Below are 57,671 nucleotides of genomic sequence, written 5' to 3'. Positions count from 1 at the left end.
ATCAGGACACGCCGGCTCTTGGCATCCATCAGCACAGCGGAAATGGCATGCAGATTCTGCAGCTCTTCCGGCAGGGAACCTGCTGCTTCTTCTTCCTTCACTGATTCCTGAGATGCCTGATTCACTTCCCATACCTCGTCAGAAGCCAGCGCATGGAGTATTTCTTCAGTCCCGGCAAGCTGCGGCATCACGATGAGATTAATGGATATGATGAAAATGCAGGTGACCGATATAAGATTCCGGATTCTTTTCATTACGCACATCTCCCTATTCGAATCATATCATAGCTCCTCTTGAGGACATTATTTTCCTCTATCCTATCGTATGAACGGGTGCTTTTCTCCATGCATCTTCTTTCTTCCAATTTCTCAATGAAGCTATTGATTACCGAACCTTTTGGGGAGTCCGCACTGCAACTAAAAAAGCTGCAGAAAATGTATACAGGAATGATCCTGTTTCCTACAATTTCTGCAGCTTTCTGCTTTTTACATGTATAATACCTCTGTCCCGGTTATATATCCAGCTTCAGCTGAACTTCGTCTTCGGCCTCTTCTTTGAATGTCTCCATCTTCTCCGCATCGATTCCCGGCAGCTCATCCAGCGACGTTACGCTGAATCTTCGAAGAAATTCTTCAGTGGTTCCGAATAACAGCGGTCGCCCCGGTGCGTCGAGCCTTCCCACCTCACAGACAAGATTGTACTCGATCAGTTTATTCACGGCATGGTCTGATTTCACACCACGGATCTTCTCAATCTCCAGTCTGGTAACCGGCTGTTTGTACGCGATGATCGAAAGCGTCTCCAGCATGACATCGGTGAGGACGTAGCGCTTTGGCTGCTTGGCGATCCGGATCAAATACTCATACATTTCCGGCTTCGTGGCAAGCTGAAAGGAATCCTCCAGTTCAATGATGCGGATTCCCCTGCCTTCCTTCTCATATTGGTCCATCATGTTGTGAATGATTTTCTTTGTAGTTGGCACATCCTGTTCGATTGCCGCAGCGATCTTGCTGACTTCAACCGAATCACCCATGGCAAATAAAATCGCCTCGATTATGCCTTGCAGCTGTTTAATCTTCATTATGTTCCCCTTCATTCTCGTTCGAGGTAATCAGTATATCATCAAACGTATGTTCCTGATAAATCGTAATCTTTCCGATTTTCATAAGTTCTAATATTGCAAGAAATGTAACGATCACCTGGACCTTGGATGCCTGTCTAGTAAGTAGATCCCGGAAGCTGAAGTTGCGGTGTACTTTCGCATACTCTTCCACATAATTCAGTTTCTCAGGCAATGTCACTTCTTCCTTCTCAATCTTTCCGAATTTACTTCGGATTGGATCCGTCTTCTCCGTCTGTCGTTTTAATACTTCCTGGAAAATGTCATTCAGCTTCGAAAGGGTTAGATCCCCGAGAAGCTCATCCAGATTCACAGGCTCGACATAGCTCTTGACAACATCGGGAAGCGTTTCCTCCTTGTAATAAATCTTCTCTCCGTCTACCTGACGATCCCGAAGCTCATAAGACATATATTTGTACATCTTATATTGGAGGAGCTGTTCCACCAGTTCCTGTCTCGGGTCCTCTTCTTCGCCCTCTTCGTTGACTTCCTTCGGAAGGAGCATACGGCACTTAATGTCCAGAAGCGTGGCTGCCATCAGCAGGAATTCACTCATAATGTTCAGATCTTCCCGTTCCATATCTCGGATATATTCCATATACTGGTTGGTGATTTCCACGATCGGAATATCGTAAATATCTATTTTATTTTTATCAATCAGATGCAGAAGAAGGTCCAACGGCCCCTCAAACACCTGCAGTTTTACCGGAATTCCCATATTCTTACTGCCTTTCCGTCTGTCGAATCAAAGCGTGTCCGTGCACTAGAACAGTGTAACACACTTCTGGCTTTCGGGCAAATAGATCTTACAAATCCACTGAAATAAGCCCATGGCAATATCCACAGGCATAAATCATTCTTCTACATTCCATGAATATGAAGCACGATCAGCTCCGCCGGATTGAACAGACGGATATTGATCGTATGCGTCCCCAGTCCTTTGCTGACTACAATACTTGTATCTCCCTCTTTGTAGCAGTCGCCGGAATATTTCGGGAACAGCCCTACTTGAGGGCTGATGACGCCTCCCAGTACAGGGAGCCGCATAACGCCCCCGTGAAGGTGACCGGAAAGAATCAGATCCGCTCCCCATTCTTTGTAGATCGTGACAAATTCCGGGTGATGCACCATCAGAACATTCCATGCCTGCGGATCTGCCTGTCCCAGTCCGTCTTTCATATCCTGCAGGGAAGGCTCCATCCTGCCGAATCTGGCATAACATTCCGAAGGCATCTTCATTCCATACAGAAGAACCCGAGTGCCTTCCCATTCCATCTCGCAGGATTCATTGATCAGAAAATGGATTCCGGCCTGTTCCAGTTCTTTCTTATATTTCCAGTAGCTGTCGCCGTAATTTTCCGGATCCTCAAGCATCCTCTGTTCATGGTTTCCGAGCGCGCAATATACCGGGGCAAATTCGGTCAGTTTTTTCATGCATTCTGCCGCCTTTCCCCAGGAACTCTCCCTGCCGCCATGCGTATTTCTATTTGCCACAAGCATATCCCCGCCGCAGAGGATCAGATCCGGTTTCTGCTCCCGAATCTTTTCCAGAAGCTTACCATTCTCCTCTCCGTATTCGCGGTTATGAAGATCACTTAAAAATACGATTCTTTTATCTTCCATTTCAGGAGGAAGCTTCGGTGTCCTGATCTCGTATTCCGTCACTACAAACCGATGTGTCTCCCGGTATATTTCAGCTAATATGAGCAGCACTGCCACAATAAGGGCTGCCAGTATATATATCATACCGTATATCTCCTTAAAATCATCTTAATCTCGTTCTACCCGTTCTATCATACAGGAATGTTCTTTGCTCTTCGGATCGTAATTAATTCCAACCAACAGAATATCTGCTCCATAATCCTTAATTGCAGCAGCCACCTCTTCCGCATCCATATTCAATGTAGCATCCAGAAGATGATCAGAGTTACGAATCAGCTTTGCAATTTCTGTATGCTTCCCTGTAGTTACAGCACGAACAAATTCCTCACGTGCATCTTTGCTGCAAATGATTTTCCAAAACGTCGTGGTCTGCTTATACATGTCATCTTATCGCTTGTTCCAAGTGTACTGTTAATAAACGATATCAACCCTGTCTTATCTACATATATTCCTTTTCTTACAGTTTCAAACCCAGCATTTCCATGGTACTTATATCATATCTGATTTTTGAATATTTGTACACCTGATTTATAAATTCTTCTAACCGAGGATCGTATGGTCCGTCACAATAGAACCCCGGCCAGACCGAGGGTAAACTTCGCTTTGACCGGGGCTTTTCTATTTCGGATAACAGCTTGGCGTGATGCTACTTCCACCAGCGCGGAAGTCTTTCCAGAATTTTCTCCAGCCAGCTCCGCCAGAGAGGTTTCCAGGTGATGGTGCCGCCGTAGTTCTGCATCACATCGCTTGTCCAGGTCTCATTCCCGCCGGGATAGAAAGCTGTAGCCGTAACTCCTTCGAAAGCATTTTCCTGAATTTCCGTTGCATCTCCTTAAACTGTCATTTCTTCCAATACGTCCAGCAATGCCGAAAAAAATGTCATCGCTCCGACATCTTCTTTTGCATAAATGGCAACTTCACCAATCTTTTCTCCGTTCAGCTTGTAGCTTACCTGCCCGATGGTATCGCCCTGTTTCACCGGTGCATCGAGTTGTTCCACCGTTGTTTCTTTCGTTATGGCATTCAGATCTGCACCTGTGACATCCACATACTGAAAGGAATTCTCGGCTTCGCCTTCAACCTGTTTTTCGATTCCCCTGGTCACTTCCGCAAAAATCGGCTCCTCAAGCACATTTTCATCGACGAAGCGGCTGCATTTTCCAAAACCGTAGTTCAGCATAGAAATCGCATCCTTGACACGGGTTTTGGAATCCGGCTCAGCCATGACAACAGCGATCATTTCAATCCCGTCTTTTTCAGCCGTTGCCGAAAGGCAGAACTTCGCCTTACTGGTGGAACCGGTCTTCAGTCCTGTCGCGTATTCGTACTGGCGAATCAGTTTATTGGTGTTGGTGAGGCCGAATTCGCTGGTCCCCTTCGCGGTCGTATGGGTTATATTTTCCATCCAGATCATGGAATACTTATGAATCTCTGGATATTTTGTGATGAGTTCCCGAGACATCAGCGCAATATCTTTTGCGGTCGTGAGGTGTCCGTCCGTATCCAGTCCGTTGCAGTTTACGAAATGAGTATGTTCCATTCCAAGCCCCTTGGCACGTTCGTTCATCTTCTGTACAAAGGCCTGCTCACTGCCACAGATCAATTCGGACATTGCCACACAGGCGTCGTTCGCACTTGCCACAGAAATGCATTTGATCATAGTTTCCACGCTCTGCTTTTCTCCCGGTTCCAGAAACACCTGGGATCCGCCCATGGATGCCGCATACTCGGAAGTCGTCACCTCATCCTCCAGATGGATCTGTCCACTCTCAAGAGCATCAAAAATGAGCAGAAGTGTCATGATCTTGGTCACACTCGCAGGCGGAAGCTCCTTGTCGGCCTCCTTCTCATAGAGAACTTTCCCGGAGGAAGCTTCCATAATTATTCCTGACTCTGCGGAAATGCCAAGTTCTTCTGTATTTTTTTCTTTTTCCCCGGAATCATCCTGGATATTGCCGGTTGTTTGCGTTTCTTCATTCGCCAGGCTGACCAGGCATGGCATCCTATAACTCGTCTGCAGGCACAGTACGATTCCCAGAAATACAGCCAGAAATCTACGCATAAAACAGCTCCTTCACCAATTCATCTGTTACTAATAAATGCCATGCCGCATTAAAATAGAACCTTCTATCCTATGTTTCCGTTATATTCTTTTCCTTTTTCATTAAACCAGTCCAGCGCTTCGCAGATTCCTTCTTCTGCAAAGGCAAATTCTTTCGTCTCTTTTTTTTCCTCCGGAGTGTTGTCGTAATTGTACGGTCCTTCCCAGACCGTACCCAGAAGGATCGTCTCCTTCTCGCCATCCTCAGATTCTTTTTCTTCTTTTCCCAGTCGGAAATTCATCTTTCCCATACTTCCGTTAAACTTTGCCTTTTTATAAAAATTCAGCGGAAAAAGCTGCATCCGTTTCAACATTGATTTATCCCTCCATTGTAAATAACCGCCTTATATACGGAACCATTTGAAAGAAATATACTGCCAAATCACAAAAATAGCAAGCTCATTTTATTATATACATGACAACTCACAATAATCCAATGGACCATTTTCTCAAATGCATGGAACAAAAAAAGGCATTGCCATGCTTTGTGATGTTCGCATGCAATGCCTTTATTTGCAATATTTATGATTGTTTCACGCCGTCTTCTATTCTCCTGTCACTTCAAGGATCGCATCTCTCATGATCTCGATTGCCTGATCAATGTGATCTTTGGTAAGTGTAAGTGGCGGAATCATACGGTTTACATTGTTTCCGATCGCCGTGATCAGAAGTTTTCTGCGGAAGCATGCCCATTTCACATCCAATGCAATCGGCATATCGTATTCGCAGCCTACCAGGAGTCCTTTTCCTCTTGCTTCTTTTACATGTGGAAGGGTTGCAAGTTTTTCTTTGAAGTATTCTCCCATTACTTTTGCGTTTCCGCTCAGGTCGTTGTCCAGAATCTCTGTGATAGATGCAAGAGATGCAGCACATGCAAGAGGATGTCCACCGTATGTAGAACCATGTGTTCCTGATGTAAATACTTTCGCAACCTCTTCACTTGCACAGCAAGCTCCGATCGGCATTCCGCCGCCCATTGCTTTCGCCATAGTTACACAGTCCGGTTTTACTCCGTATCCCATGAATGCCATCGGAGAACCTGTACGTCCCCATCCGGTCTGTACTTCATCAAGAAGGAGAAGCATTCCTCTCTCATCGCAGAGCTTGCGAAGTCCTTCGATGAATTCCTGTGTTGCCGGATGTACACCGCCTTCGCCCTGTACCGGCTCGATCATGATCGCGATCGTATTTTCTGTTACTTTTGATTTGAAATCTTCCAGATCATTGTATTTTGCATAAGAGAATCCAGGAAGCATCGGTTTGAATCCAAGCTGGCATGCATTGTCCGGCTGACCTGTTGCTGAAAGTGCTCCGTAGGTTCTGCCATGGAAACCGTTGACAGCTGTTACGATATGGTAATGTTCCGGGCCGTATTTTTCAACACCGTATTTTCTTGCCATTTTGATCATGCATTCATTAGCTTCTGTTCCTGAGTTCTGGAAGAAAATCTTATCCATCCCGATCGTGTCACAGATTTTTTTTGCAAGGAGTGCCTGCGGTACGGTATATGGGTAGTTGAAGGTATGCATAATATCATCAACCTGATCCTTGATTGCCGCAACTACTTTCGGATTTCTGTTTCCGGCACTGTTTACAGCAACACCGCCATAGAAGTCAAGATATGCAACGCCTTTTTCATCATACAGATACATTCCCTCTGCTCTCTCTGCGATGAAATCGTAACGTGCATAGGTTTCTACCATGTATTTGTTTACAATGGCTTTCAATTCTTCTGCTGTTAATCCTGTGTCTTTGAGTTTCATAAGAAATTCCTCCCATTTTCTTTATTGTTGTAAGAAATATCAAAATGAAGTAGATTTGACTCCCACCAAGAGTAACTTGCGCAACTCGCCACCTATGAAGGTGGGAGTCTTATCTTCTTTCAAGATAAAAAAAAGCGCCATGTACATCCTGTACATGACGCCTTTGTCATTTAACGATTATGAGTATATACCTCAGTCTAAAATTTGTCAACACAAAATTTTTACAAAAAAATTATAGATATTTCAGATAAATTTTCTAAATAAAATTACGGATATTCTCTTTTATTCTTTCGATCGGTCCGGTAACACATTCCGGCATATCATCCTTTTTTACATTGTAGAAGGATGAAAGAAAATCCATACCGAATACGGTGATCAGTACCGAACCTGCCACCCGTCCTACATAAAGCGGGATCAATGCCACGATTCCCTCCACTGTGTTCTGCAGGAACATGAAGAGAAACAAGGTATAGAACCCCCAGGCGATCGAACTTTCGAGACAGATTATCCCTTTATAGTTGAAAGGTTTTTCATTATAATCCCACCAGACTTCTCCGAACACCTTCTGCATCAGAAGTGCGGTCAGATATTCCAGAATGGTTGCGAAAAAGGATCCCATGAAAAACAACAGGACACGATTCTCGCTGTATGGCCTGAGGAGAAAAAATACAGTCAGCGCCCCCACACCATAGATTGGACAGAACGGACCTCTTCCGAATCCCCTGTTCGTCAGCTTTTTATTACAAAAGGACATATAGATCGATTCGACGAGCCATCCCAGCATTCCGTAAGTCAGGAACCACATGACTAATTCATAACTTCCAACTCCAAAAATCACTCTATTCCACCACATATCCATTCCTCCGGCACTTGGCCCTTCGACCTCCTGCCCGCTAAAAAAATGAGGTGTTGATATTCAAACACCTCATTATTCTGCACATATTAATTATATTTACGTTTTCTAGCAGCTTCGGATTTCTTTTTACGTCTTACGCTTGGTTTTTCGTAATGTTCTCTCTTACGAATCTCCTGCTGAATTCCTGCCTTTGCGCAGTTTCTTTTGAATCTGCGTAAAGCGCTGTCTAACGTCTCGTTTTCTTTTACGATTACATTTGACATAGTCTCACACCTAACCTCCCCTCCAGCCTTGTATTGTGCATTATACGACTGTTCGGGTATTTTATTGCACTACACATGATTATAGCATATTTTTTAATACAGTCAAGAATTTTCTTTAAAAATATGCCAAATTATGCATAATTTATGTAACAGTTCAGCCATGCACAGATATTTAAAAGCAGAATGCGCAAGTTTACTTGCAGCAGACTGCTTTTAAATATCTGTATATGGCGCTTTGCCATGAGCGAGAGCCTTAGCTGCATATGCAGCGGGAAAGACTGCGAAGCAGTCGGCTCGAGCTTTATGGCTGAACTGTTACTAATTTATTGAATCTGTCCTGCTAAAACCTCTTTCACTTTTGCAAGTGCATCCGGAATGCCTGCCGGATTCTTTCCGCCTGCCTGTGCCATGTTCGGGCGTCCGCCGCCGCCACCGCCAACGCAGGATGCGATTGCCTTGATCAGATTACCGGCATGAGCGCCTTTCTTCATTGCTCCGTCGGTTGCGGTTGCCATCAGGCTGACTTTGCCGCCTGCCGCAGATGCGATCACAACCACACCTTCTCCAAGCTTCTCTTTGAGCTGGTCGCCGAGATCGCGAAGTCCGTTCATATCCATATCTTCTACGCTGACAGCAAGAACCTTCACTCCGTTCACTTCTTCTACCTGGCTCATCACATCGCCCATAGCGTCCTTTGCCAGTTTGCTCTTCAGGCTCTCTACTTCACTGTGAAGTTCTTTGTTCTCAGCCTGAAGATGCGCGATCTTCTCTGCAAGATTATCCGGAGTTGCCTTCAGAAGCTTCGCAGCTTCGTGCATCTTTTCTTCCAGAGCCGCGTAATATTTCATAAGTCCTTTGGAAGTCAACGCTTCGATACGGCGCACGCCGGCTGCCACACCGCTCTCGGATATGATCTTAAATGCTCCGATTTCTCCTGTATTTGCAACGTGGGTTCCTCCACAGAATTCGATGGAGTAATCACTCATATTGACAACTCGTACAATATCACCGTATTTTTCACCGAAAAGTGCCTGTGCTCCGGTCTTTCTTGCTTCTTCGATCGGCATATTCTTCGCGATAACCTGAAGGGATCTGGAAATGCTGTCGTTGACCATATCTTCGGTCCTCTGCAATTCTTCCGGTGTCATTGCAGAGAAATGCGAGAAGTCAAAACGCAGTCTTTCGTCATTTACGCTGGAACCTGCCTGTTCAACATGAGTTCCGAGAACCGTGCGGAGTGCTTTCTGAAGCAGATGAGTCGCACTGTGGTTTCTTGCGCAGAGAGAACGTCTCTCGGCATCTACGGTAAGTGTTACCGTATCTCCCGCTTTCATCATTCCGCGGGTCATGCGTCCGATATGACCGATCTTGCCGCCGAGCAGTTTTACAACATCTTCTACGATGAATTCTCCATCTCCGCAGCTGATCACGCCGTGGTCAGCTTCCTGTCCGCCGCTGGTTGCGTAGAACGGAGTCTTCTCTACAAAAATGGTTCCTCTTTCTCCATCTGACAGTGCATCCACAACCTCTTCGTCGGTTGTAAGAACGGTGATCTTTGATTCATAGGTCAGGTTATCATATCCGACAAATTCGGATGTCACGGAAGGATCGATGGATTCGTAAACGGTCACGTCTGCGCCCATATAGTTTGTCACTTTACGTGCTTTTCTTGCAGTCTGACGCTGTACTTCCATGGCAGCCTTGAAGCCTTCTTCATCCACATCCATTTTCTCTTCTTCCAGGATCTCTTTTGTCAGATCAAGCGGGAATCCGTAGGTATCATATAATTTGAATGCATCCTCGCCGGACAGAGTCTTTACGCCTTCTACCACCATCTTCTCTTTCATCTCATTGAGAATGACAAGGCCCTGATCGATCGTCCTGTCGAACTGCTCTTCTTCTTTGCGAATCACATTCATGATAAAGTCTTTCTTCTCTTCCAGCTCCGGATAGCCGTCCTTGGAACCTTCGATTACAGTCTCTGCAAGCTTGGTCAGAAAACCGCCCTCGATGTTCAAAAGTCTTCCGTGACGGCAGGCACGGCGGAGAAGTCTTCTCAGCACATAGCCGCGTCCTTCATTGGAAGGCATGATTCCATCGGAAATCATGAACGATACGGAACGAATATGGTCGGTGATCACGCGAAGGGATACGTCTGTATTATAATCTTCACCGTAAGACACACCTGCAAGTTCGCATACCTGATCGCGAAGTGCCTTCAGTGTATCAATATCGAACATGGAATCTACATCCTGTACGATACATGCAAGTCTCTCAAGTCCCATACCGGTATCAATGTTCTTCTGTTCCAGTTCTGTATAATTGTTATGTCCGTCATTGTCAAACTGGGTAAATACGTTGTTCCAGATCTCCATGTATCGGTCACATTCACATCCTACGGTACATCCCGGTTTGCCGCAGCCGTATTTCTCACCGCGGTCATAATAGATCTCAGAACATGGACCGCACGGGCCTGAACCATGCTCCCAGAAATTGTCTTCTTTTCCAAAACGGAAAATCCGCTCCGGAGCGATTCCGATTTCTTTATTCCAGATCTCAAATGCTTCATCGTCATCCAGATATACAGACGGATATAATCTGTTCGGGTCCAGTCCCACAACTTCTGTCAAGAACTCCCATGACCAGTGGATTGCTTCTCTCTTAAAGTAATCTCCAAAAGAGAAGTTACCGAGCATTTCAAAAAATGTACCGTGACGTGCTGTCTTTCCAACATTTTCAATATCACCGGTACGAATACACTTCTGGCAGGTCGTCACACGACGTCTCGGCGGGATCTCCTGTCCGGTAAAATACGGCTTTAACGGTGCCATACCGGAGTTGATCAGCAAAAGGCTGTTGTCGTTGTGCGGTACCAGCGAAAAACTCTTCATCTTCAAATGGTCCTTACTCTCAAAAAACTCAAGGAACATACGTCTTAATTCGTTTACTCCGTACGCTTTCATCTTTTTCCTCCTATACTGTATCGTGCAAAATTCTGCACGCAATTTGCTAAAGTTTAATTATAAAGATTGTGGGGAGGTTTGTCAACTGTTTCGCGTTGGAAAATGGGGACGCCCCCGCCTGGCAGGGATGGTTCCCGGACTCGCTTTCGCTCGGGCAAAAACGCAGCGGTACTATGATGCCAGGGCGCCGCGCATGCGGCTGCTGCCATCAAGTGCCGGCGTTTTTGACGGTCCGGGAACCATCCCTGTCAGGCGGGGGCTGTGCATTTCCATGGGGGAGGATGTGCATTTTCTGGGGGAGGATGTGCATTTTCTGGGGGAGGATGTGGTTTTCCTGGGTGGGGCTCAATTGGGTCCCATAGATGGGACCGATTGAGCGGGGGAAGTCAGACAAATAAAAAGATTCTCCGGATTTATGATCCGGAGAATCTTTTTATCTGTCTTCATTATTTTTCTTCAGCTGCGGTTTTGGCGTTTTTGCGGTCGCGCAGTTTTTTTCCGGTCAGGATTCCGAGGAATGCGAAGACTGCTATGATAGCCATTTTAATAAGTGTGCTGATTAGTGTTGAGAAAAATGCCATACTCGTGCCTCCCTTGCTAAACTAGTTTTATCATAACATATGAATGGGTTCTTTTCAAATCAATTTTCACATAATTTGTGGTTTTTGTGGCTTGATTTTATGAATTTTTTCTAAACTTTGTTTTCTGTTCCGAAGAGGGACTGGGCGTAGTGTACGGACTGCATGGCATCTTTGCCGTAGAAGTCGGCGCCGATCATGTCGGCGTATTCCTGGTTGAGGACGGCGCCTCCTACCATGACGCGGCAGTCGGGCTTTTTCTCGCGGAGCTGGCGGATGGTTTCTTCCATGCTGACTACGGTGGTGGTCATGAGTGCGCTTAGGCCTACGAGTGTCACTTCTTCTTCAATTGCTTTTTCTACGATAAGTTCCGGCGGTACATCTTTGCCGAGGTCCAGGACTTCGAAGCCGTAGTTTTCGAGAAGGACTTTGACGATGTTTTTGCCGATATCGTGAATGTCGCCTTTGACGGTTGCAAGGATGATTTTTTCTTTTTTTTCTTCGGCAGTTCCGGATTCGGCGAGTACGTCTTTGATAACGGCAAAGGCGATTTTTGCGGCGTCGGCACTCATGAGGAGCTGGGGAAGGAACACGGTTCCTTTTTCAAAGCCGTCTCCAACGACGTTGAGTGCGGGGATCAGTTCCTGCTGGATGATCTCCATCGCATCCCGTGTTTTCACGAGTTCCCGGGTGAGATGATGGGCTTCTTCCTTCAGGCCTTTTTCGATTGCGTATTTTAATGTCAGTGTGTTCCCGGTATCTGTGCCCACCGGCTGGGAGGGGCCGTTTCCGCCCGCTATCCGGAGTGTTCCGTTTCCGCCTGCCACCTGTGCCGCAGCTTTTTCCGCCGCTGCCTGTGCGGCATATTTGGTGATATAGGAGGTACAGTTTTCATCGTATCCCATCAGTGCGAGGAATGCGTCGTAAGATTTCATCATTTCTTCGGAGGAAGGATTGATGATGCCTGCCGTCAGTCCGTTCTGCATCGCCATGGTGTAGAAATGGCTGTTGATCACCGGTCTTTTGGGAAGTCCGAAGGAAATGTTGGATACGCCGAGTACGGTGCGCACTCCGTAGATCTCTCGCACTTTTCTGAGGGCTTCCAGGGTGACTTTTGCACCGTCCTTCTCGGAGCTGATGGTCATGGTCAGCACATCGATAACAATATCTTTCTTCCTGATTCCGTATTTTGCGGCTTCTTCGATGATTTTTCCGGCGATCTTCACTCTTCCGTCTGCATCGGAAGGTATTCCCTGTTCGTCTAAGGTCAGCCCGACTACGACACCACCGTATTTTTTCACCAGCGGGAAGACGGCGTTCATGGATTCCTGTTTGCCGCTAACGGAGTTAAGCATAGGTTTGCCGTTGTAGATCCGCATGGCGGCTTCCATGGCCTTTGCGTCTACCGTGTCGATTTGCAGCGGAAGGCTGGTCACGCTCTGAAGCTGGGTCACTACATCCTTCATCATCTGCACTTCATCGATATCCGGCAGTCCCACATTGACATCCAGAATGTGCGCACCCTTCTCCTGCTGTGTGATTCCCTCTTTGAGGATGTAATCCATATCGTGCGCTTTCAATGCTTCTTTAAACCTTTTTTTGCCGGTCGGATTAATGCGCTCACCGATAATAAGCGGCATATCCCCTAAAATCACTGCTTTCCCATAGGAGGAAACGATGGTATCCTCCTTCTCTTCCACCGGAAGGATTGGATGGTCCTTGCAGGCTTCCACCATTCTTCGGATATGATCGGGTGTGGTTCCACAGCAGCCTCCGATGACGCAGGCACCCTCTTCTACGATTTTCTTCATCGTGGCGGCAAAACGTTCCGGCTCTACATCATAATATGTCTCCCCGTTCTTCTGCTTCGGAAGTCCCGCATTTGGCTTTACGATGACCGGAAGAGAGGTGTAGCGTCGCATCTCTTTCAGAAGTGGAAGCATCTGGTCCGGTCCGAGGCCGCAGTTCATTCCGATGGCATCGACTCCCAGTCCTTCAAGCATCGCCACAACGGACGGGACATCTCCGCCGGTCAGAAGTTTTCCCCGCTCATCGAAGATCATCGTGGCAAATACCGGAAGGGAGGTGTTTTCTTTCGCGGCAAGTACCGCAGCTTTCACCTCGTAGGTGTCACTCATGGTTTCTATATGGATGAGATCTGCACCGTTCTTTTCTCCGAGGGTGGCAGCTTCTGCAAATGCGCGGTACGCATCCTCAAAATCCAGATCGCCCATGGGCTTTAACAACTTACCGGTGGGTCCCATATCGAGTGCCACATAGGTTTCTCTTCCATCCAGCACTCCCTGCTCCTGTGCCCGCTTTGCATTTTTCACGGCAGCACAGATAACTTCCTCCAGTGACCAGTTGTCATCATGGAATTTGCAGGCATTTGCCCCGAACGTATTGGTCAGGACGATGTCGCTGCCTGCTTCAAAATATCTCCGGTGGATCTCCTCGACCTCTTCCGGGTGCTTCAGATTCCATACTTCAGGGAGCTCTCCCGGTTCCAGTCCCCGTTCCTGGAGAAGCGTCCCCATTCCTCCGTCAAAAAAGAGCAGTTCTCTGCCCAGTCTTTCTCGTATACTCATGTCCATTGCTCCTTCTAACTTCTTCTAGTTTCTTCTGTAAATGCAGTCTGTCTTCCCACAGGATTCACAGCCTTTGATATGACATTTCTCATCGGAATCGCTGATCCCGATCAGTGCAGTCACAGATTTGACCGGTGTAAGCATATAGCTGTCCGTCATCGTAAGGCCGATCGTTTTGGCCGTATCCAGCATTTGCAGAATGTCCTTCTGATGATGAATGTCAAAATCCCCGTACCCGGGACTGAATCGTGGTCTGAGCCATTTTTCCTGTTGTCTTAGCTCTTCACCGATCTTCTCCTGGAGCTGATCCAGATATTCCTCCAGATACGCTGCGGCGCAGGCCTGAAGTACCACCGTCTTGGCCATATCTGTGAGGGAGAACCGCTTCATCATCAGATCCACGCCGGTCCCCAGTGTAGCTCCAAGCAGAACCACACTGCCGCATCCCTTCAGGTTCCTTCCGAGACTCCTGCTTGTAATATTCATTTTTCCTATTTGTAATTCGTTCTCCCCTGTATGTTCACATTCAAAAATGCGGTAGATGGATTTCGCTGCCGCACATGCTTCCAGATCCCTGAAAGAGTCTGAAATCAGCCCAAGCGTTCCCTCATCTACCGCGTGTTTTCCATAACCAAGGTAACGAATCGCTTCTTTCGTCCTTAAGTCTGTCATAGTTACACCTATTTCATAATTTCTGAAAGATTTGCCATGATTGCCGCTGCAACCTCCGGCTTATTCATAGAATAAATATGGATATTCTGTATTCCGTTTGCAATCAGATCGATGATCTGGTCTGTCGCATACGCGATTCCGGCCTGCTGCATTGCCGCCGGATTATCTCCGAATTTATCCACTACCGCGAGAAATCTCTGCGGAAGCACAGTTCCGGAGAGCGAACAAATCCTTGCGATCTGCTTACCGTTGGTAACCGGCATGATTCCGGGAAGCACCGGAACCGTGATCCCTTTTTCGCGGATGCGATAAAGGAAATTATAAAGAATACTGTTATCGAAAAACATCTGTGTCGTAAGAAAATCCACACCGCAGTCCACTTTTTCTTTCAAATGGAGAATGTCTTCATTCTTGCTTGCAGATTCTACATGTCCTTCCGGATAGCAGGCTGCGCCAATACAGAAATCTCCCTGTTCTTTGATGTCCCGGATCAGTTCGGATGCATAGTGATACTGTCCCGGAATCGGGAAACTGGCGTCTTTCGGAATATCTCCCCTAAGTGCAAGAATATTTTCAATTCCCTCTTCTTTCAGCCGGTCGATCACTGCATGAACTTCTTCCCTTGTGGAAGACGCGCAAGTCAGATGTGCGAGACTCGGCACACCCAGATCTTTCTTAATGTGTGAAGCGATCTTCACTGTATTCTTGCTCGTTCCGCCGCCGGCACCATAGGTAACACTGATATAAGAGGGCTTCAGAGCAGCGATTTTCTCCACCGCTCCCATAACGGATTCAAAGCCTGCATCTGTCTTCGGCGGAAATACTTCAAATGAAATATGTACTTTATTTTCCTGTAGTCTTTCTTTGATTTTCATTCTTTCTCTCCTATTCTAACATACTTATCTTCCATTATATCTCAATACCGACTCTCTTACTAGGGATAATTTTACCAATTATTACATTCCTTCATAGAGATCTTCATATAATCTTGCTGAATTGCTCCATGAGAAGTCTTTCTGCATGCCTCGTTCCACGATCTTGTTCCAGTCACGTTTTCTATCATAATAAATACGTTCTGCATAACGGATCGTTCCAAGCATCTCATGCGCATTAAAGTTCATAAAACTGAATCCGGTTCCCGTCTTCTCGAACTCGTTGTACGGCTCAACCGTATCTTTCAGTCCACCGGTCTCACGAACGATCGGTACGGTTCCGTAACGAAGGCTCATAAGCTGACTCAGTCCGCAAGGTTCAAAAAGTGACGGCATCAGGAATGCATCACAGGATGCATACACTTTGTGTGACATCGGCTCGGAATAATAGATATTGGCACTGACTTTCTCCGGATATTTCCATGCGAAATAACGAAAGCTGTTCTCATAGCGTTCTTCTCCGGTACCAAGAATGACGATCTCCACCTCATCCTGACAAAGTTCATCCATTACATAGTTGACCAGGTCAAATCCCTTCTGGTCTGTCAGTCGGGATACAATACCGATCAGCATCTTATGAGGATCTTTTTCCAGGCCAAGCTCTTCCTGAAGTGCGGTCTTATTCTTCACTTTTTCCTTGCGGAATGTCTCAATAGAATAATTTTTCACAATGTTCGGGTCTGTCTCCGGATTGAACTCATTGTAGTCAATTCCATTTACAATTCCGGAGAGACAATTGGAACGGGCATTCATAAGTCCGTTCAGCTTTTCTCCGTAAAATGGTGTCTTTATTTCTTCTGCGTAGGTATTGCTTACCGTTGTCACGCGGTCTGAATACACGATACCGCCTTTGAGGAAGTTGGCATCCCGGTATGCCTCCAGTTTATCCGGTGTGAAATAGTAATCCGGAAGTCCGGTGATATCACGAACCGTTTTCTTATCCCACACGCCCTGGAACTTCAGATTATGGATGGTAAATACAGTCTTGATTCCTCTGAAATACTCATTTCCGTAACGGAAGTTGTCAAGAAATACCGGGACAAGTCCTGTCTGCCAATCGTGGCAGTGAATAATATCGGGGCGGAAATCCAGGAGCGGGAGTGCGCAAAGCGCTGCTTTGGAGAAAAATGCGAACTTCTCAATATCATAGGCAATATCTCCATACGGCTTCGGTCCGTTAAAATAATATTCGTTATCAATAAAATAGAATGTAACACCTTCGTACTGCAGTTCCAGAATTCCCACATACTGCTGCCGCCAATTCAGATCCATATAAAAATGAGTCTTATAAACAAGCTGATTCTTCCATTCTTCCTTCATACATACATACTTTGGAATCATCACACGCACGTCGTATTTCTTTTTGTCAAAATATTTCGGAAGTGAGCCGACAACATCTGCAAGGCCTCCCGTTTTAATAAATGGCACCGCTTCCGATGCTACAAACAATATCTTTTTCATCCTGCGCCCTCCTTCTTCTCTCTTGCGGCTTTCTAGCTACTAATTATACCGCAAAAACGGCGATTTGAAAAGATTTATCTGTGCTTTGACTGTAATCGGATCGTATCTGCGACAAGCGCGATAAACTCAGAATTTGTAGGCTTGCCTTTTCCATTGCTTACTGTATACCCGAACAGCCGCTCCAGCGTGTCGAGTTTTCCTCTGCTCCATGCAACTTCGATCGCATGGCGTATTGCTCTTTCTACTCTGCTCGCCGTGGTCTGATGTTTTTTCGCCACGGTCGGATACAGAATCTTGGTAATCGCATTCAGAATATCCATATCGTCTACGACCATCAATATCGAATCCCGAAGATAATGATATCCCTTGATGTGTGCCGGTATCCCGATCTCATGAAGAAGATCCGTCACTTGTTTTTCCAGGTTCTCCTGCATGTCCGGTCCTTTTGTAACCATCGTTTCTTCTTTCCGGTCCGCCGCTTTTGTTCCGTGGCCGGTACTTTTTATCCGCTGTAGCACAGTCTCATTGTTGAAAGGTTTTAAAATATAGTATGATGCACCTTTTTCAAAGGCATCTTCCGTAATCCGCTCCTGTCCGATTGCGGTCACAACAATGAAATTGGGTTGTTTTTTGACCGCCTTATCCTGGCTCACAAGTTCCATCACACTGATCCCGTCCATTTTCGGCATGATCAGATCCAGAAGTACAACATCCGGTTCCTCTTCTTTGATAATATGATACATATCCTCCCCGTTGTTCGCCTTTCCAACAAGATTCAATTCCTGATCACTTTCGATAATTTCGCTCAATAAATCCAGCATTCGTTCATTATCGTCGGCAATCGCAACATTCAGCCTTTCCATAAAGTTATACCCTCCTTCGATTTGACAGCAGATTTACGGCTGTTACGGGAAACATTATATGCTCCTGAATTTGCCGGATACAAGAAAACAAAGTCGTAAAAATTAGACATTTTTCGCGCTTGACGCTATTCGTCAAGATTCTCCAGCATATTTTCGATGAAAATGCCGTAGCCTTTTGTCGAATCCTGTACGAAAACATGCGTGACTGCTCCCACAATTTTTCCGTCCTGCAAAATAGGACTTCCACTCATTCCCTGCACAATTCCGCCTGTTATTCTCAAAAGTTCCTCATCGGTGACCCGGATCTCGATTCCCTTATTGACCTCCCCCGGGTGTAAGTCGATTTTTGTAATCTGAATCTCATAATCTTTTACTTCACCGCTTACGGCGCATCGGATATACGCTTTCCCTGTTTTGATTTCTTCTTTCGAAGCTGCCGGATAGGCCTCCTGGTTCTTGAACACCTTATCTACCCGGTCGATTTTCCCATAGATTCCCGTTTCCGTATTGCTCGTTATACTTCCGAGTACATTGTAGTGATTATATACAATGATTCCTTCCATGCCTCCCGGACTGCCATTCTGCCCTTTTTTGATGTTTTGTATACTGGTTTCATAAAGAGTGCCTTCTGATATTTCCAAAAGCTCACTCGTGTCCACATCATGGATTCCGTGACCAAGCGCTCCGAACTCGCTGTTCGCATTCAGAAATGTGATGGTTCCGAGTCCCTGCACATTGTCCCTTACCCAGATGCCAAGTTTATACTTCCCCTCTTCATCCTTTGCAGGATGAATCTTTACATCAATATACTCCATTTTTCTACGTAAGTGCAGAATTACGGTTTTTTTCGACAAATTCTGCATAACTTCGATGAGTTCCTGCTTATTTTCTACCTCTTCTTCATCGATTCCGACGATATAATCTCCGTCTTTCACCAGATGTTTTGCAGGGGAAGTTGAGCTCCCGTCACTGCTTTTGATCTCGTCTGTGCCGAGTACCATCACTCCGTCCGTCTCCATGTATATGCCTATTGGCATTCCTCCCGGAATCAACAGATTCTCGGATCCGGTGCCTGCGCTCACCTCTTTTTTCAGTTCCTCCCTTTTTATCTGCAGGAAGCAGTAGCTGCCGCCGACCGTCACGGCAAACACCAATAAAATAATCAGCATTCTTCGATACCATCTGACTGTCATGTCTGTTCCCCTTTCTCCTGCTTTTTCTGAAGATTCTGATGAAAAAACGTAAGTGTTCAGAGCCAACTTTGAAACCACTGCTCGGCTCTGAACAGATACAAAAAAAGCAGGAAACTTGTGTTCCTGCTTTTAGTATGCAAAAAATATCTTTATTTTAAACCGGATGCCAGATTTTTCATTTCTTCGGCATTGCGAAGCACTGCATCCGTGATCTGGGCGCCTCCCAGAATCCGCGCCAGTTCTCTTACGGATGCTTCTTCGTCCAGCCGGGAAATGCTGGTTTTCGTCACATGATTTTCCACTTTTTTTTCGATCGCATAATGGGCATCCGCCATCGCTGCGATCTGCGCCAGATGGGTAATGCAAATCACCTGATGTTTCCGCCCGATCACGCCCATCTTCTCGGAGACCTTCTGCGCCGTGCGTCCGCTGATCCCCACATCGATTTCGTCGAATATCAGTGTCTCGATCTCATCTTTATCTGCAAGAACCGACTTGATTGCCAGCATGATTCGGGATAGTTCACCGCCGGATGCGACCTCCGCCAGCGGCTTTTGGGGCTGTCCCGGATTCATGGAAATCATAAACTCCACATCATCGGTTCCTTCCGCTGTGTAATCCTGGGTTTTTGTGAACCGGATCTCGAACTGCACTTCAAGAAAATTCAGGTCCAGAAGCCCTTCCAGGATCTTTTCCTGCAGTTTTTTTGCCTCTTTTTGACGAATCCGGCTCAGTTTTTCGCACAACTCCCCTAATCTGTCCTCTGCTTCTTTTACGCGGACTTTCAGGGTATCCAGATAATGATCGTAATCCTGAAGGATCTGAAGTCGCTGCTGCTGTTTTTCACAGTATTCGAGAATCTCCGTCACGGTGTTGCCGTATTTGGACTTGAGGTGATTGATATCGTTCAGTCTGCTCTCCACTTCATAGAAAGCTTCCGGTGAAAAAGACAGCGAATCCGTGTAATCTCTCAGTTCCCGGCTGAAATCCCCCAGAAGGCTCTCCACTTCCATGATCTGGCCGTACAGCTCTTCCGTATGCTTGTCGTATCCGGTCGCATCTGCGATGGCACGGACAGCGCGTCCCAGAAGTTCGCCTGCATTTTCCTGGTTCTCTCCTGCCAGATAGGCATAGGCCTCTTCCAGACTCTCTGCGATTCGTTTGCCGGACACCATCTTTCGATATGTTTCTTCTATTTCCAAATCTTCTTCTTCGGATAGTCCCGCATTCTGGATCTCTTCGATCTCAAATTCCAGGAAGGAAATCTCCTTCAGTCTCTGAGCTTCATCCGTATCCGCCTCGTTCAGTTCCTTTTGCACGGCACGATATGTCCGGTACGCTTCCTGTACCTGTTTTTTCACACCGTCCGCATCCTTGGCAAATGCATCGAGTATGGCCAGGTGATTCTTTTTATAAAGCAGGGATTGATGCTCATGCTGTCCGTGTATATCAATAAGCGCCGATGCCACTTCCCGGATCTTAGAGGCTGTCACCGTCTCCCCGTTGATCCGGCTCACACTTCTGGAGCCCGTCAGTTTGCGGCTGATGATGATCTGCCCGTCATCCGGATGAATCTCCAGCTCTTCAAGCTTGCGGATCGTCTCAGGAGAATTCACGGAAAAGGTAAGCTCTACAAGCCCCGCATCCGTTCCTTTTCGCAGCATATCAGCTGAATAGCGCCCGCCGAGGGCAAGACTCACACTTCCCAATACGATTGATTTTCCTGCCCCAGTCTCTCCGGTCAGAATATTCAGACCTTCCGCAAAATCCACTTCGACCTCATCGATCAGGGCGAGATTCTTCACATGTAGATTCTGTAACATGCTTCCTCCTGTTCTACTTTTCAGCTACTTCGCGAGCAGCTTCTTGATCTTTTCCATCAAAAGGATGGTATCATCCACACTTCGCACCGCGCACATCACGGTGTCGTCTCCGGCAATACATCCCACCAGTTCTGTCCATTTCATCGCGTCCAGAGCGGCCCCCACTGCCATCGCCATCCCGGAGACCGTCTTGATGACCAGAATATTCTGTGCCATATCCATCGACACGAATCCGTCACGCAGAATGCGGATATACTTTTCTCCCATGGCAGTATTTCCGCTTTCCAGTACTGCGTATTTCTGTTTTCCGTTCTCAGCCGGAACTTTCGTAAGCTTGAGGTCCCGGATATCTCTGGACACCGTTGCCTGTGTCACATGGAAACCAACCTGGTTCAGCCGCTCTGCAAGTTCTTCCTGTGTCTCGATCTGGTATTTATTTATAAGTTCTACTATTTTCGCGTGTCGGTTTACTTTCATGTTCCAGTTCCTTTCCATATTTATCAGGCAATGCCCTAATTTCCCTTCATCTTCTCACGCATAGTCTCCAGGAAACTGATCTTGCTCAATTTGACGATTTTCGCCGTCTCCCAGGCTTTTTTAATTCTCACCCGGTCTCCGGTATGCAAAGGAATCACATCTGCCCCGTCAAAACTGATCGCCGCCTCTTCACACTGTCCTGCACGATGAGCTCCAATCTCAATCACGATCTCATCATCTCCCGAAAAAACAATGCTCCGTGAATTCAGTCCGTGTGAACAGATCGGGGTGACCACGATGAGCGATGCCCTGGGCTCCACAATCGGGCCGCCTGCCGAAAGGTTATATGCGGTCGATCCGGTCGGTGTAGAAATAATGATTCCGTCTGCTTTATACGAATTTAAAAATTCCCCATTGACATACAGATTGATCTGGATGATTTTCATCAGTCCGCTTCTTGTGACAACAATATCGTTCAGTGCCACATCCCGCATCTGATTCGGGCCGGAACCGTAGAGCATCATTCTGTTCTCGATCGCATAGTTGCCTGTCATCAGCTGTTCGATGGCGCGCTCCACATTCTGGACCTCTACTTCCGTCAGATATCCAAGCGTTCCCATATTGATGCCAAGCATAGGAATCTCTCTTCCGAACAAGGTTCTGGATGCCTGGATGAACGTTCCGTCGCCTCCAACGACCAGTGCACAGTCGATCTGATTCGGTATCGTCTCCGGTCTGATCTTCTCATAGTCATCCTTCTGGCAAAGGATACAGGTCTTCCCGTAAGACTCAATACACTCTTTGATCCGAGTCGTTATTCGATAGTCTTCGTCTTTTGCATAATTTGTAATAATATAAAATCGTTCCATTTTCAGCCTCATATCCCTGTTATGCAAGTGTGTCAAACGCCGCATCCGTCACCTGACGGATACGTACACCTTCCTCCACTTTTGCTTCTTCCGGCGGGCATTTCTGCAAATGAACCAGATATTCGATATTACCTTCCGGTCCTTTGATCGGCGAAAACTCCAGCGCCTTTACCTTAAATCCTATGGAAACGGCATATTCTGTCACTTTCTCAATCACTTCAACATGAGTACTTTTTTCCCTGACCACTCCTTTTTTACCGACTTTCTCACGCCCCGCCTCAAACTGTGGTTTGATCAGTGCCACGATTTCCCCATCATCTTTCAGATAATTCCGGATCGGAAGAAGCACCTTGGTAAGGGAAATGAAGGAGACATCGATGGAAGAAAAATCGATCGGCTCGCCGAGATCTTCCGGAACCACATAGCGGATATTGGTCTTCTCCATGCAGACAACACGCTCATCCTGTCTTAGCTTCCAGTCAAGCTGCCCTCTTCCGACATCAATTGCAAATACTTTTCTGGCTCCATTTTGCAGCATACAGTCCGTAAAGCCTCCCGTAGAGGATCCCACATCGGTGCACACCTTGCCCTCCATGGAGACATCAAAATTCTTCATCGCTTTCTCCAGCTTCAGCCCTCCCCGGCTCACATAAGGAAGGGTATGCCCTTTTACTTCAATCTTTACATCTTCGAAAAATGTGGTTCCCGCTTTATCTTCTCTCTGTCCGTCCACAAACACATTGCCGGACATGATGATTGCCTTTGCTTTCTCTCTGGAGGCTGCCAGACCCTGCTTTACAAGTAATACATCCAACCGTTCTTTCATGTCTTTTTATCCTCTCCGTCCCATATATTCCGTCATGACTCGCTTCGCTATGGACTCATCATCCATCAGGACTTCCCGGCGCAGTACATCCACACTGCCGTGTTCAATATAATCATCCGGCAATGCGATCATAAGTACCTTCATCTTCAATCCTTTTCTGGAAACAAAATCCAACACTCTTTCTCCGTAACCGCCGCTTTTGACATTTTCTTCGATCGTAACGAGAAGTTCATGTTCACCTGCCAGTGCAAGGAGCATTTCTTCATCGATCGGTTTCACGAAGCGCGCGTTGATCAGCGTGCAGTTGTAACCGGTATCCTTCAGCTGTTCACGCACACGCACGGCCGTTTCAAACATATGTCCCACACTCAGGATGGCAATGGAATCCTCCTCGAAAATCGCTTCACTCTTGCCGTAGACGATCGGCTGACGGTATTCTTTGAATCCGTCGTACGCCGTGCCACGGGGATACCGAAGCGCGGCCGGTGCTCCCATTTTTACCGCAAAGCGCAGCATGTCTGCCAGTTCCCATTTATTCTTCGGTGACATCACCGTCATATTCGGCACCATCGAAAGATAGGACAGATCAAAATCGCCCTGATGCGTCTCGCCGTCGCTTCCTACCAGACCTGCCCTGTCAATGGCAAACACGACCGGAAGCTTCTGCAGACATACATCGTGGATGATCTGATCAAATCCCCTCTGCAGGAAAGATGAGTAAACCGCAAATACCGGATGAAGGCCGGCTGCCGCAAGTCCCGCCGCGAACGTCACGCCATGCCCTTCGGCGATCCCCACATCGAAGAACCGGTCCGGGAAATGCTTATGGAAAGCGGCAAGTCCTGTTCCGTCCTCCATCGCAGCCGTGATTGCCACCAGACGTTCATCCTTTTTCCCAAGATCCAGCATGACTTTGGAAAACACATCCGTGTAAGAATCTTTCGCACTCTTTGTCAACGGCTCTCCCGTTACGATGTCAAATGGCCCGGTTCCGTGGAATTTCGACGGATCCTGCTCTGCCGGGAGGTATCCTTTTCCTTTGCGGGTCAGCACATGAAGAAGCACCGGCCCTTTCACTCTCTTTGCTTCTTTGAACGCCCGGCAGAGTGCTTTCAGGTTATGCCCGTCCACCGGTCCTAAATATTTGATCCCCATATCTTCAAAAAACATACCCGGCACAAAGAGCTGTTTGATGCTGCTCTTCGTCTTGCGCATATGTTTTACGAGCTTCTCGCCGCCGACCGGAATGCTTCCCACCACCGTCTCAACCGCATTTTTCAAGTCAGTATAGGCCTTGGCGGTGCGCAGTCCGTCCAGATACTGGGACATTCCGCCCACATTCTGGGAAATAGACATTTTGTTATCATTTAACACAATAATAAAATTAGTTTTGAGTGTGGCCGCGTTGTTGAGTGCCTCGTAAGCCATTCCTCCCGTCAGGGATCCATCACCGATGACGGAAATCACATGATAATCCTCCCCGAGGATATCCCGCGCACACACATATCCAAGCCCCGCGGAAATGGAAGTGGAGCTGTGTCCCGTGTCAAATGCGTCACAGTCACTTTCCTTTCTTTTCGGGAATCCGCTCATGCCGCCATATTTTCTCAAATCATCAAACCCGTCTTTTCTTCCGGTCAGAATCTTATGGGTATAGGATTGGTGGCCCACATCCCAGATAATCTTATCCTCCGGAAGATCGAAATTCAAGTGCATGGCCATGGTGAGTTCCACCACACCAAGATTGGAGGCAAGATGCCCTCCGGTTCGGCTGATTTTATCTATGAGAAATTTCCGGATCTCAAGAGCCAGTTCATCCAGCTCCTCGTCCTTCAATTTTTTGATATCATTTGCTTTCTGAATCTGTTCCAGATACATGCCAACACCTCATTATTTTCTCCTATGTACCAGTTCCTGAATCAGCCATGTCAGATAAGGATTCTCAAGATTCAGACTCTGAAGCAGCTCCACTGCTTCTTCCGAGATTCTTTCTACGTCCTTTGCCGCCTCATCCAGACCTTTTATGGTCACATATGTCGATTTTTCATTCTTTTCATCGCTGTGGATCGGTTTCCCGAGTTCTTCCTGCGTGCTCGTCACGTCCAGGATGTCATCCTGGATCTGGAATGCAATTCCCACATCCGATGCGATCTTCTCCACCGTTCTTACCTGTTCCTGCGTAGCACCGGCAAGCACTGCACCGATCATCATAGCACTTTCAATGAGTGCTCCGGTCTTCAGCTCATAGATGAAGTTCAGCATCGCTTCGTCCAGTCCCTTACCGCAGGATGCCACATCCACAACCTGTCCGCCGATCATTCCGTAAATTCCTGCCTTTTCGGCCAGAATCTTAAGTGCCTTTCCAATCTGAAGGCTCTTTTCGGGAGCAATGTCTAATGCTTTCACTGCCGTCTCAAACGCATAATTGAGCAGTGCGTCTCCCGCAAGAATTCCCATCGCTTCCCCGTAAACCACATGGGTCGTCTTCCTGCCCCGGCGGTATTCGTCGTTATCCATCGCCGGCAGGTCGTCGTGAACCAGTGAATAGGTGTGGATCATCTCCAGTGCCGCCATAAATGGCTCCACGACTTTTCCTTCTCCGCCAAAAAGGCGGAAGGTCTCTTGCATCAGCATGGGGCGGAGACGCTTTCCTCCCGCCGTCACACTATACGCCATTGCTTCCATGATCTGCTTCTGATATCCTTCGGCAGCCGGCAGATACTCATCCAGGATTGCCTCGATCTCATTTACTTTCTGCTTCATTTCTCCACTAAAATTCATGTGTTTCTCCATTCTCCTCTAATATCAGCACCTGTTTTTCTACTTTATCGATTTTATCACTGCACCGTTTCAACATCTCCATTCCGCTCTGGTACAGCCGGAACGATTCCTCCAGCGATGTCTCGCCGCTTTCCAGTTTGTTCGTCACATCGTCCAGCTTCTCAAAGAGTTGCTCCAGTGTCTCTTCCGCTTCCTGTTCAGCTTCCTTCTCTTCCTTGATCGGTCCAGCCTCTTGTTTCCATTCTTCTTGAAATTTTTCTTTCGGCACTGCCTTTTTCTTCGTCTCTGCCACCCTTTAATCCTCCTTCCGGACGTCTCTGACCTGTGCGTGGATCACGCCATCGGTCACATATATGTTGAGGAGCTCCTTTTCTCTGACATCCGCAACGCGTCTGACCGTGCGTCCGTCCTCCCGCTGCACATAGGAGAATCCCTGATTCAGCCTGTCAAGCGGTGATGCCCCCTTCATCCGCTCGCTCCTGAGAGCCAGCCTATGCTTTGCATCTGTCAGCTGCCTTCCCATGTCGGCGTGAAGGAGCTCTTCGTATTCGTCTACTTTATCCCGGAAATCCCTGATTCTGGCGTTAAATGCCTCCGGAATCAGTTCTTCGTAATCCGCAAGCTGCTGTCTCAGATCCAGAAGTCTTCCCCTGGGACTTAGATACCCCATCTTTGCCTGATATGTTTCCAGCACCAGGCGCGTCATATTCAGCTTCTGCACGAGGCTCCGGTGCATCTTGCGTGCATAATTCTCCATCTTCTCATCCACTTTGCGAATCTCACAGACCGCAAGTTCCGCCGCAGCCGAGGGTGTCGGCGCGCGCAGATCCGCCACATAATCAATGATTGTCATGTCCGTCTCATGTCCCACGGCCGAAATGACCGGAACTGTGCTTTCAAATACGGCTCTTGCCACGATTTCTTCATTAAATGCCCAGAGATCCTCGATGGAGCCTCCGCCTCGTCCGACGATCATGACATCCACCTTCTTCTCCTCCAGCATCCGGATTCCTTTCACGATACTCTCAGCGGCACCTTCTCCCTGTACCAGCGCCGGGTAGAGGATAATCTGCACATAAGGATTCCGCCTTTTCGTAATATTCATGATATCACGCACAGCCGCTCCCGTCGGAGCCGTCACCACGCCCAGTGTCCGCACGTAGGGCGGGATCGGCCTTTTGTATTCCGGCGCAAACATCCCCATTTCTTCCAGTTCCTGCTTCAATGCCAGAAAACGTTCATAGAGAAGTCCTGCCCCGTCCAGACGGATTTCCTTCGCGTAGAGCTGGTATTTCCCGTCTCTCTCATAAACGCTGATACTTCCATGGACAATGATCTGCTGCCCTTCCCTCATACGAAAAGAAAGTCCGCTGCGTTGCCCGGCAAACATGACACAGGCAATCGTCCCGGACTCATCTTTTAAAGAAAAATATATATGTCCCGAAGTGTGATATTTTACATTCGACACTTCACCCTTCACATAAATTCGATTCAGCATAAAGTCCTGCGCAAACATATTTCTGATATACGCATTGACCTGCTTTACTGTATATACATTCTGCATGATCTCTCCTGCACCGAAGACCGGGTAAGACTTAAGCAAGCTTTCCCAGTACTCCGTTAATAAATGCCGGCCCTTCATCACCTGAGAATCTCTTGGCAAGCTCTACGGCCTCGTTGATCGCTACTTTCACCGGCACATCGTCATCGAATTTCATCTCGTAGACAGCAAGCCGAAGAATAGAAAGATCCACCTTATTCATTCTTGTTGTCTTCCATCCGGTCGCATTCTCATTGATCATCGCATCGATCTCACATACTTTTTCGGCAATCGCTTTTGCCTTTGCCAGCATATAGCTGCGATCCTTCTCGCTCACCTCATCCAGCTGGTCAAGATACAGCTCCAACTGCTTCTCGATCTGTTCCTCCTCCGTGAATTCCAGTCCGAAAATCATTTTGAAAATATGTTCTCTCAGTTCACTTCTTCCCATCGTCTCTCTCCAAATTTATTCTTCATCCGGCATATCCACGCCTGCTACACGGATGTTCACGTCCGCTACGGTAAGGCCGGTCATATTTTCAATTGCTGCCTTTACTTTCTCCTGCACCTTCATGGTCGTCTCTTTAATACTTCTTCCGTACTTCAGATTCAACGCAAGAGAAACGGTCACGATTCCTTCAAGCACATCTACTTTCACACCCTTGGAAAGGCTCTTCATACCAAGCTTCTCGATCAGTTCTCTTGTAGCGTTGCCTGCCATGGAAGAAACGCCTTCTACTTCCATTGCCGCAAGCCCAGCAATGATCGCAACCACTTCATCTGCGATCTGAACAACGCCTAGATTCTCATCGGTTTCAATTGTATATGTGTTTCTTTCTTCTTTATTCATGATAAGCCTCCTTCAAAATTCATCTGTATACTCAGTTCATCCGCCCCTTATCGGGGCACATTCTACTCATACTATATCACATTTTCCATGCGTTGGAAAGAAGAATTATGAACGCCCGAACTCGGATAATACCAGGCCTTCATTTCGCTCCAACACCATACGGATGCTCCAGCTGTTGACAAAAAGCAGGAGCGGCCGGTCTTTCAGATCCTTGATCTTCTTCATATCAGAGGTACCCACCAGCCTGTCCATATCAATGTTATCATTTTCAATCCACCGAATATGCTCATACGGAAGGGTATCCATGCGGATCTCCACGTTGTATTCATTTTCCAGACGGTACTTCAGCACATCAAACTGCAGAACCCCGACCACCCCTACGATGATCTCTTCCATACCGGTATTGAATTCCTGGAAGATCTGAATCGCGCCTTCCTGAGCGATCTGATTGATTCCCTTGATAAACTGCTTTCTCTTCATGGTATCCACCTGGCGCACTCTTGCGAAATGCTCCGGTGCGAAAGTCGGAATTCCTTCGTATGCGAATTTCTCCGGAGAATTGGTGAGAGTGTCTCCGATGGAGAAGATTCCCGGATCAAACACACCGATGATGTCTCCTCCGTATGCCTTGTCGATCATCTTTCTCTCGCTCGCCATGAGTTGCTGCGGCTGGGAGAGACGGACCTTTTTGCCGCCCTGAATGTGATACACATCCATTCCCGCATCAAATTCACCGGAACAGATCCGCATAAACGCGATCCGGTCCCGGTGTGCCTTATTCATATTTGCCTGAATCTTAAATACAAATGCAGAGAATTCTTTCTCTTTCATCGGATCAATAAGCCCTTTATCGGACATTCTCGGGAGCGGAGAAGTCGTCATCCTAAGGAAATGCTGAAGGAATGTCTCCACACCAAAGTTCGTGAGCGCAGATCCGAAAAACACCGGCGACAACTCTCCTTTACTTACCAGTTCCTGATCGAACTCGGCACTTGCACCGTCCAGAAGTTCGATCTCCTCCTCCAACTTCTCGTACTGTTCCTGCGTCACGATCTGCTTCGCTTCCTCACTGTCGATCGGCGCCTTTCTTACTTCTCCTACCGTCGTTCCTTTCTTCGTATCTGAAAAGATTTCCAGTTCTCTGGTATCCCGGTCAAACACCCCACGGAATTCCTTTCCCGATCCAATCGGCCAATTGATCGGACAAGTAGCGATCCCCAGTTCTTTTTCAATGTCATCCAGAAGTTCAAAGGTGTCCATCGCCTCACGGTCCATCTTATTGATAAACGTAAAAATCGGAATGTGGCGCATTACACATACTTTAAACAGCTTCCTTGTCTGCGCCTCAACACCCTTGGAACCATCGATCACCATGACCGCCGAATCCGCTGCCATCAAGGTACGGTACGTATCCTCCGAGAAATCCTGATGTCCCGGAGTATCCAGAATATTGATGCAGTATCCACCGTACTCAAACTGCAGTACGGACGAAGTTACCGAAATACCTCTTTCCTTCTCAATCTCCATCCAGTCTGAAACAGCATGCTTCGCTGTCGCCTTTCCCTTGACCGAACCGGCCTGGTTAATGGCTCCTCCGTAAAGCAGGAACTTCTCGGTCAATGTCGTCTTTCCGGCATCCGGATGGGAAATAATTGCAAATGTTCTTCTTTTCTTTATTTCATTCGTAAAATCTGCCATGGTATACTCCTGTTATTCTATAATGTAGTATTCGTTCTTTCTATCTATTTATTCAACTTTTCTCACTTAATGAGGTCATTTAATTAGTCTACCACATCTTATTCCAAAATAAAAGAGAGAAGTTGTTGGGGATGGCTCTGATTCCACAAATTAAGCTCATTCATTCTCCCCGCTATGGATCGGAGTGATCACAATATTTGCCGCGTTGATCCCTGCCTTGCGTGTCACGATGTCTTCGATCTGCGCGCGTTTGGCTTCCGTGAGGTCACTGCTGTTCACCACAACATCTGCCGAATCCTCGGAAAGGCTGACGACTGCCTCGCTGAACCCTTTGCTGGCCAGTAGGGTTTCGATCGTCACTTCTTTTTCTGCCAACTCAGTCATCTGCACCATCTGCGCGATGGCATCTGCTTTCTGCTCATCGCTCACATTTGCATCATCGATGATTGCCTGAAGGGTTTCTTTATTTTTCGCCCGTACCTGCTCCCGGCTGATCTTTGCCTGTGCCACTACGCCGCTTGCAGTTCCGCTGGTAAGAACCGCTTCCCCCGGTGTACCTTCCGTTTCCGCATCGGACACTTCTCCGTCCGTCTGAGATGTATCTTCGTCAGAAATATCCAGAAGTTCCGTGCTTGCAAGTGTACTGTCCGCTTCCTCGGCCGTACTGTTTTTTCCAAATATTTTTCCGGAGTAATTAAGATAACCGGCCACCGCGATCATAACTGCAAGTGCCGCAATGACTATCTGATTCTTTTTGAATATTCGTTTCACTTTCCTTCCTCCTGTTAATATTTATTGATTGCGCTTCATTACTTTAATTCTATGCGTGTCTACCGGGAATAATGCCTGGACAGCCTCGGTTATATTTTCGATCACCACGGCATCATCTCCCCCATCCGCAATCACCAGAACCCCTTCAATAGCGGGGCTCAGTTCTTTCGTAATGTAAGGCGTCTCATTGCTCCCGTTTCCGGTATAAACGGAGGTTTCCGAGGAACTGCTCCTTTTCGACGAACCGGATTCATTTTCTCCGCTCGTCTCGCTGGAACTCTCTCTGTCTTTTTCCACGATCTTCTCCGAAGAAGCAGAAAGCGTGATCATCACAGACACTTTTCCTACTCCCTGCACCTGCACCAGTGCATCCTCCAGCCTCCGTTCCAGGCGTCGGACGTACGCCTCATCGTCGGTGCTTCCGGAACTCGCTGTTTCGTCCTGTACCTCTTCCTGCTCTTCTTCCCCTTCTTTTGGGACCGGGATCGCGATCACGACCAGCAGGATCCCGACAAGTAGAAGGATCAGCCACTGCTCCTTTTTCCCGAAGAACTTTTTTATATATTGTAGATACTCTTTATTCTTCTCCATCCTGCTCCTCCCCGGAAAATGAATAGACAAAATCTTCCAGACCCTCGGCCTGCTCTCGGATCTCCTCCAGTTCCTTCCAGTTGTCATCACTTACAGACGCCCGCATCCTGCCTTCAAATCCGGCATCTATGACTCTCATGACCGGTGTCAAAAGAAGGATGACCAAAATCAGCCCACAGAAGAAACGAATATATTTTTCATAGCTTCTGTTCGGGATCAGCTGCAGGACAGCCGTTACCAGCACCATGTAAAATGCCAGATTTCGAAGCCATTCATAAAAATAGTTGAACATCCTGTGTCTCCTTTCTTCAACTGGTGGATGCCGCCGTCACTGCAATGGTCACCAGAAAGAGGATTGAAGTTGTGAAAATGATGCTAAGGAGCATCCGGCAAGCATTTCCCATGCTGGACAGCACTTCCACGATCCTTTTATCGGAAATCGGCTGAACCACAGCTGCCATCGCTTTATAAAGAATCGTCAGCACGCCCATATTCAGGATCGGGAGCAGACAGATTCCAACCGCCAGCACCGCTCCCGCCATACCGACCGCATTTTTGATCAGTACCGCTGTTCCAAGTACTACTTCCGTCACCCCGCCGATGGCATCCCCGATTCCGGGAAGCATTTCGGCACCTTTTGTCCAGACACTCCGTTTCACCTGATCAATTGCAGGACTTAAGATTCCCTGGATCACACTCACTCCGGTCACACAGGCAAGCATCGTCTTCATCACCCAGGAGATCAGCGTCTCCAGAAGTTCCCCTGTTTTGGAAAGATATTCTTCACCGGACAGATAGTTCAGGATCTGCACCATCAGATAAACGTGCACGAGCGGGAGAACAAACCGCACGATCACCAATTCCACCAGATAGATCAGAATCAGGATGAGCTGATAGAATCCCATTCCGGAAACACTACCGGTCGCTGCCGTCATACACAGGAAATAGGCAGGAGCCAGAACCTTCATAAAGGTCAGAAGAGTTTCCAGCCCCTGTTCGACCGTTTCCGTGGTAGAAGAAAATCCGGTCATGCAGACAGCAATCAGAAGAATATAGACGATATAAAATGCGCAGTCCGCGATCTGGCTGCTTTGAAACACGCCGGAGAAATTGGTGAAGACGGCTGCAACGATCAGGAGCAGAAGCATCTGCAGCATGGCGGGTCTGTTTTCCCTCACAAGACCGAACAGCGTATCCGCGACGAAATCCACAATCAATTCCGGGGAAATGGTTTGCTCCCCGTCCATCATTGCCTGCACCACATCTCGGAACCGGACTTTTTCCCGCGAATATGCCTCTTTTAAGACACGGTCGATCTGGTCGGTATCCAGTTCGTCGAACAGACTCTCTGCTGCATCCTCACTTAATTTCGCAGCGTCTTCCTGCGTCACCCTTTCCTGTGCCTCCTCTCCCTCGGCGTGTACCGTGCCCGTGACTGCAATCAGCAGAGCCACGAAGAGAACATACATTCCATGCCGCATGCGCCGTAGTATTCCTGTCATCTTTCACTCCTTCCCCATATTCCCAATCCCATACTCTTTTTCCCGGGCCTTCAGCCGAGGAATCCCTGAATCGTGACCAGGAGTGCTTCCAGTACAGGCATACTGAGAGCCAGGATCGTCAGCTTTGCAAAGATTTCGATCTGCGATGCGATCGTCTGGTATCCTGCATCCCGGCAGATCGCGGAAGCAAATTCCGACACATAAGTCACCCCCAGCATTTTGAGAATTGCTTTCATATAGCCATTGTCCACTTTAACAAAACTACCGATGGTGTCAAATGCCTCTTTGATCACCTCCAGCCTTCCGCTCATTCCAAAGAGTAGAAACAGACTGACGGCAATCCCTGTGTATATACCGTATTCCGCTTTTCCGCTTTTGAACTGCAGGGCAAGGAGCGTCCCCACTACCCCGATTCCTGCAATCTGCAGTATGTTCATCCGAATGCCTCCCTTCTAAAAACAGTCCGGCTGTTTTCTACAGTGCAAATAATCTCCTGATATCTTCAAAAAGCTCATACACATAAGGGATGATCCAGAACAGTACCAGTATAAGGCCCGCAAAACTGGTCAGAAATGCCTGTTCCTCCCGCCCGCTGTGTTTCAACACCTGACTGAGCACCGACACCAGGATCCCGACAGCTGCGATTTTAAAAATCAGATTAACACTCATGAATTCCTCCTCCGATTTCTTTTGTCACATAAGCAGGATCACAAGGAAAAGTCCTGCCGACACCCCCAGCAGATTACTGAGACGCTGTTTCTCATATAAAATCTTCTCTTTACGGCCTCTCCGCTCCTCCAGTCGTGTGACGTACCAAATAAGTGTCTGCTCCTGCATACGGATATCCAGATGATTCATCTGATATCCAACCTGCGAAAGCTCGTTCATTTCCTCCGAATCTAAAGGAAGTGTTCCCAGAATTTTCCGCGTTCTGTTCTCCCATAACACTCCAAGCTGCACTGCCCCCTTTTCCTGCATTTCCCTGGCCATTTCACGGAGCCAGAGGCTGTACGGACTGCGGCAGTATCTCGCTGTACGGAGAAAGATTTCCGGGAGCGGTGCTTTTGTATAGGAAATCTCTCCGCCGATCTCCCGGATCAGCTGTTCCAGGCAGTGCATTTCCTGGATCTGCCTTCTATACTCTATACCTTGAAAATACCCCAACCCCGAAGAAGCCGTCAGAATGCAGAGACATCCGATCAGTTTCCACAGCATATCCGGTTCCCTCTGTCATCATAAATGCCTTCGATTTCTCCCGTCTTTCCACTTTCTTTCATCACCACATACCGTTTAAAATCATGACCTTCCCAGAAACGTTTCAAGAACGGCTTCTCACGGATTTCCTCCAACGATGTTCCGTGAACCGTCGCAAGCATGATCGCGCCACAGTGCATGGCATAGGATACGGCCTCCACATCTTGAGCGGTTCCAATCTCATCCACGGCCACGACCTGCGGAGACATGGATCGGATGAGCATCATCAACCCCTCCGCTTTCGGACAGTTATCCAGAATATCGGTCCGTTTTCCCACCTGATTCTGTGCCACTCCCTGATAGCATCCTCCGATCTCGGACCGTTCATCCACCACTCCTACATTTTGCCCTGCAAGATAGGCATTCCCATCCGATATCTGCCGCACCATATCCCGAAGAAGTGTGGTTTTGCCTCTCCCCGGCGGCGATATGATCAGCGTGTGACAAAGGCGCCCATTTTCCAGCACTTCCGGAAACAGCCGGTCCGCACATCCTTTCACTTCATGACAAATACGGATATTAATAGAAGAAATATATTGAAAATTGCGCACATGTCCTCCATCTGGTATAATTTTTCCGGATATTCCCACCCGATGGCCGCCATTGATCGTGAGGAACCCCTGTTTCATCTCTTCTTCATAGGCATACAAAGAATAGTTAGCTATGTATTCCATCGTTTCTCTCAGCTCTTCGCGCGTCACAATATGCGCAAACAGCTTTTCCTCCCCATCACATCGGATCACCAATGGCTGTCCTTCCCGGAGTCGGATCTCCTGCAGCGTTGCAAAATCAATTCCTTCATTCAATATGATCCCGCGGATCCGCTCCGCAAGCACTCGGATAATCTGGTTTTTCTTCTCTCTTCTCATCTTGTCCACCTCTTTAAACCAAATATATGGGCAAAATGCCGTATTTATGCTAAAAAAAGAACCCTTCATCTCTGAAGAGTTCTTTTCTGTTTCAATTTTATCTTTATTCAGCTACATCTTTGATACTAAAGCTGAGACGTCCCATCTTGTCCTTTCCGAGGCAGACAACCTTCACATGGTCGCCCAGTGTCAGGACATCTTCCACATGTTCAATTCTCTGCTTAGCGATCTTGGAAATGTGAACCATTCCTTCCTTGCCCGGAGCAAATTCAACGAAAGCACCGAATTCCTTGATGCTGACAACGTCACCTTCCAGAACCATTCCTGCTTCCAGGTCGGTCACGATGATTGCAATCATCTTCTTCGCTTTTTCCATGTTTTCAGCGTCGGTTCCGCAGATTGATACGTTACCGTCATCGGTGATATCGATCTTTACGCCCGTCTTTTCGATGATCGCGTTGATGGTCTTTCCTCTCTGTCCGACTACATCGCCGATCTTAGAAGGATCAATACTCATTTGAATAATCTTCGGAGCATATTTTCCAACCTGCGGTCTCGGCTCGGCGATCGCTTTACTCATGACTTCGTCCATGATGTAAATTCTAGCCTGTCTTGTACGTGCAATCGCTTCTTCGATAATCGGTCTTGTCAGTCCGTGAATCTTGATATCCATCTGGATCGCTGTGATACCTTTCTTGGTTCCTGCTACCTTGAAGTCCATGTCTCCGAAGAAGTCTTCAAGTCCCTGAATATCAGTCAGTACCAGATAATCATCGTCCGTCTCTCCGGTTACCAGACCACAGGAAATACCTGCTACTGCAGATTTGATCGGTACACCTGCTGCCATCAGTGACATAGAAGATGCACAAACGCTGGCCTGTGAAGTAGAACCGTTGGATTCAAATGTCTCGGATACGGTACGGATCGCATACGGGAATTCTTCCTCTGACGGGAGTACCGGCACCAGTGCTCTCTCAGCCAGTGCTCCGTGTCCGATTTCACGTCGTCCCGGTCCTCTGGAAGGTCTGGTCTCACCTACAGAGTAAGACGGGAAGTTGTAGTGGTGCATATATCTCTTGGATGTTTCTGCTTCATCCAGTCCGTCCACTTTCTGAGCCTCTGAAAGTGGAGCAAGTGTGGTAACGGTACAGATCTGAGTCTGTCCACGGGTAAACATTGCAGAACCGTGTACTCTCGGAAGCAGATCTACTTCTGCTGCAAGCGGGCGGATCTGATCAATTGCTCTTCCGTCCGGACGCTTATGATCTTTGAGGATCATCTTGCGGACTACCTTCTTCTGATACTGATATACTGCATCCGGAAGTTTTGCCAGCCATTCTTCATTGTCTGCAAATGCTTCTTCCAGTCTTTCTGTCACTTTGCGGATATTCTCTTCTCTGGTCTGCTTGTCATCGGTAAATACCGCAACTTCCATCTCTTCCGGTGTCACGATCTCCTTCATTGCATCAAAGAGCTCTTCCGGTACAGCGAAACTTACATAGTCATGTTTCGGCTTTCCGCACTCTGCAACGATGGTTTCGATAAATGCGATCACCTTCTGGTTCACTTCATGTGCAGCGAAGATCGCTTCGATCATCTTATCTTCCGGAACTTCATTTGCACCGGCTTCGATCATGATAACCTTTTCCTTTGTAGATGCAACCGTCAGTGCCAGGTCGGATTTCTCCTTCTGTGCTGCAGTCGGGTTGAAAACAAACTCTCCGTCAACCAGTCCGACCTGCGTAGATGCTGTCGGTCCGTCAAACGGAATGTCTGAGATTGCTGTTGCGATTGCAGAACCAAGCATTGCGGTAAGTTCCGGTGCGCAGTCCTGGTCTACAGAAAGAACCAGGTTCTCTAAAGTTACATCATTTCTATAATCCTTCGGGAACAGTGGTCTCATCGGACGATCGATTACACGGCAGGTAAGAACCGCATTTTCGGAAGCCTTTCCCTCTCTCTTGTTAAATCCTCCCGGGATCTTTCCAACGGCATATAATTTCTCATTGTATTCCACACTAAGCGGGAAGAAATCGATTCCTTCTCTCGGCTTGTCTGATGCAGTTGCTGTTGACAGCACAACCGTATCACCATAATGCATAAGCGCTGCTCCATTTGCCTGCTTTGCTACTCTACCGACATCAACGCGGAGAGTTCTGCCTGCAAGCTCCATTTCAAATGATTTATACATGCTATTCTTCCTTTCTACTATTCACTATATGTCACCGGCAGCCTTTTCCGAAACTACTGAAAAACCCATCTTCCCCTCCGGATGCAGATACGCTTTTCAGTGGTCTCGGATCTACATACTGCCACAATCTTTCACATTATATCACAGCAAGTCCTTAGTTGCAAGGGAAAAGTGAAGAGGGTGGCTAGCCACCCACATAAAAAGAGAGCACTCCACCCAGTGAAATGCTCTCTTTCGCTTTATGATCAGAATTACTTTCTCAGACCTAATCTTTCAATCAGTGAACGATATCTTTCAATATCATTCTTCTTAAGGTATGCAAGAAGTCCTCTTCTCTGTCCAACCATCTTAAGAAGTCCTCTTCTTGAGTGGAAATCCTTCGGGTTAGCTTTGAAGTGGTCGTTCAGGTCATTGATTCTTGCTGTAAGAATAGCAACCTGTACTTCCGGAGATCCTGTATCTCCTTCTGTTCTTCCGTATTCCTTAATAATCTGTTCTTTCATTTCTTTTGTGATCATTTGTCACTACCTCCTGATATATACTAATAATTGCCAGGTATTAAGCAGCGGTTGGAGATTCCATCTGCCGAACACCGGTTTTCACACCGCTTTAATATATCACAACAGCCGTATGAAGTCAAGCACTTTTAATCATCATCGTCACTGTAATCGTCCGGCTGATGAATCGCAAATGCAATATTTGTCGCGTGGTCCGCCACACGTTCCAGACCGGATACCGTATCGGAGAAAATCATACCGCCTTCCGGTGTACATCTGTTTTTAGTAAGACGTTTTACATGGGCTCTCTGGAGCTTCTTCTCTTTCTCATCGATCGCATCCTCGAGATCCAGAATTTCCTGCATATGTTCCTGATTGTTGTGTGTGAACATATCCAGTGAGTAGTCCAGAATTTCCATAACCATCTCTGTCATATCCTGAAGCTGCTGTTTTGCCTTATCGCTGAGCTGTGCCTCTCCGTTCCTGATCATTTTGGCTGAATCGGCAAGGTTCTCCGCATGGTCACCGATACGTTCGATATCGTTTACCACGTGAAAGAGTGCTCCCACCATCTGAGAATCGGCGATCGGCATCTCCATCTCGCTGGCCTTCACAAGATAATCCGTGATCTTATGATTCAGGAAGTTGATATACCGCTCTTTCTGGTAGATCACATTGATCTCATCCTCGTTCGGATCACAGAGTGTTTTCATTCCAAGCTTCAGATTATCACAGGCAAGCTGTCCCATGTGTTCGATTTCCTGAATGGCATTCACTGTTGCGGTACTTGGTGTCATCATCTTTCCTTCTCCGATGTAAAGAAGTTCAAATTCATCTTCCGGTGAAGGATCTTTACCCTTAATAATCTTGTAAGTTGCTTTCACTACCCAGTTCATGAACGGGAACAACAGGATTACTTCTGTAATCTTAATGATCGTATGTGCGTTCGCAACCGCACGAGACGGATTGTTTCCTGAGAACTTCAGGATTGCCGTTGTAATCGGATCGGTCGCAATCATCAGTACGATGAAAATAATAAAGGATCCGATAATGTTAAACAGAAAATGAATCCATGCGGCCCGCTTTGCATCCTTCTTTCCTCCAAGGCTGGCAAGAAGGGCTGACATACAGGAGCCCATATTACATCCCAGGATCAAGAACGGACAGATGGCAAATGCCAGAAGCCCTTGTCCTGCCATCAGAATAATGATACCGACCGTAGCCGATGAACTCTGAAGAATGGATGTAATCACAAATCCAACCACGATTGCCATCAGCGGATTGGTCAGTGACTGGAGAAGTTCCATGACTTGCGGAGAGTTTTTCAGGGATGTCATGGCATCCCCCATGGTACTGAGTCCCATGAACAAGATACCAAATCCAAGGACCACCATACCAACTCGTTTGATATTGGTCTTTTTACAGAACATATACATGATCACGCCGATCATGACGAACAGTGGTGCAACATCCGAAAGATTAAATGCAATCAGCTGCCCGGTCACTGTTGTACCGATATTGGCTCCCAGAATGACTCCACTGGCCTGGTACAGATTCATGAGCCCGGAATTTACAAAGCTGACCACCATGACCGTCGTCGCACTGGACGACTGAACTACTGCCGTGAAAAGAATTCCCACCAGCATTCCAATAAAACGGTTTTTTGTAAAGAATTCAAGAATTCCCCGCATCCGGGCACCGGCTGCTTTCTCCAGTCCGTCGCTCATAAGCTCCATACCGAACAAAAACAGGCCCAAACCACCCAGCAGCAGAAAAATCGTTGTGATATTCATATCGTTTTCTCCTTATCCTCTTTTGTGACGGAAATACTCTCTTCCATAAGAGATATCAGACTCTACCTGCTGCCGCATTTCTTCGACAGAGGCAAACTTTTTCTCAGGTCTGCGGAATTCGTAAAGCTGAATCTTCACATTTTTTCCATAAGCATTTCCTTCATAATCAAACAGATAGCTTTCTATCAGCATCCGCTTTTCGTCTGTTACCGTCGGCTTTACACCTACATTGCCGATTCCGTCATACCACACGCCGTCCAGCTTCACGCGGTCTATATAGACTCCGTTCGGCGGAAGCAGTTTCTCTTTGGCAGGATGGACATTCAGTGTGGGAAATCCCAGTCTTCTTCCAAGCTGTTTTCCATATTCCACAATTCCGGCAACCGTATAGGGATACCCGAGCATCTCGTTCACCACTTGCATATTTCCTTTACGCAATTCTTCTCTGACATAAGTACTGCTGATCTCACGACCTCCATACATTTCTTTCTCGATCACGAACAGTTCATAATCATATTCTCCGGCATATTCTGCCAGCATGTTCACATCACCGCGTTTATCGTGCCCGAACCGGAAATCGGTTCCGACCACAACATACTTTGCGTGAAACAGCCCGGAAAGAATGTCACGGATGAAGACTTCTGCCTCCATACTGCTGATTTTCTCTGTAAACGGACACTCCACAAGCGCATCCACCTCATCTTCCAGATGCATACGCCGTTCCTCGTTCGACATGATCCCATCTCTTGGCAGCCCCAGCCGCTCAAAAAGCGGTGTCATGTCAAAAGCAAACACAACCGACTTCACTTCATGCGCTTCCTTCAGCTGACGCACCTTATGAATCAGCTTCTGATGTCCGCGGTGAAGTCCGTCAAATTTTCCAAGTGTAATCGCTGTCCTTCCGTCTCCCCGGTAGGATGCAAGCCCTTTGAAATACTCCATTTCATTTCCTCTTTATGTCATAGTATACAGTCTTACTTCTCTTTTTTGTCAAAAAACATTTTTACGATTTTAAATAATTGATTTTCTTTTTCAAATTCATACACGGCAATAAAATTCCGTTCCTCATCATAGACCCGTACTCTTTCCGCATTCTGAAATCCAGAAAGTTCCGATATCCAGATTACATCCCCCAGACGGAACGAATTGCCGTTCCTCACAGCAGCCGAAGCTTCCGGCGTCAGATACACCTTCTGATAATCCGGGAACATCTCATCCACTTTTATCATATGTTCCTGAAGTGTTCCCTCATCCATAAGTTGCTCCACTTCGGAAATCCGGAGACTTTCTGCCACGCCAAACCGCTCCACTCTTGTCCGGAGCAGGGATTCCATGCATCCTCCGCATCCCAGTTTCTCACCGATATCGTGGCACAGTGTGCGGATATATGTCCCTTTTGAGCACGTCACTTCCATACGGACACGGGGCAGATCGATCTGAAGGATCCGGATACGATAGATCTGCACATGTCTCGGCTTTCTCTCCACTTCTTTTCCGTCTCTTGCGAGCTCATAAAGCTTTTTCCCGCCGACTTTCAAAGCAGAAAACATGGGCGGTATCTGATCGTACTCGCCTTCAAAGGATAATACCGCTTCCCGCACCGCTTCTTCCTTCAAATCCGCCGTGCTTTTTTCCTCCAGGATCTTTCCCGTGGTATCCTGTGTGTCGGTTGAAATTCCCAGAAGCAGGACCGCTTCGTAGGTCTTATCCTTGTCAGTCAGAAGATCACATAATTTGGTCGCCTTCCCGAGACATACGGGCAGGACGCCTTCGGCTTCCGGATCGAGTGTCCCAGTATGACCGATCTTCTTCTGTCCCACGATCCTTCTCAAACGGGCAACTACATCATGAGAAGTATATCCTTTTTCTTTATAAATATTCAGCACTCCGTGTATCATTTAAGCCTCGTTCCCGCCTTTCATCTGCAGTTCGATCCTGCGCGACAGATTATTGATCACATCATGTACCGTTCCAGACATGGTGCATCCTGCTGCCCTTACATGACCGCCGCCGCCGAAATATCTGGCGATTTCACTGACATCCACAGCTTCGGTAGAGCGCAGGCTGACTTTAAATGTGCCATTTTCCAGCTCATACATGAAGATAGCGACATCCACGCCTTTCGTCAGCTTCAGCTGACTGACAATGCCATCCAGATGCTTGGGCTGTACCTGATAAAATTCCATATCTTTCTTCCGAAGAGAGGACACGATACATCTCCCATCCATGAACCGGATACTTTCCAGAAGCGCACGGCCCATAACCTGGTTCTGAACATAACTTTTTTCGTCAAATGTCTCCGTAATGATCCTGGAAAAATCGATTCCTTTTTCCATCAATGCTGCGGCCGAGCGCATCGTAGACGGATGGGTATTGGTGTACCGGAACACCCCTGTATCGTGCACCATCCCCGTGTACAGACACTCTGCCACTGCTTTCGGGATCTTCTCATGATCCAAAAGATCATAGATCAGTTCTGACGTGGAACTTGCATCCGGTCGTACATAGTTCTCTTCTGCAAAAGCCTGGTTGCTGATGTGATGATCCACACACAGCGAATGCTTTGCATTCTCATAAAGAGGTGCTGAGAATCCCAGTCTGTCCGGTGATCCGCAGTCCAGAAGGATAAACAGATCGTAGATCTTCTCATCCGGGATCTCATGACGGATTTCTTCTGTTCCCTTCATGAACTTGAACGTATTCGGGATTTCCTCCAGATACACATGAATCTCTTTTTCGGGAAAGTTTTCTTTTACATAAAGCCATAATCCCATACAGGAGCCTACACAATCTCCATCCGGACGTATATGACCGCCGACAGCAATCGTCTGCGCTTTCTTAATTGCTTTCTGTAACATGTTCCTCATCCTCTTTTTTCAAATCCTTTGTCAGATCATCAATTTTCTTCGACATATTTACGCCGTACTCGATCGACTGATCCAGCACAAACCGGATCTCCGGTGTATTTCTCATATTCAGTGTATGTGCAAGCTCACGGCGGATATAGCCTTCCGCACTCTGAAGTCCCTTTACCGTGTCTGCCTGTGCCTTTTCATCACCAAGAACGCTAATGTATGCTTTACAGGTCTTTAAGTCCGGTGCAACTTCAACCGCCACCACCGAAGTCATCGGTGCAACGCGGGGATCCTTGATCCCGCCGCGCAGAATATTGCTCAGCTCACGCTGCACCTCCGTATTTACTCTTGTATTCTTAATACTGTTCTTTCTCATATTTCAAAACGCCTTCCTTTATTATCTTGGGATCTCGACCATCTTGAATGCTTCTACCTGGTCACCCTCCTTGATATCGTTGAAACGTTCAAATACAAAACCACATTCATAACCGGCTTTCACTTCTTTCACGTCATCTTTGAAACGTTTGAGGGATGCCAGTTTTCCATCATAGATCACAATGCCGTCACGTGTGATACGAACCTGACAGTCTCTTTCAAACACACCATCCAGCACGTAAGAACCTGCAATGGTTCCGACTCCGGATGCCTTGAATGTCTGGCGCACTTCGGCATGACCAAGAACCTTCTCCTCAAATACCGGTTCCAGCATACCCTTCATGGCGGCTTCTACATCCTCGATCGCATTGTAAATGACGCGATATAATCTCATGTCAACCCCTTCGCGCTCTGCTGTTTCTTTTGCAGATGCATCCGGGCGGACATTGAATCCGATGATGATCGCGTTAGACGCCGCAGCCAGTGTAACGTCTGATTCGTTGATTGCACCGACACCTCCGTGGATGATCTTCACCACAACTTCATCGTTGGACAGCTTCACAAGACTCTGCTTGATTGCTTCAACGGATCCCTGTACATCGGCTTTGACAACGATACCAAGTTCTTTCAGATTACCTTCCTGGATCTGGTTGAACAGATCATCCAGAGACATCTTCGTCTTCGTTTCATCCAGCATTTTCATTCTTCCCTGGCTGATAAATGTCTCTGCAAAGCTTCTCGCTTCTTTTTCGTTACCGCATCCTACGAAAACTTCGCCTGCGTTCGGAACGTCATTCAGTCCGAGGATTTCTACCGGAGTAGACGGGCCTGCCTCTTTCACCCGGCGTCCCTTTTCATCCATCATGGCACGCACTTTACCGTAAGCAGAACCTGCCGCAACCGGATCTCCTACACGGAGAGTTCCTTTCTGTACCAGCACAGTCGCAACCGGACCTTTACCTTTGTCCAGTTCGGCTTCGATCACAAGACCTCTTGCGCGACGGTTCGGGTTTGCCTTTAATTCCATCACTTCCGCAGTCAGAAGGATCATTTCCATCAGATCATCAATGCCTTCTCCGGTACGAGCGGAAACCGGAACAAAGATGGTGCTTCCGCCCCAGTCTTCCGGAATCAATTCGTATTCAGTCAGTTCCTGTTTTACTCGTTCAATATTTGCACTCGGCTTATCGATCTTGTTGATCGCAACAACGATCTCAATTCCCGCTGCTTTCGCATGGTTGATCGCTTCCACAGTCTGAGGCATGACACCGTCGTCTGCTGCTACAACCAGAATCGCGATATCTGTAGAATTTGCCCCACGCATACGCATTGCAGTAAATGCCTCATGTCCCGGTGTATCCAGAAATGTGATCTTTTCTCCGTTCACCTCTACAACAGATGCACCGATGTGCTGGGTAATTCCGCCGGCCTCGCCTTCGATCACATGGGTATCACGGATCGCATCCAGAAGAGAGGTTTTACCATGGTCTACATGACCCATAACACATACAACTGGAGGACGTTTCTTCATTTTCTTTTCGTCCTCTTCTTCCTCTTTCAGAAGCTCTTCGATCACATCGACCACTTCTTCTTTTTCACAGAGCACTTCGAACTCCATCGCAATTTCTTCTGCGGTATCGAAATCGATTTCCTGATTGATCGTCACGATCTTGCCCTGCATAAAGAGTTTCTTCACGATCACAGACGGCTGGATTTTCATCTTGTCAGCCAGTTCCTGAATCGTCAGCTTCTCAGGAATGGTGATCTGCTTGATCTGCTCTTCTGCCGCCTCTTTCTTCGGCTGCGGTCTTTCTAATTTCGGCTGCGGGGTATTATTCTTTCCTTTTTTGCCTTTTGGCATTCTTTCTTCGTTGTCATTATCATCATTTCTGTATTCTTTTTTCTTATGAGCATCCTTCGGTTTCGTACGGCTCGGTTTCTGCTCAGCAATTGCAGGTGCCGGAATTGCCGGGCCGGATTTTCTCCGGTCATCACGACGACCGTCTCTTCTGTCATCCCTGGAATCCTTGTCACGGAAATCGCGGCTGTCCTTGTCACGGAAATCACGTCCGTCTTTGTCGCGGAAATCGCGGTTTTCTCTTCTGTCATCGCGGTCTCTTCCCTGGAACCCTTCTCTTCTTCCTTCGAATGGGCGACCCTGTCTCTGGTCGTCACGGCCTCTTCTGTCGTCACGGTCTCTTCCCTGGAATCCTTCTCTTCTTCCTTCACCTGTGCGGTTCTGTCTCTGATCGTCACGGCCTCTTCTGTCGTCACGGTCTCTTCCCTGGAACCCTTCTCTTCTTCCTTCAAACGGACGATTCTGACCGCCGTTTTGCGGGCGGCCTCCCTGCGCGTTATTATTTCCCTGCGGACGGCCTCCCTGCGCATTGTTATTTCCCTGCGGACGGCCTCCCTGCACATTGTTATTTCCCTGCGGACGGCCTCCCTGCGCGTTGTTATTTCCCTGCGGACGGCCTCCCTGCGCATTATTATTTCCCTGTGGACGGCCTCCCTGACGCTGTCCCTGCGGACGGCTGTTTCGTCCGCCGTTCTGTGTATTCTGAGGACGGAACACCTGAACAATATTTTTCTTCTTCGGTACCTCCGTCTCTTCTGTCTCTTTTTTCGGCTGTACTTCTGCCGGCTTCTTCGCCGCTGCCGGTTTCTTCATCATATCGACCTGCTCATCCGAAAGAGTGCTCATATGACTTGCAACTTCGATACCCTTTTCCTTTAACATGGCGAGCATCTCTTTGTTCGTCTTATTCATCTCTTTCGCGAGCTCATATACTCTTAATTTTGACATATATAACTACCTCCTATGCAACCGTATCCTTCTCTGTATCCAACTGCTTTCTGATTCCTTTCGCAAATCCTGCATCCGTTACCGCAAGAGACGCGCGGAATTCCTTCCCCATTGCATGCCCCAAGGTATCTTTATCTCCATAAAAATAGATTGGCACTTTATAAAAATCACACATATTCTGAAATCGTTTTCTGGTATTGTCCGATGCATCCGCCGCGACGATCACGAGATATGCATCTCCCTCCTTGACTGCTTTTTCCGTAAGGAATTCTCCGCTTTTTGTCTTACCCGCTTTCGTCGCAAGACTCAGAAGGGACAGTGATTTATTCAACTTCAAGATTTTCCAGCTCCTTTTCCAGGTTCTCATAGACTTCCTTCGGGATCGTCTGCTTGAATGAACGTTCAAGCCCTTTGTTCTTTCTTGCCTTTTCCAGGCATTCCTTCGAGAAGCAAAGGTACGCCCCGCGTCCGTTCTTTCTTCCGGTCGCATCGAGAACAAATTCATTCTCCGCTGTTTTCAGAATACGCAACATTTCTTTTTTACTCTTCATTTCCTGACATCCCACACACTTGCGCATGGGAATTTTTCTCATAGCGCTCAACGTATCACTCCTAATTATTCTTCATACAGATCCAGATCATCGGAAGTATAATCCTCTTCCCCGGAATAATTCTCAGCAGGTTCATCCTCCTGATAGTCCTCCTCCATGGCCATTTCCATATAATTTGCCGGAAGTTCGCCGGATTCGATTGCCTGGGTCTCACTCTTGATATCGATCTTGTATCCGGTCAGGCGGGCAGCCAGTCTTGCATTCTGTCCTTCCTTGCCGATGGCGAGGGATAACTGGTAATCCGGAACGATCACGCTTGCCGTCTTCTCATCCGGATCAGCCGCAACCGAAATAACCTTCGCCGGGCTGAGCGCATTCTCGATCAGAAGTGCCGGGTTCTCATCCCAGTTGATGATATCGATCTTCTCACCGCGGAGCTCATTTACCACCGCTCCGACTCTGGCGCCGTTCATACCGACGCATGCTCCGACCGGATCCACATCCGGGTCATTGGACCACACAGCAATCTTGGTACGGGATCCCGCCTCTCTGGCAATGCTCTTGATCTCCACTATACCGTCCTTCACTTCGGTAACCTCTGCCTCGAAAAGACGTTTTACCAACTCCGGATGAGTTCTGGAAACCAGGATCTTCGGTCCCTTCGTGGTGTTCTTCACTTCAACTACATATAACTTGACTCGTTCGGTCGGCTGGAATACTTCTCCCTTCACCTGCTCGTTTTCTGTCAGCATCGCATCCGCCTTACCAAGGTTGATGCTGATATTCTTGCCGACATAACGCTGCACGATACCGGTCACGATATCCTTTTCTTTTTCAAAATACTGATCGTAAACGACTTTTCTCTCCTCTTCACGGATCTTCTGAAGAATCAGATTCTTCGCATTCTGCGTTGCGATTCTTCCGAAAGATTTGGACTCGACCGGGATCTGTACGATATCGCCCAGTTCATAGGACGGATCCATCATCTTTGCATTGGTAAGACTGATCTCTTCCACCGGATCCTCTACCGTCTCAACAACTGTTTTCTCCTGGAACAGAGAATAGTCACAAGTCTTACGATCCATGATCACTTTAATATTGTCAGCTTTTCCAAAATGGTTCTTACATGCGCTGATCAGTGAATTCTCAATTGCATCCATCAGCGTTTCCTTGCTGATGTCTTTTTCCTGTTCAAGAATATTAAGCGCTTCTAATAATTCTGTGTTCATTTTCTTTTTTCCTCCTGTCACTAGAAATCAAATGCGAGACGAATCAAAGCAATATCTGCTCTTTCGAATGTCTTTGTCTCTTCGTCTTCATACTCAATGGTAACTGTATCCTTATCATAACTCTTTAAGATTCCAAGAAATTCTTTCTGTCCGTCGATTGCCCGGTATGTCCGGATCTCCACTTCCTCGCCCAGGCTTCGTTCAAAATCTCTCTCCTTCTTAAGCGGGCGTCCTAGTCCCGGAGAGCTGATCTCCAGAATATATGCCTCATCAATAAAATCTTTCTCGTCCAGAATATCGGACAGTTCGCGACTGACCACCTCACAGTCATCGACCATGATTCCCCCCGGCTTGTCGATATAAGCTCTGAGATACCAGTTGCTTCCCTCTTTGACATACTCTACATCCCAGAGTTCAAATCCATGCTTTTCGAGGATCGGAAGCAGAATTTCTTCCGTTTTCTGTTCATACACTTCTCTTTTTGACAATCTGCAACTTCCTTTCTTTTTGAATCTGTCCCGTCACCGGCACTTCGTAAAAAGAAGAGTGAACTTTCGTCCACTCTTCTGCTCATTTCCTATGTTACTGGTAATAACTATAACACTTTCAATTCTCAAAATCAAGTATTTTCCGCTATTTTCTCATTTTCGTTCCGATTCCATCCCGCCGTGCCAGCTTCAGACGGTTCAGTGTGATCTCTTTCTCATGAAACATAACCTTTGCTTCCGTTCCCTCTTCAAACAGAACCACTTTCTCCACGGCATCCTTCTTCTGGAGCCGGATTCCCCGCACTCCGACGGCACCCTTTTTCTTTTCGGCCACTTCTTCCGCAGCAAACCGGAGTACATATTCGTTTTCCGTCATCAGCACCACGTTCTGGCTGTCGTTCACAATCTGAATGCTCACAACCGCGTCATCATCCTGCAGCTTCGTCGCTGCGATCGTCCGCTTTGCCACCTGGAACTCACTTCCGTCCACCTTTTTCAGCATTCCCTGCTTCGTGACAAACAAAAACTTCGCGAAATACAGCTGTCGGTCATCACAAATATAGATGATCTCCTCCTTCGTACTGTCGTAATTACTTACGTTGTCCACCGGAAGCCCCTTATCGCGGAACTTTCCGTAAGGCAGATCCTGTACCTTGGCCTGATGCATCTTGCCGTCCGCCGTGAACAGCATCAGCTTTCCGGTATTCATGCAGGTAAGAATGTATTTATTCTCCTTGTCGGCAGCTTCTTTGTTCCTTTCATAAGTAGAAACATCCACCGTCTTTGCATAGCCGAAACGATCCATCAGAAGTACGACCTCCTGCTCTTCCACCTTCTTTTCTTCGAAGACAGCTTCCTCAGCATTCTCGATCACCGTCCGCCTCTTCACCGCATATTCCTTCTTAAGTGCATCCAGATCATCCATGATAACCTCGGACATGGAGTCATAATTATTCAGGATATCCTCATAGCGTGCTATATTTTTCAGCGTCTCTTCGTGCTCCTTCATGAGCGCTTCGATCTCCAGTCCGATCAGCTTGTAGAGACGCATTTCCAGGATTGCCGTCGCCTGGCGTTCGGTAAAACGCAGCATGGACGCCATCTTCTGGGAAATCTTTGACTTAAACTTGATGTTCTCCGTGATTCCCTGAGTCAGGCACGCCTTTGCCTCCTTCACCGATTTGCTCCCCCGCAGGATCTCAATGATCAGGTCGATCACATCGCAGGCCTTGATCAGGCCTTCCTGAATCTCCTTTTTTTCCTTTTCTTTATTGAGAAGTGTCCGGTACTTTCTGGTTGCCAGTTCAAACTGGAAATCCACATGATACTCAATAATCTTCTTCAAACCCAGGACTTCCGGTCTTCCGTCTGCAACCGCAAGCATATTAACGCCGAAAGTATCTTCCAGACGGGTCTTCTTGTAAAGCATGTTGATGAGGTTCTCCACATCCGTATCTTTCTTCACTTCGATCACGATGCGGATTCCTTCCTTGGAGGACTGATTGGAAATGTCCACGATATCATTCGTCTTCTTTGTCTCGATCAGGTTCGCCACGTCATTCAGGAATTTTCCGATTCCCGCACCGATCATGGTGTATGGAATCTCAGAAATAATGATCTTCTTGCGTCCTCCCTTGACCTCTTCCACATCGACCTTCCCGCGGATCTTGATCTTCCCGGTTCCGGTCTCATAGATATTCAGAAGCTCATCCTTGTTGACCACGATCCCTCCCGTCGGGAAATCCGGGCCCTTGATATATTTCATGAGCTGCTTCGTGGAAATGTCGTTGTTCTTCATGTATGCTTTCACCGCATCCACAATTTCTCCCAGATTATGGGTCGGAATGCTGGTTGCCATACCGACTGCGATTCCTTCAGCTCCGTTGAGCAGCAGATTCGGCACACGCACCGGAAGTACGGAGGGCTCCTTTTCGGTCTCGTCAAAGTTCGGCACGAAATCGATGATATCCTTATCCAGATCCGCCAGAAACGCTTCCTGCGTGATCTTCGCCAGTCTCGCCTCCGTATAACGCATGGCCGCAGCACCGTCCCCCTCGATGGAGCCGAAATTGCCGTGACCGTCCACGAGTACCATGCCTTTCTTGAAATCCTGAGCCATCACAACCAACGCTTCATAAATAGAACTGTCCCCGTGGGGATGATATTTACCCATGGTGTCCCCGACGATACGGGCGCATTTCCGGTAAGGCTTGTCATACCGTATTCCCAGTTCATACATATCGTAAAGTGTTCTTCTCTGTACCGGCTTCAGCCCGTCTCTCACATCCGGAAGCGCGCGGGACACAATGACACTCATCGCGTAATCGATATATGATTTCTTCATCAAATCCGAATACTCTGTCCGGATAATCTGTGAATTCTCCAAATTGCCTTCCCTCCTAAATATCCAGTTCCGCTTCCGTCGCATTCTCATAGATAAATGCGCGGCGCGGCGGTACTTCCGTTCCCATCAGCATCTCCGTCACGCTGGATGCCATGCGGGCGTCTTCTATCTCGATTCTCTTAAGCAGTCTTCTCTCCGGATCCAGTGTGGTCTCCCAGAGCTGCTGGGCGTCCATTTCTCCGAGACCTTTGTAGCGCTGAAGGGTAAATGGTCCCTCATGCGTCTTACGGTATCGCTCCAGTGCCTTGTCATCGTACAGGTACTCTTCCTCTCCCTTTTTCGGCATCGCTTTATAGAGCGGTGGCATCGCCACATACACATGTCCCTCATAGATCAGTTCCGGCATAAACCGGTAGAACAGCGTCAGAAGCAGCGTGGAAATGTGCGCACCGTCCACATCCGCATCGGCCATAATGATGATCTTATCATACCGTAGTTTCGTAATGTCAAAATCGTTTCCGTACCCTTCGGAAAATCCGCATCCGAAGGCATTGATCATGGTCTTGATCTCCGCGTTGGCGAGAATCTTGTCGATGCTGGCCTTCTCCACATTGAGGATCTTTCCGCGGATCGGAAGGATGGCCTGATACATCCGGTTTCGCGCCGTCTTCGCAGAGCCTCCCGCCGAGTCCCCCTCGACGATAAAGATCTCACATTTGGAGGGATCCCGGCTCTCACAGTTCGCCAGCTTCCCGTTGCTGTCAAAGGAATACTTCTGTTTCGTCAGAAGATTGGTCTTGGCCTTCTCCTCGGTCTTACGGATCTTCGCCGCCTTTTCCGCACAGGAAAGCACTTTCTTGAGCGTCTCCAGATTCCGATCGAAATACCTCGTCACCTCATCACTGGTCACCTTTCCGGTGGCTTTTGCAGCATCCTGATTATCCAGCTTGGTCTTCGTCTGCCCTTCAAACCGCGGATCCGGATGCTTGATGGATACGATCGCCGTCATTCCGTTCCGGACATCGGCGCCCGTAAAATTGCTGTCCTTTTCCTTCAGGATCCCCAGCTCTCTCGCATACTGGTTCATGATCGTGGTAAATGTGGTCTTAAACCCGGTGAGATGCGTTCCGCCTTCGGCATTGTAAATGTTGTTGCAGAAACCGAGTACATTTTCATGGAATTCATTTACATACTGGAATGCGACTTCCACTTCGATACCTTCGGCCTCTCCCTTATAATAGACCGGTTCGTGCAGGGTCTCATTCTTGGAGTTCAGATCCTTGATAAATCCAATGATTCCGTCCGGCTCATGATATTCGATCCGCTCCTCCGGTTCCTTTCTCTTATCTGTAAAAAGGATCGCCAGCTCCGGATTCAGATATGCGGTCTCATGCAGACGGCTCTTAATCTCTTCCTCCCGGAAACGGGTCTTTTCAAAAATCTCCGGATCCGGCAGGAAATTGACACAGGTTCCCGTCTTCTTCGTCTTCCCGATGACAGGCAGTAACCCATTTTCCAGCTCGATCACCGGATGCCCCTTCTCATACCGGTCGTGATGTACCGCGCCCTCCCGGCTGATCTTTACATCCATATATGTGGACAGCGCATTGACGACCGAAGAGCCTACCCCGTGCAGCCCCCCGCTCGTCTTGTATGCTGAATCGTCAAATTTTCCGCCCGCATGAAGTGTCGTATATACAATACGCGCCGCCGACACACCCTTTGCGTGCATTCCAACCGGTACCCCGCGGCCGTTGTCGTTCACCGTAGCCGATCCGTCCTTCTCCAGCGTCACCTCGATCCGATCGCAGAATCCTGCCAGATGCTCATCCACCGCATTGTCCACGATCTCATAGACCAGATGGTTCAGTCCCTTCGTACTGACACTTCCTATATACATACCCGGACGCTTTCTGACAGCCTCCAGTCCTTCCAGTATGGAAATACTATCCGCATCGTATGTAGATTGTTTTGCCATATTTACCGTTCCCTTTCTTTTTTCGTATGTTATGAATTTTATCCCAAACTTTCCTGTTTTGTCAAGTAACACGAAAATTCACTGCAGAACATCATTCAAAAGCTCGGCAAGCGGTTCCATGGCATTTCTCATTTCTTCCACCGTGTTCGTCTGTGCTCCCGCTTCGATCAACAGCATCTTCGGGCAGAGATCCATGTTATATTTGTAGCCCTTCAGATAAATCCGTCTCGCAAATCCGGGATATTTCGATTCCGCAGCAATTTTCATCTGCAGAGAAAATGCCAGATTATCCTGTATATATGGGTTCGTCATTCCCGTCAGATTGCCGTTCGCTCTGGTTCTGCACATACCGTTAAAAAACATGATCTGCGCCGTCTGCTTTCCGTTAATCTCCGTCACCAGATGCGTGGTGCTTTTCACACCGTCCCGATGCAGATCAATGACGACTTCGATTCCCGGATTCTCCTTCAGAATCCGCTCAATTTCCGGCTTTGCGAGCTCATACGCTTCACTTCGATCCAGTTTGCCGTCGATCAGGTCATACACCCCTTCATGATGAAGGGTCTCTATATGGTACTTGTTTGTAAGAAGCTCCGCCAGATACCTTCCGATCCCCACGATACTGGTCGATGGATCCCCATTGGAATCGATAAAGCTTTCCTGTGAATGCGTGTGGAAAATGAGAATCTTCGGACCTTCGGCATCTCCCTGGATCCTCATATCCTTCTTCATCAGCTCTGCCGCATTCAGGTCCGAAGATTCCACATAGGTCACGCTGTCTACCGTATAGAAACTGCTGACCAGATACTCAAAATCCGACAGTTTTTCCAGAGAAATATCTGCCGCCGCCACAGTGGGTGTCTGCGTTATCTGGCTTTCATCCTGCCCTACAAGATTTCCATTATCGTCCACCTGGTTTTCGTCCTCAGCCTGTCTTCTCACCAGCATCTCATAGGTAGCCTCATCCTCCACCGCAGACTCCGCATCACTTTTACTTCCTATATATTTACCAAGCGGGAAAAGATTCATCGCCATCCCGGAGATCCATTCATTTACCGATCGTTTATCCGACTGTTTTTCGCTGCATGCGATCCCTGGAAAATACATCATTTCCGCATGTTCCTGAATTTCCTGCGCGATCTGCAGCTTCCATGAATTCCAGATCTGCCTGCTTCCCTTAAGGAGCACATAGCCTCCGAGTATGCAGATAATGATTCCCGTAAGGAGTGTACTCATCCGCCATTTTTTCATATTTTCCGCCTCGATTTCAAACCTGCGACATTACCTTCGCTTTCCCATTTTATGCAACGTGGCGGCAGATTATTCCTTCTCCTTTTCTTCTTCATGGGCGAACAGCATATTTAAACTTTCTGAAATCGTATAACTGATCCTTTTTACCGTCTCATCAATGTCTTTGGGCGTCACGAACATTCCATTTAAATGTGGGGAGATCAGTTGCCTGACCAGTTCATACTTTTCAGCAGCATTGTACCCCTGCAGGACCAGTCCGACTCCCTTGAGCGTCTCGGATTCTTCCAACGCCTGAAGAAAATTCTCCATCGTATCGTTGACAATCGTCGCCGCATCCACTACCGTGGGAACCCCAATTGCAATGACCGGTATCCCGACCGTCTCTTTCGTTATCGCATTGCGCTGATTTCCCACGCCCGACCCCGGATGGATTCCGGTGTCCGCGACCTGGATCGTCCGGTTCAGCCTTCTGGAATTCCGCGCGGCAAGCGCATCGATGGCAATAATGAAATCGGGGTTCGTCTCCTTAACCACCCCGCGTATAATCTCGACCGTTTCCATTCCGGTCTGCGCCATCACCCCCGGCGCAATGGCACTGACACTTTCCGCCTTTTCCTCCCCCATCGCATATTTTCCATACTCCCTGAAAATATGGCGTGTGATATTCAGGTTATCCACAACATAAGGTCCCAAAGCATCCGGTGTCACTTTCCGGTTCCCCAGTCCCACGATCAGCACCTGATAATCCTCCTCTTTTTCAGGCACCATATCCCTTATAAATTTCGCAAGCTCCCTGGAAATCTCCCGGTGGTACTCCTCGTCCGGCACAGCCATATTCGGTGCTTCCATAGTAATATAACTTCCAACCGGCTTCCCCATGATCTTCGCGCCTTTCTCCGTCTCTATCTTCACCGTGGTCACACGGATCTCCAGTTCTTCATTATATTCTTCCGTGAGAGATACTCCCTGAACCTCGACATTGTCCGATTCAAAACGCTCTTTCTGCTCCAAAGCCAGATCTGTCCGGATACTGTATTTCTCGATCATACTGTTCCCCCTTGCCTTCTGTTTTACTTTACCGCATTTATTCCTAGTTTTTCTCAAAAAACACAAAATATGTATTGACAAGCAATATTTATTCGAATAGAATAAATAAGTGTGTTCGGCAGATGTTCCGTGTCACGTTCTGTCGGCAATGAAAGAAATGAATCAGAATTTGGAGGTGTCGGAAAATGGCTAACATTAAATCTGCTAAGAAGAGAATTTTAGTAACTGAGACAAAGACAGCTAGAAATAAAGCAATCAAATCTAAAGTGAAAACTTATGTGAAGAAAGTAGAAACTGCTGTTGCTAAGAAAGATGCTGAAGCTGCTAAGGCTGCTTTAAAAGAAGCAATCTCTGTAATCAACAAAGCAGGAACGAAAGGTGTTTATCACAAAAACACTTGCGCAAGAAAGATTTCCCGTTTAACAAAGGCTGTTAACGAGATTGCTTAATTTCGTTTCGAGATAAATTTGCAAATAGGAAAAGACAACCATTCCGTCATGTGGTTGTCTTTTTTATTTGCCTTTGTTTAGTCGATTCTGCAAATCTTCTCCGATTGCTCTTTATAATGTCCTTTACAATTTCGAATATCCGAAGCTGTTCACGATCGCTTCGATCCGCTTTCCTTCCTTACACATTGGACACTCGAGCGGCTTATATGCGCGATAATCCGGTAGATCCGCACTTGTGAAGATCGTCTTCACTTCCATTCCTGCCACTTTACTTACAGAACTGAAGATCGAACAGATTCCGCAAACAGTTCCCCCGTAATACAGCACGGACTCGATGGCCTGTTTTACAGACTTACCGGTCGTGATTGATGCTGCCAGCAGAAGCACCTGCTTATCCTTGATCATTCTCTGCTTATTATCACGGAAAATGATCTGGCCGCCCTCATGGTATTCCGGCGTTACAAGTGAAATATTGTTTCCCTTACTAAGAGAGAGCGGGTTCATATCGGCAAGCTGTTCCGCCATAAATGTTCCGATGGTATCCGTCTCCTCCAGACATACGATCGTATCAACCATCGTTGTACTTACATATTCTGACGCCAGTACCTTCGCCGTCTCACGGCAGTTGTTATGTCTTACTTTGACCGTAGACATATCAATATATGTATTGATGTGAGAATGGCTGGTTGCAAAATGTCCCTTTAATATCTTAATTCTTGCTTTCGGGTTCTTCGTCGAGCGAAGATCTTCAAATCTCTCGTCCATTTTATTCCTCCTTTAATTCCGACTCATTTTGGGAATTATCACTGAATTCAGTATAACATAACGGTGAGATTTATGCAATTCATCCTATGAATACTTTAAAAGAAAGGATACCGCGAGTTCATGCAAGCATGACTCGCGGGGTAAATGATTTTGGGTTTGGCAACGAGCCGGTCTGAGTCTCACGAGACAAGCTCGTTCGACCGTTGGCGTCGCCAACTACATAAAAAGAAAGGATACCGCGAGTTCATGCAAGCATGGCTCGCGGTATCCTTTCTTTTTATGTGACCGGCTCGTTGCCTATCGACTAGTTATTGATCAATTTGTCTTCGCTGCTCCAGCTGTAGAGTTTTCTTACTTCTTCGCCTACTACTTCTGCCGGATGTTCTGCTGCTTTCTTTCTCATTGCTTTGAAGTGTACCTGACGTCCTGCTGGTGACATGTCGAGTAAGAATTCTTTAGCGAATGTACCATCCTGGATATCGGAAAGGATCTTCTTCATTGCTTTCTTTGTATCTTCTGTGATGATCTTCGGTCCTGTGATGTAATCACCATATTCTGCTGTATTTGAAATAGAGTATCTCATTCCTGCAAAACCGCTCTGATAGATCAGATCAACGATCAGCTTCATTTCATGGATACATTCAAAGTAAGCATTTCTCGGATCATATCCTGCTTCTACCAGTGTTTCGAAACCAGCCTGCATAAGTGCACATACACCACCGCAAAGAACTGCCTGTTCACCGAAAAGGTCTGTCTCTGTCTCTGTTCTGAAGGTTGTCTCAAGGACACCTGCTCTTGCTCCACCGATTCCAAGTGAGTATGCAAGTGCTCTGTCAAGTGCTTTTCCTGTAGCATCCTGTTCTACAGCTACCAGACACGGAACACCTTTACCTGCCTGATATTCGCTTCTTACTGTATGTCCAGGTCCTTTTGGTGCAATCATGGTTACGTCTACGTTCTTCGGAGGAGTGATGCATCCGTAATGAATATTGAAACCATGTGCAAACATCAGCATGTTGCCTTCTTCAAGGTTCGGTTCAATGTCTTTCTTGTACATATCTGCCTGCAGTTCATCGTTGATCAGGATCATGATGATATCTGCCTGCTTTGCAGCTTCTGCTGCTGTATAAACCTGGAAGCCCTGTTCTTCCGCTCTCTTCCAAGATTTGCTTCCTTCATAAAGTCCGATGATGACATCACATCCGGATTCTTTCAGGTTCAGAGCGTGTGCATGTCCCTGGCTTCCGTATCCGATAATTGCGATCTTCTGTCCTTCCAATACGGATAAATTACAATCTTCCTGGTAAAAAATTTTAGCCATTTTAATATTCCTCCTAAGCTTTGCTTTTTCTGTATTATAGTTAAAGGCGATAGGCCCCTAGCTTCCTGATAAAAATGAATGTCTGCGGTTCTTCCCTCTTCGCTCCCTCAATCTTTAATCTATGTATACAACATCGTCTGATCCACGGGTAAGCCCGGTAATTCCGGTTCTTGCCAGTTCCAGAATCTCATATCCGTCCAAAAGCTCCATAAATGCTTCCAACTTGGATTCTGTTCCCGTCAATTCAATCATCAGACAATCTTTCTCAACATCTACGATCTTCGCACGGAAAATGTCTGATACGGAAATGATCTCCGCTCTCTGGGATGCATTTGCACGGATCTTGATCATCATCAGTTCTCGGCATACAGAGTTTGTTGTATTCAATAATTTGATATCAATCACATCCTCCATCTTCCGTACCTGTTTCTCAATCTGAGAAAGGATCTGTTCGTCACCGCTTGCCACGATCGTAATTCTTGTAAATCTCGGATCCGCAGTCGTTCCTGCCGTGATGCTTTCAATGTTATACCCCCGACGGCTGAAAAGTCCTGCCATCCGGCTAAGAAGTCCCGGGTTATTGTGTACTAAAATAGAATACGCTTGTTTTCTCATAACATACCTCTTTCTTCTAAAAACAGAGTGCGTTCTGTTTTTTTATTGTAACAATTCACTATATCTTTGTCAAGTGACTTTCTTAAATTTTATCATTTTCATTACTATTTGACAAGGGAGAGACAGGGGGGGGGGGGGGGTTTTTATTTAGTTGGTTGCATTAAATAATAAGCCACGCTTTTTACCGCCGGTTTTTTAATAAAAAATAAAAAAAAAAACAAAAAAAAAAAAAAAATAAAAAAAAAAAAAA

General features: G+C 47.3%; 57 protein-coding genes (1 of these 57 running past the window's edge). 1 reads left to right on the top strand and 56 read right to left on the bottom strand.

All coding sequences use genetic code 11. The annotated features are described in order from the left end of the window. The 53 genes from ACTNBR_RS08140 to gpr all read right to left on the bottom strand — a co-directional run. Window positions 1-254, bottom strand: the 5' portion of a protein-coding gene (locus ACTNBR_RS08140; RefSeq protein WP_441017692.1) for a D-alanyl-D-alanine carboxypeptidase family protein. The gene continues 1,111 nt to the left of window position 1, outside the view; the window shows 254 of its 1,365 coding nt (coding positions 1-254); its start codon is at window positions 252-254; the stop codon falls past the left edge of the window. A gap of 257 nt (window positions 255-511) precedes the next feature. Beyond that, entirely contained in the window at window positions 512-1,081 is a 570-nt protein-coding gene (gene scpB / locus ACTNBR_RS08135) for an SMC-Scp complex subunit ScpB (protein ID WP_427805858.1), read from the bottom strand. Further along, on the bottom strand, window positions 1,071-1,838 hold the full coding sequence (locus ACTNBR_RS08130; protein WP_441017694.1) for a segregation and condensation protein A: 768 nt from the start codon (window positions 1,836-1,838) through the stop codon (window positions 1,071-1,073). The genes scpB and ACTNBR_RS08130 overlap by 11 nt, the downstream gene beginning before the upstream one ends. Before the next feature lie 143 nt (window positions 1,839-1,981). Beyond that, a complete protein-coding gene (locus ACTNBR_RS08125; protein ID WP_441017695.1) occupies window positions 1,982-2,866 on the bottom strand; it encodes a metallophosphoesterase in 885 nt (294 codons plus the stop codon). Window positions 2,867-2,890: 24 nt separating this feature from the next. Further along, entirely contained in the window at window positions 2,891-3,163 is a 273-nt protein-coding gene (locus ACTNBR_RS08120) for a hypothetical protein (RefSeq protein WP_441017697.1), read from the bottom strand. A gap of 451 nt (window positions 3,164-3,614) precedes the next feature. After that, window positions 3,615-4,844 (bottom strand): serine hydrolase, encoded by a 1,230-nt coding sequence (locus ACTNBR_RS08115; protein ID WP_441017699.1) that lies wholly within the window; start codon window positions 4,842-4,844, stop codon window positions 3,615-3,617. 65 nt (window positions 4,845-4,909) lie between these two features. Further along, window positions 4,910-5,197 (bottom strand): hypothetical protein, encoded by a 288-nt coding sequence (locus ACTNBR_RS08110; RefSeq protein WP_427820665.1) that lies wholly within the window; start codon window positions 5,195-5,197, stop codon window positions 4,910-4,912. Window positions 5,198-5,428: 231 nt separating this feature from the next. Beyond that, on the bottom strand, window positions 5,429-6,646 hold the full coding sequence (locus ACTNBR_RS08105) for an aspartate aminotransferase family protein (RefSeq protein WP_427807941.1): 1,218 nt from the start codon (window positions 6,644-6,646) through the stop codon (window positions 5,429-5,431). Window positions 6,647-6,902: 256 nt separating this feature from the next. Beyond that, a complete protein-coding gene (locus ACTNBR_RS08100) occupies window positions 6,903-7,499 on the bottom strand; it encodes a putative ABC transporter permease (protein WP_427807943.1) in 597 nt (198 codons plus the stop codon). 89 nt (window positions 7,500-7,588) lie between these two features. After that, a complete protein-coding gene (rpsU, locus tag ACTNBR_RS08095) occupies window positions 7,589-7,765 on the bottom strand; it encodes a 30S ribosomal protein S21 (protein WP_004054229.1) in 177 nt (58 codons plus the stop codon). 323 nt (window positions 7,766-8,088) lie between these two features. After that, window positions 8,089-10,728 carry an alanine--tRNA ligase gene (gene alaS / locus ACTNBR_RS08090; RefSeq protein ID WP_441017701.1) on the bottom strand — a complete coding sequence of 880 codons (2,640 nt, stop codon included), beginning with the start codon at window positions 10,726-10,728 and terminating at the stop codon, window positions 8,089-8,091. A gap of 446 nt (window positions 10,729-11,174) precedes the next feature. Then, window positions 11,175-11,309: a hypothetical protein gene (locus ACTNBR_RS08085; protein WP_427807947.1), complete on the bottom strand. Its 135-nt coding sequence runs from the start codon at window positions 11,307-11,309 to the stop codon at window positions 11,175-11,177. A 110-nt stretch (window positions 11,310-11,419) separates the two neighbouring features. Next, window positions 11,420-13,894, bottom strand: a complete 2,475-nt coding sequence (locus ACTNBR_RS08080; protein WP_441017703.1) for a homocysteine S-methyltransferase family protein — start codon at window positions 13,892-13,894, stop codon at window positions 11,420-11,422. A gap of 24 nt (window positions 13,895-13,918) precedes the next feature. Further along, the gene (locus ACTNBR_RS08075; protein WP_427807951.1) at window positions 13,919-14,566 is read right to left on the bottom strand and encodes a vitamin B12 dependent-methionine synthase activation domain-containing protein; all 648 of its coding nucleotides are present in this window, start codon (window positions 14,564-14,566) and stop codon (window positions 13,919-13,921) included. A gap of 8 nt (window positions 14,567-14,574) precedes the next feature. Beyond that, window positions 14,575-15,441 carry a methylenetetrahydrofolate reductase [NAD(P)H] gene (gene metF / locus ACTNBR_RS08070; RefSeq protein ID WP_441017705.1) on the bottom strand — a complete coding sequence of 289 codons (867 nt, stop codon included), beginning with the start codon at window positions 15,439-15,441 and terminating at the stop codon, window positions 14,575-14,577. A gap of 81 nt (window positions 15,442-15,522) precedes the next feature. Beyond that, complete coding sequence (gene glgA, locus ACTNBR_RS08065; RefSeq protein WP_427807955.1) at window positions 15,523-16,959, bottom strand: glycogen synthase GlgA; 1,437 nt, start codon at window positions 16,957-16,959, stop codon at window positions 15,523-15,525. Window positions 16,960-17,033: 74 nt separating this feature from the next. Further along, a complete protein-coding gene (spo0A, locus tag ACTNBR_RS08060; protein WP_427807957.1) occupies window positions 17,034-17,822 on the bottom strand; it encodes a sporulation transcription factor Spo0A in 789 nt (262 codons plus the stop codon). Window positions 17,823-17,947: 125 nt separating this feature from the next. After that, window positions 17,948-19,015: a SpoIVB peptidase gene (gene spoIVB / locus ACTNBR_RS08055; protein ID WP_427807959.1), complete on the bottom strand. Its 1,068-nt coding sequence runs from the start codon at window positions 19,013-19,015 to the stop codon at window positions 17,948-17,950. Between the two features lie 149 nt (window positions 19,016-19,164). Further along, window positions 19,165-20,838, bottom strand: a complete 1,674-nt coding sequence (recN, locus tag ACTNBR_RS08050) for a DNA repair protein RecN (protein ID WP_441017707.1) — start codon at window positions 20,836-20,838, stop codon at window positions 19,165-19,167. Between the two features lie 24 nt (window positions 20,839-20,862). Continuing rightward, entirely contained in the window at window positions 20,863-21,315 is a 453-nt protein-coding gene (argR, locus tag ACTNBR_RS08045) for an arginine repressor (RefSeq protein WP_427808035.1), read from the bottom strand. A 35-nt stretch (window positions 21,316-21,350) separates the two neighbouring features. Next, the gene (locus tag ACTNBR_RS08040) at window positions 21,351-22,184 is read right to left on the bottom strand and encodes an NAD(+)/NADH kinase (RefSeq protein WP_427807963.1); all 834 of its coding nucleotides are present in this window, start codon (window positions 22,182-22,184) and stop codon (window positions 21,351-21,353) included. 19 nt (window positions 22,185-22,203) lie between these two features. Beyond that, complete coding sequence (locus ACTNBR_RS08035) at window positions 22,204-23,010, bottom strand: TlyA family RNA methyltransferase (protein WP_427807965.1); 807 nt, start codon at window positions 23,008-23,010, stop codon at window positions 22,204-22,206. A gap of 6 nt (window positions 23,011-23,016) precedes the next feature. Next, window positions 23,017-24,888, bottom strand: coding sequence for a 1-deoxy-D-xylulose-5-phosphate synthase (dxs, locus tag ACTNBR_RS08030; RefSeq protein ID WP_441017709.1), 1,872 nt, complete (start codon window positions 24,886-24,888; stop codon window positions 23,017-23,019). 12 nt (window positions 24,889-24,900) lie between these two features. Further along, window positions 24,901-25,791: a polyprenyl synthetase family protein gene (locus ACTNBR_RS08025; protein ID WP_441017711.1), complete on the bottom strand. Its 891-nt coding sequence runs from the start codon at window positions 25,789-25,791 to the stop codon at window positions 24,901-24,903. Next, complete coding sequence (gene xseB, locus ACTNBR_RS08020) at window positions 25,781-26,083, bottom strand: exodeoxyribonuclease VII small subunit (protein ID WP_427807971.1); 303 nt, start codon at window positions 26,081-26,083, stop codon at window positions 25,781-25,783. The genes ACTNBR_RS08025 and xseB overlap by 11 nt, the downstream gene beginning before the upstream one ends. A 3-nt stretch (window positions 26,084-26,086) precedes the next feature. Continuing rightward, on the bottom strand, window positions 26,087-27,355 hold the full coding sequence (xseA, locus tag ACTNBR_RS08015) for an exodeoxyribonuclease VII large subunit (RefSeq protein WP_441017713.1): 1,269 nt from the start codon (window positions 27,353-27,355) through the stop codon (window positions 26,087-26,089). A 31-nt stretch (window positions 27,356-27,386) separates the two neighbouring features. Then, window positions 27,387-27,782, bottom strand: coding sequence for a transcription antitermination factor NusB (gene nusB, locus ACTNBR_RS08010; protein WP_427807975.1), 396 nt, complete (start codon window positions 27,780-27,782; stop codon window positions 27,387-27,389). Window positions 27,783-27,797: 15 nt separating this feature from the next. Then, window positions 27,798-28,181 carry an Asp23/Gls24 family envelope stress response protein gene (locus ACTNBR_RS08005; protein WP_427807977.1) on the bottom strand — a complete coding sequence of 128 codons (384 nt, stop codon included), beginning with the start codon at window positions 28,179-28,181 and terminating at the stop codon, window positions 27,798-27,800. A 105-nt stretch (window positions 28,182-28,286) separates the two neighbouring features. Continuing rightward, window positions 28,287-29,879, bottom strand: coding sequence for a peptide chain release factor 3 (locus ACTNBR_RS08000; protein WP_427807979.1), 1,593 nt, complete (start codon window positions 29,877-29,879; stop codon window positions 28,287-28,289). 156 nt (window positions 29,880-30,035) lie between these two features. Continuing rightward, window positions 30,036-30,650 carry a SpoIIIAH-like family protein gene (locus ACTNBR_RS07995; protein WP_427807981.1) on the bottom strand — a complete coding sequence of 205 codons (615 nt, stop codon included), beginning with the start codon at window positions 30,648-30,650 and terminating at the stop codon, window positions 30,036-30,038. Window positions 30,651-30,671: 21 nt separating this feature from the next. Then, on the bottom strand, window positions 30,672-31,241 hold the full coding sequence (locus tag ACTNBR_RS07990; protein ID WP_427820430.1) for a stage III sporulation protein AG: 570 nt from the start codon (window positions 31,239-31,241) through the stop codon (window positions 30,672-30,674). Beyond that, window positions 31,228-31,533, bottom strand: a complete 306-nt coding sequence (locus ACTNBR_RS07985; protein WP_441017715.1) for a stage III sporulation protein AF — start codon at window positions 31,531-31,533, stop codon at window positions 31,228-31,230. The genes ACTNBR_RS07990 and ACTNBR_RS07985 overlap by 14 nt, the downstream gene beginning before the upstream one ends. A 16-nt stretch (window positions 31,534-31,549) precedes the next feature. Next, a complete protein-coding gene (locus ACTNBR_RS07980; RefSeq protein ID WP_441017717.1) occupies window positions 31,550-32,743 on the bottom strand; it encodes a stage III sporulation protein AE in 1,194 nt (397 codons plus the stop codon). Window positions 32,744-32,793: 50 nt separating this feature from the next. Continuing rightward, window positions 32,794-33,180, bottom strand: coding sequence for a SpoIIIAC/SpoIIIAD family protein (locus tag ACTNBR_RS07975; protein WP_441017719.1), 387 nt, complete (start codon window positions 33,178-33,180; stop codon window positions 32,794-32,796). Between the two features lie 37 nt (window positions 33,181-33,217). Beyond that, entirely contained in the window at window positions 33,218-33,412 is a 195-nt protein-coding gene (gene spoIIIAC / locus ACTNBR_RS07970; RefSeq protein ID WP_427807991.1) for a stage III sporulation protein AC, read from the bottom strand. A 24-nt stretch (window positions 33,413-33,436) separates the two neighbouring features. Further along, on the bottom strand, window positions 33,437-33,958 hold the full coding sequence (locus tag ACTNBR_RS07965; protein ID WP_441017721.1) for a stage III sporulation protein AB: 522 nt from the start codon (window positions 33,956-33,958) through the stop codon (window positions 33,437-33,439). Next, window positions 33,943-34,866: a stage III sporulation protein AA gene (spoIIIAA, locus tag ACTNBR_RS07960; RefSeq protein WP_441017723.1), complete on the bottom strand. Its 924-nt coding sequence runs from the start codon at window positions 34,864-34,866 to the stop codon at window positions 33,943-33,945. The genes ACTNBR_RS07965 and spoIIIAA overlap by 16 nt, the downstream gene beginning before the upstream one ends. A 103-nt stretch (window positions 34,867-34,969) precedes the next feature. Continuing rightward, window positions 34,970-37,057 (bottom strand): polyribonucleotide nucleotidyltransferase, encoded by a 2,088-nt coding sequence (locus tag ACTNBR_RS07955; RefSeq protein WP_427807997.1) that lies wholly within the window; start codon window positions 37,055-37,057, stop codon window positions 34,970-34,972. A 251-nt stretch (window positions 37,058-37,308) separates the two neighbouring features. Next, window positions 37,309-37,575: a 30S ribosomal protein S15 gene (rpsO, locus tag ACTNBR_RS07950; RefSeq protein ID WP_427807999.1), complete on the bottom strand. Its 267-nt coding sequence runs from the start codon at window positions 37,573-37,575 to the stop codon at window positions 37,309-37,311. Window positions 37,576-37,703: 128 nt separating this feature from the next. Continuing rightward, window positions 37,704-39,347 carry a Na/Pi cotransporter family protein gene (locus ACTNBR_RS07945; RefSeq protein WP_441017725.1) on the bottom strand — a complete coding sequence of 548 codons (1,644 nt, stop codon included), beginning with the start codon at window positions 39,345-39,347 and terminating at the stop codon, window positions 37,704-37,706. Window positions 39,348-39,359: 12 nt separating this feature from the next. Then, complete coding sequence (locus tag ACTNBR_RS07940) at window positions 39,360-40,289, bottom strand: bifunctional riboflavin kinase/FAD synthetase (protein WP_441017727.1); 930 nt, start codon at window positions 40,287-40,289, stop codon at window positions 39,360-39,362. 32 nt (window positions 40,290-40,321) lie between these two features. Next, a complete protein-coding gene (gene truB, locus ACTNBR_RS07935; RefSeq protein WP_441017729.1) occupies window positions 40,322-41,245 on the bottom strand; it encodes a tRNA pseudouridine(55) synthase TruB in 924 nt (307 codons plus the stop codon). Continuing rightward, complete coding sequence (locus ACTNBR_RS07930; protein WP_441017731.1) at window positions 41,246-42,205, bottom strand: DHH family phosphoesterase; 960 nt, start codon at window positions 42,203-42,205, stop codon at window positions 41,246-41,248. After that, window positions 42,186-42,578, bottom strand: a complete 393-nt coding sequence (gene rbfA / locus ACTNBR_RS07925) for a 30S ribosome-binding factor RbfA (protein WP_427808009.1) — start codon at window positions 42,576-42,578, stop codon at window positions 42,186-42,188. The genes ACTNBR_RS07930 and rbfA overlap by 20 nt, the downstream gene beginning before the upstream one ends. A gap of 21 nt (window positions 42,579-42,599) precedes the next feature. Then, window positions 42,600-45,383: a translation initiation factor IF-2 gene (infB, locus tag ACTNBR_RS07920; RefSeq protein ID WP_441017733.1), complete on the bottom strand. Its 2,784-nt coding sequence runs from the start codon at window positions 45,381-45,383 to the stop codon at window positions 42,600-42,602. A 13-nt stretch (window positions 45,384-45,396) separates the two neighbouring features. Then, the gene (locus ACTNBR_RS07915) at window positions 45,397-45,720 is read right to left on the bottom strand and encodes a L7Ae/L30e/S12e/Gadd45 family ribosomal protein (protein WP_427808013.1); all 324 of its coding nucleotides are present in this window, start codon (window positions 45,718-45,720) and stop codon (window positions 45,397-45,399) included. Next, the gene (rnpM, locus tag ACTNBR_RS07910; protein ID WP_427808037.1) at window positions 45,707-45,976 is read right to left on the bottom strand and encodes an RNase P modulator RnpM; all 270 of its coding nucleotides are present in this window, start codon (window positions 45,974-45,976) and stop codon (window positions 45,707-45,709) included. Before rnpM ends, ACTNBR_RS07915 begins: the two co-directional genes overlap by 14 nt. Before the next feature lie 23 nt (window positions 45,977-45,999). Further along, window positions 46,000-47,163, bottom strand: a complete 1,164-nt coding sequence (gene nusA / locus ACTNBR_RS07905) for a transcription termination factor NusA (RefSeq protein WP_427820438.1) — start codon at window positions 47,161-47,163, stop codon at window positions 46,000-46,002. A gap of 20 nt (window positions 47,164-47,183) precedes the next feature. Beyond that, the gene (gene rimP / locus ACTNBR_RS07900; RefSeq protein WP_427808017.1) at window positions 47,184-47,651 is read right to left on the bottom strand and encodes a ribosome maturation factor RimP; all 468 of its coding nucleotides are present in this window, start codon (window positions 47,649-47,651) and stop codon (window positions 47,184-47,186) included. Window positions 47,652-47,796: 145 nt separating this feature from the next. Then, the gene (locus ACTNBR_RS07895) at window positions 47,797-50,037 is read right to left on the bottom strand and encodes a DNA gyrase/topoisomerase IV subunit A (RefSeq protein WP_441017735.1); all 2,241 of its coding nucleotides are present in this window, start codon (window positions 50,035-50,037) and stop codon (window positions 47,797-47,799) included. 13 nt (window positions 50,038-50,050) lie between these two features. Next, window positions 50,051-51,973: a DNA gyrase/topoisomerase IV subunit B gene (locus ACTNBR_RS07890; protein ID WP_441017737.1), complete on the bottom strand. Its 1,923-nt coding sequence runs from the start codon at window positions 51,971-51,973 to the stop codon at window positions 50,051-50,053. 78 nt (window positions 51,974-52,051) lie between these two features. Next, window positions 52,052-53,224 (bottom strand): stage II sporulation protein P, encoded by a 1,173-nt coding sequence (locus ACTNBR_RS07885; RefSeq protein ID WP_427820441.1) that lies wholly within the window; start codon window positions 53,222-53,224, stop codon window positions 52,052-52,054. Window positions 53,225-53,293: 69 nt separating this feature from the next. Next, complete coding sequence (gpr, locus tag ACTNBR_RS07880) at window positions 53,294-54,271, bottom strand: GPR endopeptidase (protein WP_441017739.1); 978 nt, start codon at window positions 54,269-54,271, stop codon at window positions 53,294-53,296. Window positions 54,272-54,456: 185 nt separating this feature from the next. Between gpr and rpsT the strand changes: the two genes are divergently transcribed. Continuing rightward, window positions 54,457-54,720 carry a 30S ribosomal protein S20 gene (gene rpsT / locus ACTNBR_RS07875; protein WP_427820443.1) on the top strand — a complete coding sequence of 88 codons (264 nt, stop codon included), beginning with the start codon at window positions 54,457-54,459 and terminating at the stop codon, window positions 54,718-54,720. 123 nt (window positions 54,721-54,843) lie between these two features. On the opposite strand, the gene ACTNBR_RS07870 is transcribed toward rpsT, so the two are convergent. From ACTNBR_RS07870 to ilvN, 3 genes are all read right to left on the bottom strand, one after another. Continuing rightward, entirely contained in the window at window positions 54,844-55,485 is a 642-nt protein-coding gene (locus ACTNBR_RS07870) for an orotate phosphoribosyltransferase (protein WP_427808029.1), read from the bottom strand. 304 nt (window positions 55,486-55,789) lie between these two features. Then, window positions 55,790-56,806 (bottom strand): ketol-acid reductoisomerase, encoded by a 1,017-nt coding sequence (gene ilvC / locus ACTNBR_RS07865; RefSeq protein WP_441017741.1) that lies wholly within the window; start codon window positions 56,804-56,806, stop codon window positions 55,790-55,792. 114 nt (window positions 56,807-56,920) lie between these two features. Continuing rightward, a complete protein-coding gene (gene ilvN / locus ACTNBR_RS07860; protein WP_427808033.1) occupies window positions 56,921-57,421 on the bottom strand; it encodes an acetolactate synthase small subunit in 501 nt (166 codons plus the stop codon). Window positions 57,422-57,671 lie beyond the last annotated feature (250 nt).

Origin of the sequence: Bariatricus sp. HCP28S3_F11, from assembly GCF_052065395.1 — a bacterium.
In the GTDB taxonomy this organism is placed as follows: domain Bacteria; phylum Bacillota; class Clostridia; order Lachnospirales; family Lachnospiraceae; genus Allocoprococcus.
Note: the sequence above shows the minus strand (reverse complement) of the source record. Positions and strands in the feature narration are given on the sequence as shown.

Coding starts and splice junctions, on each gene's coding strand:
- scpB (WP_427805858.1), bottom strand. CDS start 1,081: ATGAAGATTAAACAGCTGCAAGGCATAATCGAGGCGATTTTATTTGCC.
- ACTNBR_RS08130 (WP_441017694.1), bottom strand. CDS start 1,838: ATGGGAATTCCGGTAAAACTGCAGGTGTTTGAGGGGCCGTTGGACCTT.
- ACTNBR_RS08125 (WP_441017695.1), bottom strand. CDS start 2,866: ATGATATATATACTGGCAGCCCTTATTGTGGCAGTGCTGCTCATATTA.
- ACTNBR_RS08120 (WP_441017697.1), bottom strand. CDS start 3,163: ATGTATAAGCAGACCACGACGTTTTGGAAAATCATTTGCAGCAAAGAT.
- ACTNBR_RS08115 (WP_441017699.1), bottom strand. CDS start 4,844: ATGCGTAGATTTCTGGCTGTATTTCTGGGAATCGTACTGTGCCTGCAG.
- ACTNBR_RS08110 (WP_427820665.1), bottom strand. CDS start 5,197: ATGTTGAAACGGATGCAGCTTTTTCCGCTGAATTTTTATAAAAAGGCA.
- ACTNBR_RS08105 (WP_427807941.1), bottom strand. CDS start 6,646: ATGAAACTCAAAGACACAGGATTAACAGCAGAAGAATTGAAAGCCATT.
- ACTNBR_RS08100 (WP_427807943.1), bottom strand. CDS start 7,499: ATGTGGTGGAATAGAGTGATTTTTGGAGTTGGAAGTTATGAATTAGTC.
- rpsU (WP_004054229.1), bottom strand. CDS start 7,765: ATGTCAAATGTAATCGTAAAAGAAAACGAGACGTTAGACAGCGCTTTA.
- alaS (WP_441017701.1), bottom strand. CDS start 10,728: ATGAAAGCGTACGGAGTAAACGAATTAAGACGTATGTTCCTTGAGTTT.
- ACTNBR_RS08085 (WP_427807947.1), bottom strand. CDS start 11,309: ATGGCATTTTTCTCAACACTAATCAGCACACTTATTAAAATGGCTATC.
- ACTNBR_RS08080 (WP_441017703.1), bottom strand. CDS start 13,894: ATGAGTATACGAGAAAGACTGGGCAGAGAACTGCTCTTTTTTGACGGA.
- ACTNBR_RS08075 (WP_427807951.1), bottom strand. CDS start 14,566: ATGACAGACTTAAGGACGAAAGAAGCGATTCGTTACCTTGGTTATGGA.
- metF (WP_441017705.1), bottom strand. CDS start 15,441: ATGAAAATCAAAGAAAGACTACAGGAAAATAAAGTACATATTTCATTT.
- glgA (WP_427807955.1), bottom strand. CDS start 16,959: ATGAAAAAGATATTGTTTGTAGCATCGGAAGCGGTGCCATTTATTAAA.
- spo0A (WP_427807957.1), bottom strand. CDS start 17,822: ATGGAAAGGCTGAATGTTGCGATTGCCGACGATAATGAACGAATGCTG.
- spoIVB (WP_427807959.1), bottom strand. CDS start 19,015: ATGACAGTCAGATGGTATCGAAGAATGCTGATTATTTTATTGGTGTTT.
- recN (WP_441017707.1), bottom strand. CDS start 20,838: ATGTTACAGAATCTACATGTGAAGAATCTCGCCCTGATCGATGAGGTC.
- argR (WP_427808035.1), bottom strand. CDS start 21,315: ATGAAAGTAAACCGACACGCGAAAATAGTAGAACTTATAAATAAATAC.
- ACTNBR_RS08040 (WP_427807963.1), bottom strand. CDS start 22,184: ATGGAACGATTTTATATTATTACAAATTATGCAAAAGACGAAGACTAT.
- ACTNBR_RS08035 (WP_427807965.1), bottom strand. CDS start 23,010: ATGAAAGAACGGTTGGATGTATTACTTGTAAAGCAGGGTCTGGCAGCC.
- dxs (WP_441017709.1), bottom strand. CDS start 24,888: ATGTATCTGGAACAGATTCAGAAAGCAAATGATATCAAAAAATTGAAG.
- ACTNBR_RS08025 (WP_441017711.1), bottom strand. CDS start 25,791: ATGAATTTTAGTGGAGAAATGAAGCAGAAAGTAAATGAGATCGAGGCA.
- xseA (WP_441017713.1), bottom strand. CDS start 27,355: ATGCAGAATGTATATACAGTAAAGCAGGTCAATGCGTATATCAGAAAT.
- nusB (WP_427807975.1), bottom strand. CDS start 27,782: ATGGGAAGAAGTGAACTGAGAGAACATATTTTCAAAATGATTTTCGGA.
- ACTNBR_RS08005 (WP_427807977.1), bottom strand. CDS start 28,181: ATGAATAAAGAAGAAAGAAACACATATACAATTGAAACCGATGAGAAT.
- ACTNBR_RS08000 (WP_427807979.1), bottom strand. CDS start 29,879: ATGGCAGATTTTACGAATGAAATAAAGAAAAGAAGAACATTTGCAATT.
- ACTNBR_RS07990 (WP_427820430.1), bottom strand. CDS start 31,241: ATGGAGAAGAATAAAGAGTATCTACAATATATAAAAAAGTTCTTCGGG.
- ACTNBR_RS07985 (WP_441017715.1), bottom strand. CDS start 31,533: ATGTTCAACTATTTTTATGAATGGCTTCGAAATCTGGCATTTTACATG.
- ACTNBR_RS07980 (WP_441017717.1), bottom strand. CDS start 32,743: ATGACAGGAATACTACGGCGCATGCGGCATGGAATGTATGTTCTCTTC.
- ACTNBR_RS07975 (WP_441017719.1), bottom strand. CDS start 33,180: ATGAACATACTGCAGATTGCAGGAATCGGGGTAGTGGGGACGCTCCTT.
- spoIIIAC (WP_427807991.1), bottom strand. CDS start 33,412: ATGAGTGTTAATCTGATTTTTAAAATCGCAGCTGTCGGGATCCTGGTG.
- ACTNBR_RS07965 (WP_441017721.1), bottom strand. CDS start 33,958: ATGCTGTGGAAACTGATCGGATGTCTCTGCATTCTGACGGCTTCTTCG.
- spoIIIAA (WP_441017723.1), bottom strand. CDS start 34,866: ATGAGAAGAGAGAAGAAAAACCAGATTATCCGAGTGCTTGCGGAGCGG.
- ACTNBR_RS07955 (WP_427807997.1), bottom strand. CDS start 37,057: ATGTATAAATCATTTGAAATGGAGCTTGCAGGCAGAACTCTCCGCGTT.
- rpsO (WP_427807999.1), bottom strand. CDS start 37,575: ATGATCACAAAAGAAATGAAAGAACAGATTATTAAGGAATACGGAAGA.
- ACTNBR_RS07945 (WP_441017725.1), bottom strand. CDS start 39,347: ATGAATATCACAACGATTTTTCTGCTGCTGGGTGGTTTGGGCCTGTTT.
- ACTNBR_RS07940 (WP_441017727.1), bottom strand. CDS start 40,289: ATGGAGTATTTCAAAGGGCTTGCATCCTACCGGGGAGACGGAAGGACA.
- truB (WP_441017729.1), bottom strand. CDS start 41,245: ATGATACACGGAGTGCTGAATATTTATAAAGAAAAAGGATATACTTCT.
- ACTNBR_RS07930 (WP_441017731.1), bottom strand. CDS start 42,205: ATGTTACAGAAAGCAATTAAGAAAGCGCAGACGATTGCTGTCGGCGGT.
- rbfA (WP_427808009.1), bottom strand. CDS start 42,578: ATGAGAAAGAACAGTATTAAGAATACAAGAGTAAATACGGAGGTGCAG.
- infB (WP_441017733.1), bottom strand. CDS start 45,383: ATGTCAAAATTAAGAGTATATGAGCTCGCGAAAGAGATGAATAAGACG.
- rnpM (WP_427808037.1), bottom strand. CDS start 45,976: ATGAGAAAAATTCCCATGCGCAAGTGTGTGGGATGTCAGGAAATGAAG.
- nusA (WP_427820438.1), bottom strand. CDS start 47,163: ATGAACACAGAATTATTAGAAGCGCTTAATATTCTTGAACAGGAAAAA.
- ACTNBR_RS07890 (WP_441017737.1), bottom strand. CDS start 51,973: ATGGCAAAACAATCTACATACGATGCGGATAGTATTTCCATACTGGAA.
- ACTNBR_RS07885 (WP_427820441.1), bottom strand. CDS start 53,224: ATGAAAAAATGGCGGATGAGTACACTCCTTACGGGAATCATTATCTGC.
- gpr (WP_441017739.1), bottom strand. CDS start 54,271: ATGATCGAGAAATACAGTATCCGGACAGATCTGGCTTTGGAGCAGAAA.
- rpsT (WP_427820443.1), top strand. CDS start 54,457: ATGGCTAACATTAAATCTGCTAAGAAGAGAATTTTAGTAACTGAGACA.
- ACTNBR_RS07870 (WP_427808029.1), bottom strand. CDS start 55,485: ATGGACGAGAGATTTGAAGATCTTCGCTCGACGAAGAACCCGAAAGCA.
- ilvC (WP_441017741.1), bottom strand. CDS start 56,806: ATGGCTAAAATTTTTTACCAGGAAGATTGTAATTTATCCGTATTGGAA.
- ilvN (WP_427808033.1), bottom strand. CDS start 57,421: ATGAGAAAACAAGCGTATTCTATTTTAGTACACAATAACCCGGGACTT.